This window comes from Fibrobacter sp. UWR4, from assembly GCF_003149045.1.
Taxonomy (GTDB): Bacteria; Fibrobacterota; Fibrobacteria; order Fibrobacterales; family Fibrobacteraceae; genus Fibrobacter.
On record NZ_QGDU01000021.1, the window covers coordinates 1 to 57,671 of the forward strand.

Below are 57,671 nucleotides of genomic sequence, written 5' to 3' on the forward strand. Positions count from 1 at the left end.
TCTCGGTTAAGTCTCATCGCTTGTCCTTTTCTTGGTCGAAAACGCAAGTTAGAAACCTAACCATCCCTAGAATTCACTTTCTAGGGATTTTTTTTGTTTTCAGCCTAGATCGGATTTACTTGACGATGAGAATCCGCGGAGTTTATATTTGGGAGGAATATGAAGTTCTTTATTGCAGTTATTTTTGTTTTGTCAGGAATCCTGTTTGCGCAAGAAAGTATTCCGCATGTGGACTTCCATCAACCCATTGTTTATGAAGCTGGAACTGATGTTGATGTGGGTGTTTCTGCTTCTCACAAAGGTAAAGGCTTTAATTATCAGCTGGTACTTGCTACGGTTGGTGTTGCTGTTTCATATTTGGGTTTTCTGGATGCAATTGATTATGATTCAAAAGCAGAAGAACTGCTCAAAGATCCTGATTTTAGTAGCAAGGCTGCCTATCTGAGTCAACGCGAAAAAATTCAGGACTATGATTCCCGAAGAAATACGGAGGCGATTGTCGCTTCAGCCTTTTTTGCTGCTTCCGTATTCTTTCTTGTAAGCTATATCTTAGATTAGGAGGTTTTATGAATAAGAAACTTATTTCTGGATTAATGTTTGCTGGTGGTTTGCTTTGTGGCTGCACTGATCATGTGACTGAACTTGATGAAGCCTATGAACTTAACGGTGTCAAGATCAAGGATTTTGTCTTTAAGGATAGCCGTGACGGAAACCAGTATAGTGTTGCCGTAATTGGTGGAAATGTATGGATGGCTGAAAATCTCAGGTATGCTGATAGCTCCAAGTCCAAGAACCTTAAAGGTAATACCTGGTGTTACGAGGATAAAGAGGAAAACTGCGACAAGTATGGACGCTTGTACTCCTGGACTGCAGCACTCAATTTGGATTCCTCCTCTTTGACATCTAACTCTGGCTATGGTTGCATTAATTGTAATGAAAGAGGTGTCTGTCCCGAAGGCTGGCACATTCCCTCACGTAACGATTGGGTTAATCTGAGAGATTATGTGGATGTGCATAATGCAAAGGAATCTGTCGCTCGAAGCCTTAAGTCGAAAACTGGCTGGAAATCTGTAGATTCTGTTTCTACGGGTGTGGACCGTTTTGGCTTTAATGCCGCTCCCAGTGGACGTCATAATAACGATGGCGATTACATGGATGCAGAAAAGTTCCTGTTTTTCTGGTCTTCTGTAGAAAGTGATGCGGGTACTGCTGTTGGCTGGACCTTACGTTACGACAATGAATATCTGGATTATGGTGAATACTATAAGAACCACGGCCTGTCTATCCGCTGTGTTATCGACACGAACCGTGTAGTCTTCGATACGACAAAGTCCTTTGTCGCTCCGGGAAAAATTCCCCTTGACTTTGGGTACGATTCCATTAAGGTAGAGGACAAGTATTACCATACAGTCGATATTGATGATCTTACCTGGATTGCTGAGAATATGAGCGTGGAAAAGGGTGATAGCTGGTGCTATAAGGATAATGCCGATTCCTGTGCTAAGTACGGCCGTCTGTATTCCTGGAACACCGCTATGGATCTTTGCCCCGAAGGTTGGCGTTTGCCCACTACGGATGATTTCTATCGCCTGTATAATTTTGCATGTGGTGCTAATGCTCTGCGTTCCATGGATAACTGGGCGAAGGAACAGGGCGATGATATCTTCGGATTCTCAGCACTTCCTGCTGGCGGCTATGATGGGGATGGCTTCTTTGATCTTCATTCCAGTGCATACTTCTGGTCTTCCAAGGAAAATTCCAAGATTGAAGGTGAAGCCTATGCCTTGTTCCTGAATTACTACAACAATTCTGGTGAAGGTCAGCCTGCTCGCAAGTCTAACGGCTATTCCGTCCGCTGCGTCAAGGATTCAAAATCCGCTGAGTAATTGACGACGCTAGATTCAAGCGCTTGTAATAAAAAAGAACCGCAACCAAATGGCTGCGGTTTCTTTTTTTTCGATGTCAAGCTAAACTTGTTTCAGCATCAACTTTTACAGCCGATGCCGAGCTTCCTCGGCATGACTGTGGCGAACGGCGTCACTTTATGCCTTCTTAAACTTCTTAAGCAGTGCTTCGGCCTTAACGAACTGCTGCTTCACAGACTTAGGACCGGTACCACCTTCGATGTTACGGCGACCAACGCTGTATTCGAAGGTGAGAGTCTTCTTCATCTTCTGCACATCGGGAACGCCGGCGGCTGCCCAGGATTCGTCGGACAGTTCGGTGAATTCCTTGCCGCTGCGAGCGGCTTCGCCCACAAGGCTACCCACAACGTGGTGAGCGTCGCGGAAGGGAACGCCTGCTTCCACCAGCAAGTCAGCCAGGTCGGTAGCCAGCAGCGCCGGCAGCATCTTGGCTTGCATCTTGTCGAAGTTGAAACGTGCAGATTCCAGAGCTTCCTTCATGACGCGGAGGATAACCTTCACGTTGTGAACGCTGTCGAATACCGGTTCCTTGTCTTCCTGCAAATCTCGGCTGTAGGAAAGGGGAGCGCCCTTCACCAGAGTGTACATGGCGCTGAAGTTACCCAGCATACGACCAGACTTGCCGCGGATCAGTTCCATGGAGTCGGGGTTCTTCTTCTGGGGCATCATGGAGGAGCCACTGCTGAAGGCATCGTGCAAGGTGAGGAAACCGAATTCGCTGGTGCTCCAGTTCACGAAATCTTCGGCGTAACGGCTCATTGTGTTTGCGATGATGGCGAGGTCAGCGTTGAATTCCAGCATCATGTCGCGATGGCTTACGGCGTCGATAGAGTTGGGGCTCACATCGTTAAAGCCAAGTTCTGCAGCTACGAGCTTACGCTGGTAGGGGAATGCGGAACCCGCCATAGCACCGCTGCCCAAGGGCAGCTGAGAGTGCAGTTCCAGGAAGTTGTCCAAACGCTTTACATCGCGGGAAACGGCGAAGAACATGCTCATCAGATAATGGCTGAAGTAGATGGGCTGAGCCTGCTGCAGGTGGGTGTAGCCCGGCATCAGCTTGCCGAAGTACTTCTTGGAAAGGTCCAGGACCACTTCCATCAATTCAATTTCAAGAGAGCGGATTTCTGCAGCGCGATGACGCATGTACAGCTTAAAGTCGGTGCAAACCTGGTCATTGCGGCTACGGCCGGTATGAATCTTCTTGCCCAGAGCGCCGATACGTTCGGTGAGAACGCGTTCCACGGCCATGTGAATGTCTTCGTCGGAAGGCTGCCACAGGTTCTTGCCTGCATGATAGTCGTCCAGAATAGTCTTGAGACCGTCGCAAATCTTCTTGTATTCAGCCTTGGTCAGCACGCCGGATTCCACCAGGCCCTTGCCGTGACCGATGCTACCTTCGATATCTTCTTCGATCAGTTCTGCATCGAAGTGGAGGCTAAAGGAGAGGTCCACCATGGACTGAGCCATACCGCTAGCGAAGCGGCCGGTCCACATGTTGGTCTGTGTACCCTTCTTGGAATCTTTCTTTGCAGCGGACTTTGCTGCTGCCTTAACGGTCTTTGTATTCTTGGACATTATAAAGTTCCTCAAAAAATTTACAGGCGTAAAAATAGAAAAAGGAAAGAAAGACGGAGCTTACAAAGATGGAATCTCTGGTTTGTTCAGGTCTTCTCCGTTCAGAATTTTCTCTACGGTGGAGATGATCCTGTCTCGTTCTCCGCACCAGTCCGGTGCTATTAAAAGTTCACTGGGGCTTTCCCCGCTGAATCTTTCAATAGCCGTTTCCATTCCAATAATCTTGATCATTTCTGCTACGGCTTTGCAGTATTCGTCAAATGTTAAAAGCTTTATTTCTCCATTGGAGAAATCTTCTGCCATGGCGGTCCCCACCACAATATGCAGAGGATGTATTTTGACTGCTGCCAAGTGCAAATCTCGGACTACTTGAGCGGTATGCTTGAAATCGTCCATGCTTTCACCAGGAAGGCCGACGATAACATGGGTGGTTACCCAGAGGCCTGCTGCCTGGCAGCGAGCCACAGCATCTTCGAATTCCTTGAGAGTATGCCTACGGTTGATTCCTGCCAAGGTTAAATCGTTGGCGGTCTGCAGGCCGATTTCTACAATAATGGGCTTCTTTTTGTTTAAGCTAGCTAGATAATCTACTTTGTCTTGTTCTAGACAATCCGGGCGTGTACCGATGGCGAGACCTGCAATTTCGGGATGCTTCACAATGGGGTCGATAATTCCCTTCAAATGATCCAGCGGCGCATGGGTGTTTGTATAAGGCTGTAAATAAGCGAGAATGCCCGCATTAGGGTATTTGCCTCTAAGCTTGGGTACAAACTTTTCCAATTGTTCAACAATGCTTACCTTTGCCTGATCGAAAACAGGACTAAAGCTGCGGTTGTTGCAGTAGCTACAGCCTGAAAAGCCTTTGGTGCCATCCAAATTAGGACAACTCATGCCTCCATTTAGGGGAAGCTTTCTTACCTTGAGATAGTTCGGAAAAATTTCAAGAAGCAGGTCTCGATATGGTTTGTACTTCATAAGCCAAAATTAAATAAAAATAAAAGGGCGAGCCGAAGCCCGCCCGATTAAGGTCGTTTTAAGCCCTTATTAGAAGGTCAGGAGCATACCGAAGTTGCCAACGAGACCTGCCCATGCAGCAGAGCTCAACTGATCAGCAATGGATGCTTCAAGAATCAAGTTCTTGTACTGGAAACGGAGACCAGCGTTTGCCATGGGAGCGTTGGTCTTCATGGACCACTGAGAAGCGTCGGTCTTGGAAGCCTTAACTTCTTCGCCATAGTGACCCAGGACCTTCCAGTCGTAGTTTGCGCCACCATAGAGGATCCAGTTTTCGTTCAGAGTGATTTCTGCGAGAACGTTCGGAGTGGTGTACAGACCGAAGTAGCTTCTGTCGGAACCGGTTTCATCAAAGAAGATGAACGGAATGCGGGTGTTGGTACCGATGAAGACCTGTGCCATATCGGAGCTCAGCACGGGGAATGCAATGTTTGCATAGGGCTGAATTTCGAAGAATGCGTCATCGTGGGTAACTTCAGTCTTGGTGTTGCCAGCTTCGGTAATGGTTTCGCTAGCCTGGCGGAGAACGTTCAAACCAACAGACCAGAAGAAGGTCTTGGCAGAAGGACCATTGGAAATGTTCACGTTCAAGCCCAGATCCCAGTAGTCGTTATCGGTTTCTGCAGCGTCGGTTTCGGTATCAACTTCTTCGTTGAAGGTAAGCCAGTAAGCGTTTGCAGTCAGGTCGAATGCGCCCAGGCTCATACCGAACTTCAGGTTGATCACGTCGCCTGCGGCGGTTGTAGAGGTGGATTCTTCATTGTCACCAACTTCTACGCTTTCCCAAGTCTTGTCCAGACCGAAGTCCAATGCAAAGCCCATGCCGCCAAATGCCATACCGACGGTGATGATGCCGAGATTTTCCAAGTCACCAGTCTGGGGGAGACCCTTGGTGATGTTGCCGAGGCTAGCGGTGTTGTCGAACGCTGCCAGGTAGGTGATGCCGCCCTTGGTCAGTGCCAAGGTAGCGTTTTCGCCGGACGGTTCAACATAAAGGAGGTTGCTGCCATACATCTTGTAGGGAGAAAGCATGTTGCCGCCGATAGTAGCAGCGCCAGCTTCGTTACCAACCATGTTGTAAGCATTGCCATGGAGAACGTTGAATACGCCGTTGGGTGCTGCGACGGGTGCGTCCTGTGCAGTTGCCTGAGCAGCCGGTGCAGATTCCTGAGCCGGAGCAGACTGTGCAGCCGGGGCGGAATCTTCTTCGTATTCGTCGTCTTCGTAGTCCTGAGCGACTGCTGCGGACATGGTCATTGCGGTAGTAAGAGCAATAAGTTTGAAATTCATGATATCTCCCATAAAATGTTCTAAACCTAAATATAGAAATGGATGTGAGATTATATATGTATAATTTAAGTTAACATGGTAAACTTAAATTCATACTTAACTTGTGTGTAACATTTTATCTCGAAAAAAAAGACAAGGTTTCTTCCGAAACCTCGTCTGTAAAAGTTACCTTACAAACGTTTGCTTGTACTGCTTGAAAAGAATTACTTCTTAGGCTCAATCTTTTCCATACCGCCCATGTACGGACGCAGAACTTCAGGAATCAAGAGGGAGCCGTCCTTCTGCTGGTAGTTGTCGCAAATGCCAACCATCACGCGAGGAGTGGCGAGGCCAGAACCGTTCAAGGTGTGGACGAAGGTGTTCTTGCCACCGATCTTGGTCTTGATGTTTGCACGACGTGCCTGGTAGTCTTCGAAGTTGGAGCAGCTAGAAACTTCCAGCCACTTCTTTTCTACAGGAGCGTAGACTTCCAGGTCGTAGCACTTTGCTGCACCGAAACCCAGGTCGCCCTTGCAGAGGGCCAGACGATGGTAGGGGAGGCCAAGCTTTTCCAGGAGCATTTCGCCGAAGCGGGTCAGTTCTTCGTGATCTTCGTAGGAGTGTTCCGGATGAGCGAAGTAAACCATTTCCACCTTGTTGAACTGGTGGAGACGGAGAAGACCGCGGGTGTCCTTACCGTAGGAACCGGCTTCGCGACGGAAGCAAGCGGAGTAGGCGCAAATGCGCTTCGGCAGTTCGGATTCCGGAATGACTTCGCCGGAGTAGAGGTTGGTCAGCGGAACTTCTGCAGTGGGGATGAGGAACAGGTCGTCATCCTTGTCGCAGCGGTACATGTCTTCTTCGAACTTGGGGAGCTGACCGGTGCCGCGCATGGTGTTGCGGGTAACCAGGTACGGCGGAGTGAATTCTTCGAAGCCAGCCTTCTGGTGTTCGTCCAGGAAGAACTGGATGAGGGCGCGTTCCAGGCGAGAGCCGAGACCGCGGTAAACCGGGAAGCCGGAACCGGAAATCTTTGCGCCACGTTCAAAGTCGAAAATGCCAAGGCGTTCGCCGAGAGTCTTGTGGTCGACGCGTGCGAAGTCATCGTTCTTGGTGTAGTAGTCGAAGGGAATGGGGCCGTCCTTTTCGACCTTGTTGTCGGAGGAGTCCTTACCTTCGATGGAGCGGGGAGCGATGTTGGGGACGTGCATGAGCATTTCGGTCTGCTTGTATTCCAGATCCTTCAGCTTCTTGTCCATTTCGTCGATCTTGTTTCCCAGTTCGCGGGTAGCGGCCTGGGCGGCGTCTGCATTTTCGCCCTTCTTCTTCAGTTCACCGATGAGCTTGGACTGAGCGTTACGTTCGCTCTTGAGGCGTTCCACTTCGGTGAGGAGGGGGCGGCGTTCTTCGTCGATGGCGAGAACATCACGGAGACTTACGGTAGTATACTTCTTTTCGGTTTCAGCAATGTAATATTCCGGATTTTCACGGATTTTCTTGATGTCAAGCATGTTATGCCTCGGTTAGATAAAATTTTTCAGGAGAAAAGATAGTAAAAGGTTCCCGCGCGGGGGAGGTGGTTCTCCACAAAGTGGACAATTCTCACTATGGCTCAGAGAGCCAAGTGTTCATTAGTCACAGCTCCGGAAACATAAAAAAAACAAGAGTTTTCCAAAAAATCCTGTAAGGAACGTTTTGTAATTCAATCTTTACGCATTTCCGTTGTTGTATTACCTTACAACGTTTATTGAAGTGCTTGAGGCGTCCTACCGTAATTTGTACGTAGATTTAAATTGAGGATGTTTTGGAGTGTAACATCATAAAACAGGCCAAAAAGGGTTGGCCTAAAGGAAGGTTGGGTAAATGAGAATTATCGGATTGCTGCTTCTTGCTGTTTCGCTTACTTTCGCACAGTGGGGTGGCGGCGGTGGAAAATCCATCAACGATTTTAAGAAGATCTCTGTTTCGGGTCGAGACGTCCATGTGTGGGCGCCTTCCGGCCTTGCAGACAACAGCCCCTTGCTTCTTTCCTTGCATGGCATGGACCAGGACCCCAATTACCAGCAGCAGAATACCCACTGGGAAGCTGTTGCGGATACTGCAGGCTTTGTTGTGGCCTACCTTAGAGGCGGTACGGGATTTAGCACCTGGGATATTAGCGGCGATCAGGATACCAAGTGGGTCACCCAAATTATTGACCAATTGGCCAAGGGTTACAAAATTGACATCAAGCGTGTGTACCTTTCCGGTTTCTCTATGGGTGGCATGTTCTCCTACCATGCCATGAGTAAAATTGCCGATAGGATTGCTGCTTTCGCACCTTGTTCCGGTTACCTGATGGGTGGTGCTGGCGTTGCCATGCGTCCGGTTCCTATTTTCCATGTCCATGGAACGGGCGACGATGTGGTGGGCTATAGTGGTCTTGAAAACAACCTGGGCAGTTACCGTAAGCAGTTCAATTGCCCTTCCCAGGCTGAAGTCCAGAATAACTATCCCCACACCGGTGACAAGGCAACCCTCTATACCTGGGGTCCCTGCGATGGTGGTGTCTACGTAAAGCACTTGAAGCTGGAAGGACGCGGTCACATGCCTTCCCAGAATGAAGTTTCCGACATCTGGAACTTTGTGAAGAACTACTCCCTGGATGGAGTTGCCGAACCGATTGTTGTTCCCACGGATCGCGATACCGTGTTTAACGGAACTTTCTCCGATTCCCTGAAACTCGCGGGCTGGAACTTGACGGTCCATAGCGGCGAAGGCTCCCTGAAGCACACCGATGGCGCTGCAGAAATCAATGTGACTAAAACCGGCACCAATGCCTATGATGTCCAGATGATCCAGAAGGGCATGCACTACGAAAAGGGCCAGAGCTACAAGCTGACTTTCGATGCCTACGGTTCTGTGGCAAGATCTTTGGAAGTGAACCTGGAAAAGGATACCGACCCGTGGACCAGCTACCTGGGCGAGGCAAAGACCTTTGAACTGAGCACCGAAAAGAAGTCCTATGAAATCCAGTTCACCATGACGGAAGCTACCGATGACAATGGCCGTATTTCCATTAATGCAGGTCTTGCAACTGGCAGCGTGTTCATCGACAATGTGGTGCTGACCAAGATTGAGGAGCCTACTTCCATTGCCAAGGGAACCCTGTTGAACAACGAAGGAACCTTTAATGTGTACAACATGAAGGGATCTTTTGTCTGCAGGTTGGAAAAATCCCGTATGGGTGATGTCCAGACTCAATTGAATGGGATGAAGTTGAGCAAGGGCTTGTATATTGTGAAAAATGGCAATATGAACAAGATCTTTGCTGTAAAGTAGATTTCGTCAAGAAAGCCTATGAAAAAAGTCCATGGCAGTAATGCCGTGGACTTTTTGCATGACTGGTCATACCGAACTTGTTTCGGTATCAGTTGTGTCTATCTAGACGAATCTTTTTTGTGACAGTTCCTGCTTTTACAATGAATGCGCCAGCATGTTCTATTCGGAGAGAACTTGTTCCGTTGATTTGTACTTGTTTCACCTGCGTTCCGTTCAAATCAAACACCTGAACTTTACCTACGTAGTTTTCGATGGAAATGATGTCTTTCTGGATGTGTATCCCTGCTTTAGCGACGGTTGAGTGTCCTTGAATTATGGTGGTGCTTTCCGAGGAACTGGATTCTGTTTCGGAGGAAGAACTGGATTCCATAGCAGGAATGTTGCCCTTGTTCTCAATTGCGCTTGCAATAATTCGGGCCAATTCCTTGGCGCCAGTGGCGTTAGGGTGGACGTTATCGCTTAGCAGCCATTCGGGCTTGTTGAACTGTTCGTGGAGATCGATAAGAGGAATGCCTTTTGCTGTTGCTGCAGCCTTGATGATGGGATTAATCTGGTTTACGATGGCAGTGTCCGTAATGAACCAGTCCCAGTTATTGGCGTAGGGCTGTAGGGTTGCGAAAACTTTGGGCGCCTGCGTCTGATGGGCGAAGGTGTCGATTAGAGCTTCGTAATCTTTCTGCAGTTCTTCCTTACTGATGTCTTGGGGATAGTAGTTGAATCCGGTGGAACTGCCTGCTCCGTCATGGAAGTACTTGGAGTCGTTAGTGCCCAGCTCAATAACTACAATGTCAGGAGCGAAATCGTATGCCTTAGTAAAAGTTTCCTGCTTCCAGTAGGATTCGCTGGATGCCTTATGGAACATTTTTCCGGAATTGCCGAAATTTTGTACCTGGTATTCGCTGCCGAGAAATTCCTGAAGATGATCGGGATATTTCTTGTCGTTCCAGTTAAGACCGTAGCCTTCTGTAATACTGTTGCCGACGCAGGCGACTTTTGTAATTGCCTGTGCATTTATCGTCAAAAATGCTGCACTCACGAAAACAAAACTTTTTAATCCCATATTCAATCCCTTGAAGTCCAATTAAAGCAGCCTTGCTGACGTAGGCCTGCATCGGCTTATAATTCCTGCAAATTGAAAGATAACATAAACTTTTTACCAATGAAAATTTCTAATATTCGGACATGCTTAAATCGTTGAGAACATCTCAAGCCTTGCTGTTCGTGTTTCTTGCCTTGTGTGTAACATTCCTCTCGGGCTGTTACAGTTTTACTGCCAGTACGCTTCCCAGCCATATCAAGACGGTGAACATCCACGAGGTGGATGATAAGACTATGGATGCTGTTCTTGCCAATGATATTCGTGCCGCCGTTCTGGATATGTTCAAGAAAAATGCGGGCGGTGTCCGAGTGGTGAACGGCGAAGCCCACTCCGATTTTGAAATTACTTTGCTGTCCTATACCAATAAGCCCATGGATTATAACAGCAATAGCGATGTGGAAACTTATCGCGTGACGATCCGTGTAGGTGTCAAGTTCTATGATAATGTAAAGGAACGCATTATTTATGAAAATAAGTCCCTTTCTGCAGAAGGGACTTATGATGTTCAGGCTAACGAAACGGAAGACCGTCACGGTCAGAAACGCGCCATCGAAAAACTTCAGGACCTGATTATCACGAATGCGTTAGCTAAGTGGTAAAATCTTCCACCTTCACGGGTTCTTCATTTAAAAGAGCCTCGGTCAAGGTGCTTCCCTTATAAGTTAGCTTCAGGCTGAAGAAGGGTTCCCCCCGTTCCAGCAAGGCCAAGAAAATCAAGTCCCCGTCCCAGTGGGGTAATTTAATCACGTCTGCCTTAGGTACCCATTCCAGATTGCCTTCGTCGCATTCCTTTAGGTCGCCAGTCCACTGTGTGGCGGTAAACAGATGCATGAACTCGGTCTGGTCCATCCCGTCGCTAATGAAGGTCACGATGCCGCGGTACTTGGGTTTAATTAAGGTTAGACCCGTTTCTTCCAGAGCTTCGCGCTTGATGCAATCCTCAGGAGATTCCCACTCCTCGAACTTTCCGCCGATGCCAATCCACTTGTCCTTATTGATATCGTTCTTCTTCTTGACGCGATGGAGCAGCAGGTACTTGTTATCCTGCTCGATGTAACAGAGGGTGGTGTTTATCATGGTTAAGGATTGATGGTTAAGGATTGATAATTATGAGAAAGAATGAAGGATGTAGAATGAATTATCATTAACCTCTAGGAGCGAAACTCCGACCTCATACCTCAAGCGAAGCGAACCCTTGAACTAGTGATTAGTGAAGGATGAAGGTTATGGGCGGTTGCTGATTTCGTTCTCGTTGCGAAGGTCATTGAGCGTTTCCGTGATGGAGTCAAGAACCAGTTCCTGCTTGCTTTCCATGGCGTTGAAACGCTTTCTCAACCAGTTAATGAGGGCGTATGCAATAGGTGTTGCGCAGATTGCTTCGATTGCAAGTTTACCTGGGAATTGCACCACGATCATGCTGATCAAATCTTCTGTAGGAACGGTACCTGCAAAGGCAATCAGTACGAAAATAGACGTGTCTACAATGTATCCGAAAACAGAGGAACCGATGGTTCTTACCCACAGGAGCTTTCGGCCTGTCTTTTCGCGGATTTTTACCATGGTCCAGGCGTTGGTCAATTCACCCAGCAGGAATGCAATTAGGGATGCAACCGTAATTCTAGGGACAAAGCTGAAAATGGTGGAGTAGGCGCTGGCGGTTTCTTCCGTAAAGTCCGGATAGGGGAGGGTGGTTCCGATGAAGGTGAACACTGCCATGAATACCTGGCAGAAGAAGGTGAGCCAGATGACCTTGCGTGCGGTTTTAAATCCCCAGATTTCCGTAAGTACGTCCCCCAGCATATAGGCAAGAGGGAAGGTGATGGTTCCTGCGTCAAAGACGGTGATGCCGCAAACGGACAGCAGTTTTACTGCCATCACGTTGGAGGTGAGATAGCAGGCGACCATGAGGCCTGCAATAATTACCAGTGGGGAGAATGGGTCACGCTTTGCACCGATATCAAAATCGTTGATGCCTGCGTCGGTTTTTTCAAGGTTTTCCGTAACTTGTTTCATAATGGTTCAAAAAATAGCTTTTGTCAGCAGATTTTCAATGTTGTGTTTTCCGACGAAGGCTTACATTGGCAGAAATTGCAAAACGTTCCCGATTTGGATTAAAATCCAGGAACCCGTAATGTGCGTCAATGCCTACAGAGAAATTTTCAAATCTAAAGTTGATGTATGCTCCGAAACCTGCTTCCAGGGTGGATTTTTCTTCGTTATCCCTTCTTGGAATCCAGACGTTCCTGGTAATGTATTCTTCTACACCTATACGGAATACATCCCCAATGGGTAACTGCTGAATGATGGATATGCCGCCTGCGAATGCGCCAAATAAATCTTCTATAGCGCCGACATAATCAACGTCTTTTTTCTCGTCATCAATATCACTCCAGTAGTCGTCGTATTCTTCGTCATCATCGTCCGTGTCGATAAAACATACTGGGCAAACAATGACGGCGATTCCTAATGCCCACGGCATGGATAACCAGCCTCGAACAGCTGCATAATCGTTGCCGGTACCGAATGTTATGTAGGGGGAGGGCTGAAATCCGAATCCCCACACGGTGCCGTTGCTGGATTTCAAAAAGTCGTACGCTACGGGGGAGTCCCATCCATCCTCTTTTTTATCGTACTGGGAATATTCCGCTCGTACAGAATGATGGGTTTCGTAGGAAGATTCCATTGCATCCATGAACGCAGCTGTGCTAGGCGGGTGCATGGTGCATCCCGTCAGCAGGAGCAAAATCGTTACGGATATCAGTAAGTAACGCATACCTTAAATAATATAAAATGCGTTATTCGTGGATTTCTAGGGGCAGGTCGTCGGGATCGCTGAAGAAAGTCATCTTTTTTCCCGTGTAATCATCTATACGGATCGGTTCAGTTTCGATTCCTTTGGCGTTCAGTTCACGAACAGTTTCTTCTACGGAATCCACTCGGAACGCCAAGTGGCGAAGTCCGTTTGCCTCGGGGTAGCTGGGGCGGGGCGGCCTTCCTGGAATGATGAACAATTCCAACTCCATGCCATCCAACTGCAGGTCAATCTTGTAGTCTCCACGTTCTGCACGATAGTTCTCGCGGATGATTTTAAATCCTAAAAGGTCCACATAAAAATGCTTGGACTTCTCGTAATTACTGCCGATGATGGCAATGTGATGGACTTGTTTTAAATTCATTGGAATCCCGATTTTGAAACTACAGAAGAAAGTAGTTTTTATTAGTGGACTATGCAGGAGTTTAATAAGAGGGGAGCGTATGCTACTATATTCATTGCACAAGGTGCATGACAGATCGCCTCGGCTAGAATACAATCTGGTTTCTTCCGTTGTTCTTTGCTTCGTAAAGTTTCTTGTCGGCGTCTTTAATCCAGGCATCTATGCTTAGGTCTGGATGATATTTGGAGATGCCTACAGAAATAGTAAAGTGGAAAGTTTCGTTTTCGGAACGAACCACCCTGTTTCGAATTTGTTCTAGCAATGTTTCCATGATGCTTGGTGGAACGATCTTTTCGTCCCCGCTAACCAGGAATTCTTCACCGCCCCAGCGGCTGATGGTGCAGTCCTTGCAGATCTTCTTCATCATGTTTCCAAGGATCATAAGGACCTGGTCGCCAACGGCGTGACCGTAGGTGTCGTTAATCTTCTTGAAATAATCTACGTCAATCATGGCGATCCACATGGAATCGTGTTCCACGTTCGGGGCTGTAGATTCCTCAAGATGGGACGTCATGTAATATCTGTTGGCAAGACCGGTCAATGCATCAAAGTCGGCCTGCTTCATGAGCTTCTTTTCTGAGTCGATAATCATGCCTGTGGTAACACGGGCAAAACTGATCAGGAAAAAGCTGACGCTTGTAATATTGATTCCCAGGAACAGCAGGGTGGGGATCCCCTCAATGCGATAAATCGGACCGTTCTTGACGGAATACAGGGAGGATAGCAAACAGGACAGAACGATGATGATGGAGCAGAGGTTTGGCTTGGGGTCTTCTCCGCCAAATTTGGTCTGCATGTACTTGATGTAGTAGATGAGGGGAATGGTCGATAAGGAATAAAGCTGAAATCCGTAATCGTAGCCCAGATGGATGGTACAGATGGCCATGTATACGGTCATCTGCAGATAAATGGACCATGTGGCCTTAATAAACTGGTATTTGCGGATGAGTAAATAATGGGCGAGGTAGACGATGGCGACAAAAATCGAGTAATAGGCAAGGAACGTCGCTCCGATGACGTAATATACAATCATCATCAAAATCACGAGGACCAGAAGGATCGTGTTTGTCAGGAAGCTTAACTTCTGTATGTCTTTTACGGATTTGGGCATCTTGTTTTTAATATAGGTATAATTTTGATGTTTTTTGATTTTTTTTACCATCAAATGCCTATATTATTTCTAAGGGGCTTTCTTATGAGGGACTATTTGTAGATGAAAAAGCATCTTTTGGCGCTTTTTAGCGCGTTGTTTTTGTTATCCGCTTGTGATTTGCTGGATCCTGATGAACATGTTGTGGAACTGCCTCGCACTTTGAAGTATATGGGCGAAACAATTGAATTCGTCCAGGTTGGAGATCAACTCTGGATGAAAGAGAATTTGAATGTGGGGTCTGGCGAAGAGCGATGTATGGTGGGACTGTCAAGATACTGCGAAAAGTTTGGCCGTCTGTTCTTCTGGGAAGAAGCCTTAAATGCTTGTCCCGCTGGTTCGCATCTTCCAAGCTATGAAGAGTGGAAAAAACTTACTGATTTTCTATATCTCAATGAAAAATATGTGAAGTATTTCACCAACCAACTTGGGGGCTATCTGGATGTAGATTATTGGGGAAATCATATATCGGCAGATATTGGAAATAGTGTCTATTTTTGGAGTTCTACTGAAATTGACTTGAATGACGATGACGACAAACCTGCCTTATATGGCGGAACATTTCAATACTCAACGCAGAATGGTTATAAACTTTCCCAGATTCGAAAGGACGTGGGACTTTACATTCGTTGTGTGATGAATGAAAAGCCTTCTAACTAGATTGCATAATGAGAATTGCTGAAAAAATATGACGATGAAAAAATTTTCTGCTCTTTTATTTTCTCTTTTCGTAATGGCTTTTTCACTTGGGGCCTGCAGCCTTGTGGAATCCGAGGAAGAAATTGCTGAGGAATTTCGCAGTCTTACCGTCGGTAATCAAACTCTTGATTTTGTTCAGGTTGGAGAACTTTGGTGGTCCACTAAAAATCTCTACCTGCATAATGATGAGAAACATTGTGCTCAGGGGTTGTTATCCAATTGCGAAAAGTACGGCAGTCTCTATACTTGGACCGAGGCCATGGGGATTTCGCCGGAGTACGAAGATTTCTATTATGAGCAATACGAAGATTTTCAGCAGGGCTTATGCCCCGAGGGATCTCATTTGCCTAGTAGGCAGGAAAGGGATACGCTCATAAGCCACCTATTCGGAAGTTTCGCAAGCTACCAAAAGTATTTTAATAATCAGCGGGGCGGCTACTACGACGACTATCTTTATGATTCCTACAACGATGTGGGTTATAAGGCCTATTTCTGGACCTCTACAGAAAGTAGTAACAGCTCTGAATATTCCTATTTCGCAGATGTGCTTTATTGTTACAGCGACGGCTATTGCAGTTCCACAAACAAGACAAAGACTAGCAAGCTCTATATCCGCTGCGTCATGAATTAACAAAAAAAATGCCTATATTAGAGCTATCGGGGTTAGCTTATGAAATGTCCTTCCTATAAATTCCTTGGTTTATTTGCGGGCCTGTTCTGCTTTGCCATGAATAGCCATGCTCAGCTTGTGCTGTTGCCTGTCCAGTCGGATTCTTTGGCTAATCCAAATCTTGATGGACCTGTCCGTTTCGACAAGAATCCTCAAATCGTCGAGTCACAAAGCACTGGCCTTGGATTTAATGTTGCCGCGGACGATACGGTAGGGGCGGATAAGTTTTACATAGGCAAAGACTCTCTTGCCATGTATTGCAAGACGACCGTTGTCCAGGGACGCAAAAAGAAAAAGGAAAAGCGCTACTGCTGGATTCCCGAAATTCCAGAGGCTGTGCAGAAGCCCGTAAAAGAGATTAGCTGTACCGATGACTGTCCCATCACTGAAGAAAGCTGGGACCGTGAACAGAAAATGAAGGAACGCAAAAAGGACAGGCGAGATCCTCATGAAAAGGACATGGATCGGGAACGAAGGACCGCTTTTCGTGTGATGTTGAAAGCAGCGCCTTTTATGGCGGCAGGGGCTTTGTGTCATCTTGATGCGAGCTGCTCAGAGTAATCTGAATCGAAAAAAAGACCCGCTTTGAAGCGGGCCTTTTTTGAATTGTCATTCTCGCGAAGGCGAGAATCTAGCGTTAATGCACTCCGTTTCCTTCCGGAACGTCGCAGGTCACGGCCTTGCCGCCGATTTCCAGCGCGATGGGTGCAGCGCCTTCGCCTGCAGTGCAGAACACTTCGCCGTTCTTGACGGAGAGAGCGATCTTGTCGAAATCCTTCAGCTTCAGTTCGCGCGGTTCGCTGGGAGAGACTCCCTTGAACAAAGCGCGGTCACCGGGCTTTGCTCCTTCAGGTACGGCCACCAGGCGGCACTTGTGGGTTTCCGGTTCCAGGTCGCCTGCGAAGAGCATACCTGCGCTCATGATACCGCGAAGGGGTGCGGGCTTCAGGTTTGCGAACAAAAGAATCATGCGGTCCTTCAGTTCAGAAGCTTCGTAGCTAGCCTTCAGGCCTGAACAAACGGTGCGGAGTTCGCCTTCGCCTGCGTCCACCTTCAGAACATAGAGGGAAGTTGCATCCGGATGGTCTGCCACTTCCACGATCTTTGCTGCGCGAAGGTCCATGGCGGCAGGAACATCGGCAGCGGTCAGGGGCTTGTTCTGCTTGGGCTTGGCCTGCTGCTGTTGCTGCTGGGGATTCACTTCTTCGTCGATGCGGGGGAACAGGGGCTTGCCTTCGCCGAAGACTTCGCCACCCTTCAACAGACCCCAGACCAGATCTTCGGCACTTTCGAACTTGGTGCCCAGCATGGTCAGGCCTTCTTCTGCCTTGGTGGGGATCACCGGCCACAGCATGCAAAGGCTGAGGCGTACGGCTTCTGCGGCCACGTAAAGAACGGTAGCCAGTTCATCCTTGAGAGCCGGGTCCTTGGCCAGCTTCCAGGGAGCCTTGATTTCGAAGTAGCGGTTGATGCTACGGACAAGGCTCATGATGTTTTCGATGGACTGGGACAGGCGAGCCTGGGGCAGGTCCTGCTTAATGTCTTCGATGACCTTCTTGGCCAAGTTCATTACGTCGTTGGCGGCGTCATCCATAGTAACAGCTGCGGGCAGCTTGCCTTCGAAGTTGGTAAGCACCAGCTTGTGGACGCGATTCAGAACGTTGCCCAGGTCGTTTGCCAGGTCGGCGTTAATGCGACGGACAAAGGAATCGTGGGTGAAGTTTGCGTCCTGGCCAACCACCATTTCGCGTGCCAAGTAGTAACGGAAAGCGTCGTTGCCGTACTTTTCCATGTAATCCATGGGCTTCACAACGTTACCGGCAGACTTACTCATCTTTTCGCCGCCGTTCACCAGCCACCAGCCGTGAGCCAGGATGTGCTTGGGCAGAGGAATGTCCAGAGCCATGAGCATAGTGGGCCAGTACACGCTATGAGTGGTAAGAATGTCCTTACCGATCAGGTGGTAGGTGGCGGGCCAGATGGGAGTGCCATCGGCATAAGTCTTGTGGAATGCGGTAGAGGCGCTCACATAGTTAAGCAGAGCGTCGAACCAGACGTAGGTCACGTAGTCCGTGTCGAAAGGCAGAGGGATACCCCAGGAGAGGCGAGCCTTCGGGCGGCTAATGCAGAGGTCGTTCAGCGGTTGACGCAAGAAGCCCAGGATTTCGTTACGACGGTAGTCGGGAACAATCCAGTCCGGGTTGGTGTTCAAGTGGTCGATGAGCTGCTGCTGATACTTGCTCATCTTGAAGAAGTAGTTCTTTTCCTTCAGCCATTCCACCGGGCGGTGGCTAATGGGGTCGCACTTGTTTTCGTCCAGTTCGTCTTCGGAGAAGAAACGTTCTTCGCCGACAGAGTACCAGCCTTCGTATTCCTTGGAATAGATTTCGCCCTTGTCCCACAGCTTCTGCAGGCATTCCTGCACGTAAGCCTTGTGTTCGGGATAGGTGGTGCGGATGAAGAAGTCGTTGCAGATGCCCATCTTCTTCCACAAATCTTCGAAACGGTGGTAGTATTCGTCCACGTGTTCCTGCGGAGTCACTTCGCGCTTGGCAGCAGCACGCTGCACCTTCTGGCCGTGTTCGTCGGTACCAGTCAAAAAGTAGGTCTGGTAGCCGAGAATCTTGTGGAAGCGAGTGAGAATGTCTGCAAGGACGGTGGTGTAGGAATGACCGATATGGGGTGCGTCATTCACATAGTAAATCGGAGTAGTAACGTAAAAGTTCTTCATATGGCGCGCAAGATAGAAAAAATTGCAATATGTCTTACTGGTAATATCTGATTTGGTACTTGTATTTCTGGTATTCCTTGAATTCTTTTGTTTTAGGATCCTTCCTAGAATAGACACTTTCTATAACATTCCCGAAATCATCAGTGGTAATGCGGGTGACCGCATGTAAATTTCCTGCGTAGTCGTAGTATTCTTCACGAACTAGCTTTCCGTCTTCATATTTCAGGAATTTGGTGAATCCTCCAGATATGATTTTGGAAACTCGACCGTCCTCGCCGTATTCGTATTGAGTATGTTCCTGAGTGTCGCTAATGTCGCTGGAATAAACCAGGTCCACAATTTTTCCGTCTTGATTTCGCTGGATGGACTCGTAAGAATAAAGCTTTCCGTTGTAGGATACGCTTCTTTCCTTCACTTTCTTGCCGTCAGAATCATATGTGAAGGAAACCGCATCTTTCCCGTGGTATTGACCTTCAATCTGGATGGAAGAAATGTTGTGTTGTTCGTTATAGATTCGTTCCAGCTTGTGGGCGAAGGGATAAATAACCCTCAGATCCTGTGTTTTGCCGGTTTCATCTACGAGAAAACTGATTTTATAGATCGCTGAGGATGTGTCCTGCCTGGTATAATACCAGCGGGTACCTCCGTCTTCTTTTTTCTGGGAGCTAGTGATGACGGAATAAATCTTTTTCGTATAAGCTTCCCTACGTAACAAACGTCCGTCGTCATCCAGTATACTCTTTCTGCTGATAAGTACTTTGCCCAGCGAATCCTTCACGTTCCACTCGGTTTCTACCTTGTCCTTGTTCCAGACCTTGAAAAAGGATGCTTTAAGATGTTCTGCACCGGCGGAATCGATATGAAATAGCTCTGCACTTAAATTTTCCACATCTCCCATGAGTGCGCGGTTTTCTTGGTCTTGAGGCTCTATGTAAGGCATGACTTTGCCTTGCTCATCAAGAATGCTGAAAAACGTAAATGCCTTGGCCACTTGTATGTTGGAACATCCGTACAACGAGAAAAGAAGGAAAGCTGTTAAAAGCTTTCCTGCTAAATTAAAAAATGGATGATTGTTCATTTGTTTGTGTTTTAGAAACTGTTTGTATTAAAATTAATACCAATGTTGAAGAACAAAGCGGGAATGAACTGGATGGGAGAAATTGCAAGACCCAGTTCAAATCGGTTGATTCCGGAGTCCACAAACAGGGAAGTCTTGGATTCAATGTACTTCATGCTTTCATTGACCGGAATTGTAATAGCTTCGCGAAAACCATAGGGTGTTTTGCTCTTCATATAGTATTCGCCAAACAGTTTAACTCCGTGAATCAGCTTGGTTTCTGCTTCTTCGGTATCGTCGTCAGAATAACTCCAGCGGTTTTCCTTTTCTTTACCTGCTGTCGCCCAAACGTATGCTCCGTAGCCTGCGCCAAATCCAAGACAGGTGCCACTTGTGGCGGAACAACGGACTAATCCAAGAGATACTTCCCAGTTGACGCCCATTTCGAGGAGGCCTTCAATGATTGCAGAGGAGTCACGGAATGCCTTGCTGTCTTCCAGGTAGTTGTCTGTCAGGTAGCCGATATTAAGGCCGACTGTACCGATCAGCTCAATTTTTTTGTTGTGGGCAACTGTTCCCCAGGGCATTGCGGAGTACGCTTCCTGATCGTATTCGAATTTTCCATTCTTGGCGGATTCGTTCAGGGACGGGTATTCTTCCTTGGTGACCACTTGACTCCAGGGTCTTGTAAATTCCTTGAATCCGTGGCCATCGCGGACGAAATCTTTGATTTCATATCCGGAATGGACGATGATGGAGTCTTCCTGGAGAAGAGCGCTTTTTCTGGAAATGCTATGGAGAATTCCGTTGCCTCCCCAGATCAAGGCGGTGCCATCGTTTACAAACTGGAATCTCTTGCCTTTTCTCGGGTTGATATTGATGGACTCCAGAACTCCGTAACGAAATACAAAACTGAAGTTTCCTGCAATCTCTTCCACTTCATTCTTGATTTTCGTCAGGCTGTCATTTCCAAAGGCTTCGGTTCTCTGTCTTGCCTGCTTCTCGGATTCTGCCTTCACAATATCCATTAGGGGAGAATTGGTGAAAAATCCAGGAGAATAGACGTCCTTGTCAAAAAGATCGGAACATTCTTCCGTCCACTTTTCAAGAATACCCTTTACCTCTGCAGTGTGGTTTTCGTCGAAATGGATAACAAGACTGTCATTTTGATAGTCTGCCTTAAGGTACTGCTCGGGGGCATATTGGGGCAATGCCAGGACGGTGAGTTTCTGGATACATTCGTTGGCGTGAACTTTCAAGTTCATGTTATCCTTCTGGTCTGCCCATGCTGCGGATGCCAGAAGGCTAGAGATTGCCATTATTTCAAGAGTTCTCTTGAACATGCACTTTCCTCCTTTAAAGTGTGCTTTTTTCGGATGGGAAATATAACTTTTTCTAATATTCACCTCGATAACACAAAAGTATTACTTTGTAATTTATGCTGAAATTGTACTTGACCACCTGTCCGGATGACTTTGCCGGTGAATATGACGATATTGAGGAAATGTTTAAGCGGGGGCTTTCTCGTCTTATCCTTAAGAAGCGTCGCGGAACCGCCGATGACTATGAGCGCTGGCTGCTTTCCTTGCCCATGGAATATCGTGAACGGATTTGGGTGTGGGGTACTCCCGATACGGCGGAACAGCTGGATGTCCGTGGCTGTGTGGCAGAAGCAGGTTCCTTCATGAGGGAGGTTCCCGAGTCCTGGAAACGTGTGAACTGCATTGCCTTCTGCCGATCCCTAGAACAGGTGAAGGATTTACCTGACTGGGTGGCAGGAGCCCTTGTAGGACCTGTTTTTCAGCCATTTTCTGCCTTAGAGCCTGTAAAAACTCTGGCAGATCGTGCCGAGTCACTAGAAAAATTGGCTGAGGAAATGTCTGAATTAGGTGGAAGAGTCCCGCTTATTGTCTTTGGGGGCTTTGATCAGGATAATCTTTCCGAGGCCAAGAAACTTCCTGTTTCTGGTGTTTCCCTGCTGGGTGGAATCTGGAATTATGCGGATTCCTTAAATGCCTTTATAAAGACCTCTAGGTTTGTCTAAAAAAATGGATGGAGTGTGTTCTATATCACATCCGTTTCTTAAAAAAAACTTTCTCATTTGTGTTTTTTGACGAAAAAAGGCGATTTTTGTTCCAAATTGGAATAAAATAAATTGTCCCATTCCAAAATCATAACATATATTAGGGGCATGGATAGCTCATTCGCTAAGATTCTCGTTATTGACGATACGAAAACCAACATTGAAGTGTTGGAAGGTATCTTGTGCGGTGAGTACGACATGTATGTGGCCCTCAACGGAAAGAAGGGCTTGCTCCTGACCGAAAAGGTAAAACCGGATCTTATTCTCCTGGATGTGATGATGCCGGAGATGGATGGCTACGAAACCCTCCGCCAGATGAAGGCCCGGGGCCTTGTGGACGATACTCCGGTCATTTTCCTGACTGCAAAGGCTGACGCCAAGAGTGAACAGACTGGCTTGGACCTTGGTGCAGTGGACTACATTGTCAAACCCTTTAATCCGGATCTTGTTCGCCTTCGTATCAAGAACCAGCTGGAATTCAAGCACCAACGTGATCATCTCCACGAACTAGTGGATGAAAAGACTCGAGATCTTCGCAAGACTTTGAAGGTCCTGCTGACCAGCCTTGGTGCCCTTTCTGAATATCGTGATACGGATACGGGCGAACACATTAAGCGCACTCAGGTTCTTGTCCAGATGCTTGCTGAAAGACTGAAGAACCATCCTGATTTTAGCGCCGCTATTCCTAGCAAGGAATACATTGACTTTTATGCAACCGCAGCTCCCTTGCACGATATTGGCAAGGTGGGTATTCCTGATGAAATTCTCCATAAGCCAGCAAGGCTTACGGACGAAGAACGTGAAATCATGAGTAAGCATCCCCAGATGGGATACGACGTGGTGTACAATGCTACCCGTGAGTTGACGAATCATCCTTTGATAAAGATTGCTGCGGATATAATTTTGAATCACCATGAACGTTGGGATGGCAAGGGCTATCCTAATGGAATCAAGGGAAATGAAATCCCTGTTGGCGCAAGACTGATGGCAGTTGCTGACGTCTATGATGCCCTGGTTTCCCGTAGACCCTACAAGGAACCGTACCCTCATGAAGTTGCCGCTGCCGAAATTCAGAGTGGTCGCGGTACGCAGTTTGACCCTGCAGTTGTGGATGCCTTTATGGAAATTCAGTCCCTGCTGCCTGCCCTTTACGAACAGTTTAAGGACGGAATTATTTAGGGAGTTGTCCCATGACTCAAAATCCCTTAAATGACAAGCGTCGTCGCCTAAGATGGCGCATTTCTTTTGTTTATGCCATTCCCATGCTGGTGGCATCCGTTGTTCTTGTATGCTTTTTCTATTTCATGGTCCGCTCCATGTTCGTTACCTCTGCGTATTCTTCTGCAGAAAGCAACTTGAAGAACAAGGTGGTCTATAGCGTCGAGAAGCTTTTGACGGATTATGAAAAAGACTTCATGGACTTGGCCAAGAAAGCTCAGTACTATCAGGCAGGAGCCCTAAAGGGGCAAACATCCAAGCAGATTCTTCGGGATGATGGCGTGGTAGACCTGTATTATGGCTCCAGTAAGGGTGAGTATAGTTCTGCTAGGGGTATGAAACTGGAAAGCGGTAAGTCCGAATTCCGTACAACCGCATGGTATCTGGAAGCAGCCCGAAAGAAGGGGCTTGCGTTCTCTGGACCGAACGTTCGCCGTGATTTGGGAAAGATGACCATGACCTTGTCCCATCCCATTTGGGATAAGAATAAGAGGGTCACTTCCGTTATTGCGGAAGATCTGGATTTGCATGAGATCCGCACGTCTATGGGATCCCTTGCTCGTGATGAAGGTGGTATCACGTTGCTCCTGAGCAAGGAAAACGATAACCTGATCACCTATTTCCCTTATGAAACCAATATGGGTAAGGTGGTCCAGGATACGGTGGAAAACTTGCTGGAAATGGTTTCCGGAAGTTTTAGCGCGGATACATTAAGTGCCGCAGAAGTCCTTCGTTTTGAAAGAACCAATGAACATCATCAGCGCATGGTGTTCATGGTGGTGAGTTTAAAGAATAAGCCATTCTACGTGATTCATGCCGCCCAGCAGAACCGCATTGTATCCGGCGTGGAAAACCACATTTCTGCATTCATTCTTCTGGTTGTCCTTGCTGTGATTATCCTGATGGGTGCCGCCGCCATCGTGTCCCATATGCTGTTTAGTCGGTATATCCAGAGAGACCTGAGCGATAGCGTGAGCTCGAGTACCATGTTCGACACTTTGCTAGGAAGTGATAACTTTAGGATTATCCTGACGAATGATACCTTTGATATCCTCCACGCCAGCGCTTACGTCATGGACTTCCTTACGGATGGGGATGATATTAAGGGTCAAATTCTCTTTAAGTACATTGATTCTGATCAGTTCAAGAAGTTTGCACATCGTGTGGCGATGGGCGGTGAAATGCACGCCAGTGAACGCAAGATTCGTGTGCCAGTAAAGAGCTTTAATGGGGAAATCGCATGGTGGGGAATCTTCTTCCAGGTGCTGGTGGAAGATAACGGTGAAATGCGTTACCTCTTTATGATTACCGATGAAACCAGCGGTATTCAGAAGGATACCATCCTTGACACCATCATGATGTCTGCTGATCACTCTATCCTGATCATTTTCGACAGATACCTGAAGGTGACCTATATTTCCAAGCAGTTGGCCGATTTCTTTGGCTGCGAATGGAAATCCCTGATTGGTCTTAAGCTGGATGAACTGAAGGACATTGGTCTTCCAGAGAATATGATCCGATCCTTGAAGAGGTCCTTCAGCAAGCAGGATCTTTGGAAGGATTCCTTTGAATTAAAATCCGAGGCCTTGCATACCAGCGTCTGGTTCCGTGGCGAAGCCTGTACCTTGGCCATGCAGGAAACTCTGGTGGGCTACATGCTTTCCATGATCGATATTTCCGAAGTGGTGGCAGCTCGTGAAATTGCAGAACAGGCTACCCAGGCAAAGAGCGAATTCCTGGCCAATATGAGTCATGAAATCCGTACGCCTATGAATGCCATTATCGGTATGGCCCACCTGACTTCCGAAACACAGCTGGATGAACATCAGCGCGGATTTATCGATCGAATTAGCGCCGCAGCGAAGTCCTTGCTCGGAATTATCAACAACATCCTGGACTTCTCCAAAATTGAAGCCAAGAAGCAGGAACTTGAAAATACACAGCTTGTGCTTCAGGATGTGCTGGGTGAGGTGGCTGCCCTTGCGGAAGTCCGTATTGATGGAAAACCCATTGAACTGATCGTGGATATCGATCCTGAAATTCCGGAAATCCTGATGGGTGACCCTCTACGAATTTCTCAGATCTTTACCAACCTGATCAATAATGCAACCAAGTTTACGGAAAAGGGAAACATCACCCTCCGTGTTGAAATGCTCCAGCGCAATGCCGGTAGTGTCAAACTGTCCTTCAGTGTAATTGATACTGGCATCGGTATGACTCCGGAACAGCGTAGCCGTCTGTTTAACGCTTTCACTCAGGCGGATGGCTCTACAACGCGTAAGTATGGCGGTACTGGCCTGGGCCTGGTGATTTCCAAGTCCCTGGTGGAATTGATGGGTGGCCAGATGCAGGTGGAAAGTGAACCAGGTGTTGGTTCCAGGTTCTTCTTTACAATCACGTTGCCCATTGCACCTGCCTCTGCCGCTCAGCCCAAGTGGATGGACGTGGAGGATTTCAAGGGAAAGAATATTCTCCTTGTGGATGATTGCGCCAACCTGAGAACGGTCTTGCGCCGTTACTTGACCATGTTACAGTGCGTCGTGGAAGAAGCTTCTTCTGTGGATGAAGCCCTGGATTTGATTCAGGCTCATGATGAAGCAGGGGAGGATCCCTACGATTTGTTCCTGGTGGATTACGAAATGCCTATCCTGAACGGATTCGATTTTGTTCATGGTCTAAATGAAAAGATGGTCCTTGTTCCTAAGGTGCTGATGCATCCCATTCACTTTGACGAAAGTGACATGAGCAGGGCTTTGGGCCTGGGCTTTTGTAGTTGTGTTCCTAAGCCTCTCCAGATGGGCTCTCTCCTGAGTTCCATGCAGGAAGCCGTTGGACTTGAACCGACCTACAAGAAGGCGAAGAAGAAAGAAAAGAGCAAGATTTACTTTAAGGAGGCAAAGGTCCTGCTGGTGGAAGACAACCAGATGAACCAGGAACTGGCTGTGTCCTTGCTGAATAGCGTGGGTCTTACCGTGGTTGTTGCTAACAATGGTAAGGAATCCCTGGAGGTATTGAAGAAGGATGCCTTTGATCTGGTGCTGATGGATATTCAGATGCCTGTGATGGATGGCTTGACCGCAACTAAGGAAATTCGTGCCCGGGAAGATGAATACTTCAAGAAGGTTCCGATTCTTGCCATGAGTGCCCGAGCCTTCCAGAAAGATACGGAAGAATGCTTTGCTGCAGGTATGAATGCCCATATTGTGAAACCTATCGATCCGTCCCTGCTATACGAGGAAATGGCGAAGTTCCTGGCGGTTGCATCCGAAACGCCTATGGTTGCCACTGCCGATACGGAAAAGGAAGCTATTTCTCCGGAAGATCGCGAATTTGTGAACCAGTTCCAGAAGGTTCGTGATTTCGATGCGGAAACGGGCTTCTATCATGCCAATAGCAGCCGTAGCATTTACCTGAAGATTGTGCAGGGCTTTGTCCGTGATTATGGCAACAGCAGCTTTGATCTTCATCGTCTGCTGGAAAATCATGATTACGAATTGGCTTCCCGTACGGTACATACCATCAAGGGATTGTGCGGTACAATTGGTGCAGGTCAAACACAGAAACTTGGATCTGAACTGGAGGAACAGCTGTCTGAAAAGACCTGCAATCCTGCTCTCTTAAGTTCCTTTGAAAATAGCCTGAAGAATTTGATTCAGGATTTGGAAGTTGTTCTAGTTAATGTTGTCCAGGAAAATACGGAATCGGCCCCGAAACAGGCTGATCCTGAAGCTCAGGAGAAGCTGAAGACCGCCGTAACTGCCTTGAAGGATGCGTTGGATAACTGTTCTTCGACCCTCTGTAAGCGTATTCTGGATGATGTGGAATACATTTCCTTTATTCCGGAACAGGAACGCCTGCTTCGTAAACTGAAGGAACAGATTGATGATTATGACTTCACTGAAGCCGCTGAAACCCTTGAGGCTCTTGAAAAAACTCTAGCATAGAAAGCCTGATTTGGCTAATGCAGAACCATGGCTGCCATAAAGGCTAATGCCACGATAATGGCCGCGATGGTGCCCACGACACCCATTCCCTTGGACCTTTTCTTGTTGCCCAGGGAGTCCTCTCCAAATTCATTTTCTAGGATTTCGTCGTAGTCGGGGAGTTCTTCGTCGGCAAATTCTGCGCCGTCCTTCCAACCTGTATTTTTGTCGCTGCCACAGTGACGGCAGAAGGTGGCGTCAGGTTTAAGTTCGGCGCCGCAGTGGGGGCAAGTCATGGTTACAGAATCGTTTGTTTTCATAGAAGGCAATATACAAAACTTACTGGATCTGCTTTCGATGCATTTCTTTTTCTGCATCGGGGATAATATCTTCCAGTTTGCCGGTGTTTAAATCGTAACGGTAGATGAAGGTTTCGTTTTTGTGTGTTTCTGGACGGTCCCTATCTTTTACAACGAAGATGAGGGTGGGGGTATTCTTGATCATGTAGTAGTATTCAATTTCCATATGGGGCAGTGAGACTACTTTCATGGAACCCGCATCTATATCGTATAGATAGAAGTCTCCATTGTCGTCCTGGTTGAGATAGCCGTCCTTATTGGTGTCGTTTTCCGTTCCGATAAAGGCCAGGTAGCGCTTCTTTCCGTTGCGGATAATACTTAAGTTCCAACCGGTAAAGCGTTTGTCCATGATTGACTTGTGGATTTTGCCTGCGTCATTTTCATAGACCAGGTTGACGAACTGTTCTGTATAATAAGACTTGAGGAAGGCGGTATCAGGCTTTCGAACTCTCTTGACAGGGGTATCTTCTTTCTTTTCTTCCAGGGACATGGCCGTTGCCAATTCCGAGGGGGAATCTTCATCAAAGACGACTTCATCTACGCTTGCTTCATAAAAACCGAAGCGGTCGAAACGGCGTTCTGGCTTTTCCATGGTTCTTGCCACGACGGGAACGACGAATTCCATCTTTTCAGGATTGAGAACGATGATGTCTTTATAGGAAATGTACTGGGTGTTTTCCTTTTTCTTGTTGTTCTTTTCCGCCACTTCTTTGGAAATGCTGCCATTATTTCTGTCGTATTCCGATTCTGTTGGGAACAGGACCTCACTAGCGAACGTGTATGCCAAACCGAACATTAAAAATAGCGTGGGTATGGAGATGATGGCGAAAACAATGCGATTATACTTTTGAAGCTTGGACATAAGAACCTCCTATTTTTATCCTCCTTAAACTAAAAATGTTTTGGACGAAAAATTCAAAAAAATCTTGTAAAACAATGGATACTATAAAAAGACCCGCCTTTGAAGGGCGAGTCCTTTTTAACTTCACTAAGTTAGGCGAGCAAGGCTTAGTGCGAGCGGTCTATCCGTGAAAAAAGGCACTCGGTAGAACCGAGCGCCTTTTTGAGAGCGAGCGCTTAACGCAGGTACTTGTCCTGATTCTAGCGCGAACGGTCTCTATCCGTGAACGAAAAAGACCTGCCTTGTAGGGCAGGTCCTTTTCGTGAGAGCGAGTGCCTAACACAGGTTCATCACCCGAGTTTAGCACGAGCGGTCATTAAAGCTTGTCGTTAGAACCAAGAACGTCAACGATCTTGTGTTCGTACATCTTCTGCATGTTTTCGCGAGCCGGCTTCAGGTACTGACGCGGGTCGAAATGATCCGGGTGTTCGTTGAAGTACTTACGAACTGCAGCAGTCATAGCGAGACGAGAGTCGGAGTCGATGTTGATCTTGCAAACTGCAGACTTGGAAGCCTTGCGGAGCTGTTCTTCCGGAATACCAACTGCATCGGGGAGCTTACCGCCGTTTTCGTTGATGGTCTTAACTTCGTCCTGAGGAACGGAAGAAGAACCGTGGAGAACGATGGGGAAGCCCGGGAGTTCCTTTTCGATGGCTTCGAGAACGTCGAATGCCAGGGGAGGCGGAACCAGGATGCCGTCAGCGTTGCGAGTGCACTGTTCCGGCTTGAACTTGTAAGCACCGTGAGAAGTACCGATGGAGATTGCGAGAGAGTCGCAACCAGTACGGGTAGCGAAGTCAACAACTTCTTCCGGCTTGGTGTAGTGAGAAACTTCAGAAGCAACTTCGTCTTCAACACCGGCGAGAACACCGAGTTCAGCTTCAACGGTAACGTCGTGAGCGTGAGCGTATTCAACAACCTTCTTGGTGAGGGCGATGTTTTCTTCGTACGGGAGAGAAGAACCGTCGATCATAACGGAAGAGAAGCCGTTGTCGATGCAGTCCTTGCACAGTTCGAAAGAGTCACCGTGGTCGAGGTGGAGAACGATCTGCGGATTTGCGCAGCCCAGTTCCTTAGCGTATTCAACAGCACCCTGAGCCATGTAGCGGAGGATAGTGCCGTTAGCATAGTTACGAGCGCCCTTAGAAACCTGCATGATCACCGGAGACTTCTGCTTAACGGAAGCCTGAACGATTGCCTGCATCTGTTCCATGGTGTTGAAGTTGAAAGCCGGGATAGCATAGCCACCAGCAACAGCCTTCTTGAACATTTCCTTGGTGTTAACCAAGCCGAGTTCCTTGTAAGAAACTGCCATTGTTTTACCTCTTGTTTGTTTATTGGCGACTTGCGCCGCCGGTTTAAGATTACAGGCCGGAATTTAGAAAATTTGAGTCAATTTGGAAACAGTTTCCGGCAAAATATGTGATTTCGACTACTTGGCAGGCTGTTCTGCTGCCGGTGCAGGCTGTTCTGCCGCGGGAACAGACTGTTCTGCTGCCGGTGTGGCCTGTTCTGCCGCCGGTTGTTGGGCCTGCAGAGCCTTGTCCTGGATCACCAGATCCACACGACGGTTCTTCTGGCGACCTTCCTTGGTGGAGTTGTCTGCAATAGGCATGGTCATACCCAGGCCCTTGGCGGTAAGACGGCTTGCGTCGATACCCTGGTCCACCAGGAACTTCATCACGTTGTCGGCACGCTGCTGGGACAACTTCATGTTGTGTTCCTCGGAACCCGTATTGTCGGTGTTACCTTCGATAGAGACGCTGAACTGCTGATAGACAGAGAGGATGCCGGCAACCTTTGCAAGGCTGGTCTTCAGGTCCTGCTTCAGGTCGGCCTTGTTCACGGCGAACAGAATGTCGGACATGGAGAGGATAATGCCACGGGCGTCCTTAGACACCTGAATCATCTTGGACTGAAGCTCGTTCAGCTTGTTCATGGCTTCCTGCTGGCGAGCTTCTGCCTTGGCGCGTTCTTCGGCTAGAGCCTTCTTTTCTGCTTCCAGGGCGGCCTGTTCTTCGGCCAGCTTCTGCTGGAGTTCTGCTTCACGTTCACCAGCAGCCTTTAGTGCTGCTTCCTGGGCGGCTGCTTCGGCCTGGAACTTTTCCTGATTCTTCTGCATTTCTGCCTGGAGGCGGGCTTCCTGATCCTTGGACTGGGACAGTCGAGCCTTTTCTGCTTCCAGATCTGCTGCCAGGCTGGACATCTTGCCGCTACGGGCGCTGGCGATCTGTTCCTGGATGGCTTCGATGGAGCGGTTGGTTGCATTGCGCTTTTCCCAGTTTTCTGCAATCTTGTTGCGGAGAGTCTGGGTTTCTGCCTGAAGCTTAATGATGCTTGCGTACTTCTGGCAGTTGTCTGCCAATGCCGGGATTCGTTCGGAATCTTCGTCGTCGGCCATAACCGTAAGAAGTTCGTTATAGACGCCCTGAGCCTGTGCTAGGGTCAACTTTGCGGAAAGAGCGTTTGCGGGAATGGTGGCTTTGGCTTCGTTCAACGCTGCCAGGCATTCGTCCAGAGGGGCGGCGAAACTCATGGAAGCTGCCAGAAGGCCCAGAGAAATAATCTTCTTGTTCATTACTTTGCCTCCTTCTTGGTTTCCTTGTCCAGAATGCTCTGATAGATGAGCTTTCTTTCTACGTCAGCGCGGAGTTCCTTTTCCACCTTTTCGTTTTCCTTCTTGGCCTGATCGCGTTCTGCGGTTGCCAAGGCAAGGCGGAGTTCGAGATCAGCCTGTTCGGCGAGGGCCTGAGCCTGTTCTTCTTCGCCATCTGCCTGCAGGGCCTTTGCGGAATCCAGTTTGGCGGTTGCATCGGCGGTGACTGCTGCGTCAAGCTTGGCGTCATTTGCCAAAGTCATGGTTGCTTCGGCCTGACCGAGGGAACGGGTGGATGTATTCTTGTTGCCTGCACAGCCGGTAAGGGCCAAGAGTGCAGTCAAAGCAATACTACTAGCGATATACATTGCCTTCATGAGGGTCACTCCTTTACTCAAATTTTCGCACTAAAACTACAAATTTTTGCGTATAAAATATCCTAGCTCACAGAAAACTTTTTTTACTTGATGTAAAAGAATGTTTATGATAGATTTAAAGGAAGGTGTATTGGTCTGGAGTGAATTATGATTGCTAGCTATTCCCGTCTTGTCTCAGGAACAATATTTTCTGTTTTCCTGGCATTTGTCCCTAATGCCATTGCAAAGGTGGATTATCATCTAAATAAGGTGGAGAATCCCTCCGAAGACGAACTGGATGCTTACAAGCGTATTTCTGCCGCTATGGATTCTGCGGTTTTCATCTATAACAAGTATACGCATCTTAGCAAGCATATCGAGGTCCACTACAATACTGGAGTCCAGACTGCCGACGCCAGCTATAATGGAACCATGCGTTTTGGTGCAGGTCGCGCCTATATGAACGTGCGTACTGCCCTTCACGAAATGGGACATACTATGGGTATGGGCACCACCACCGAATACAGAAACATGCTTAAGGATGGCGTTTTCCAAGGGCCCATCGCTCAGGCTAAGGTCAAGGAATTGACCGGGGACCCGACCACCGTTTTAAAGGGTGACTCCCAGCATTTTTGGCCCTTCGGCTTGAACTACGATAGCGAAATGAAGTCAGAGCAGGACCTGATCAACCATGCTCTGATGGTGGAGGCCATGTATCAGGATATCTTCAAGGAAGCATTCTTTATGGAGGCTCGCGTGGAGTATATGGCTGATGGGCGTTGCATGGGCATTACCGAAAGTAACGGCCTGGAAATGATGGACTGTTCCGGCGACCGCACTATCGCCAAAGTCTGGAGCATCGGGGAAAATCCGGTAACCTACAGATTTGAATTCGGTGACAGGGTCATCGATGTTCCTAATGAGTCAACTGCCGCGGGGATTGTTATTGGAACTTATTCCTGGAATGGAGGTGCTCACCAGAGGTACGTTTTTGAAGTAGCTCCCGTAAATACTCCTGATGCCTTCTACCTGCAGAATTTCAAGAGCAAACTTTACTTGCTGCCAGATGGCAAGAATATTGTTCAGGATCAGCGTAGTCGTGATATTCAGTCTGGTGTATGGATTTTGCGTAAACCTTCCGATTATGCGGGGGATACGACCTCTGTCGTTCCTGGTGATACTGTGGTGCCTGTAGATTCCGTTGTTCCGGGCGACACTGTTGGCTCTGATTCCCTGGTGCAGGATTCATCTGCTACGGAAGGACTGAACAAGAGGGCTGTTGTTTACCCCCGTACCCTTATGCTTCCTGCGAGAAAGTTTGATGCCATGGGCCGCTCCGTAAAGTGGGAGCGTAAACAATCTAAGTACATCAAGCTTTTCTAGACGATGTTCGCTATAGCCTACTGTGGCGATGCGGTACGAAGGACTAAATCTCGCTGTCGCCTGTGTTTGGTCCTTTGAATCGGGACGCAGTGTGGTAGAAGAAAGGACTAGACTGCGTGAGTGCGCACATTTGGTCCTTTTTTTTGTCCTTTCATTGATGGAAAATTAGTGCATCGAAGGACTAAATCTCGCTGTCGCCTGTGTTTGGTCCTTTGAATCGGGACGCAGTGTGGTAGAAGAAAGGACTAGACAGCGTGAGTGCGCGCATTTGGTCCTTTTTTTTGTCCATTCGTTGATGAAAAATTAGTGCATCGAAGGACTAAATCTCGCTGTTGCCTGTGTTTGGTCCTTTGAATCGGGACGCAGTGTGGTAGAAGAAAGGACTAGACTGCGTGAGTGCGCACGATTAGTCCTTTGTTTGCGTTTTCGGATAACTAAATAATGTTTGTTCTGGATGGAATAGATGGTGGAAGGGGGAGGTATGCAAAAAAGGACCTTCTTTCGAAGATCCTTTTTAGCGGGATAGACGAGGCTTGAACTCGCAACCTCCGGCGTGACAGGCCGGTGCTCTAACCAAAATTGAGCTACCACCCCAAATCGTTTCCGATTTTTCGGTAGTGGGCGATAACGGATTCGAACCGCTGACATTCTGCTTGTAAGGCAGACGCTCTGAACCAGCTGAGCTAATCGCCCGAAAGGGTTGTTCAGGATTACTGAACTTCGTCCTTATTGTCTTTCTTGCCCTTCCAGAGAATTCCTACAGGAATAATCACCAGGTAGGCGAGGCAGAGAATAAGGGGTGCAACCGTAAGGGAAACCGGATTTTCTGCAGGGCCAGTAGCGAGGCAGAAGAAACCGATAACCAGAAGGACAACGCCAAGAGCAATAAGAAGAAGATTCTTTTTTGTCATGTGTCACCTACCGTTTCACGATTACGAAGCCAAATATACAAAGTTATAGTGTCTTGTCAAGGTGAATTGCTGAAAAAAGTCAAGTTTTTTAATCACAAACCACCCCTAAGAGGGGTGGTTTGATCTACCCCTAGAAGGGGTTATTACTGCCAGCGCCTTAATGACGCTGGCTTTCTCTTCGTTCAAGCCATTGTGGACTGATTACCGGCCACCCTTGAAAGGGTCGGTGTATTCTTTTGTAGCCAGCTTATCTTCTATTTGATCAGCTTTCTCCTGCTCTCGGATATACTTCTGTACGGTCGCAGTGTTTAAACCCACCGTACTCACGTAATACCCCGTAGCCCAGAAGTGTTTATTACCGTACTTGTATTTCAAGTTGGCATGCCGCTCAAAAATCATCATCGCTGATTTACCTTTTAAGTAGCCCATAAAATTCGAGACCGAATATTTGGGAGGTATTGAAAGGAGCAGATGAATGTGGTCGCACATTAGATGCCCTTCAATTATGGTCACACCTTTCCATTTGCACAAATCTTTTATAATTTGGCGGATATCAGCCCGCAATTCGTAAAAGATAACTTTGCGACGGTACTTGGGAGTAAATACGATATGGTATTTGCACACATACTTTGTGTGCGCTAGACTTTCTGCCATTTTGGAATGTCTCCATTTTGATAGTGTTGGCTTGAACAACTAAACATTACCAATTTGGGGACATTCCTTTTTCAAAATTCGGAATTGCTTAAGCTTTAATCCACCCGCATAGCGGGCGGTTTTTACATCCGCCACGTTCGTGGCGGATAATCCCTAAAGGACTAACAAAAAAGCACGGCTTTCTAGCCGTGCTTTGTGATTTCCTATAGAGCCTCTATTGATGACAATGTCTTACTTCTGTCCGGGATACTTTACTCGGGTGTGATAAGTTCCGTCCAGACTGTTCAGGAAAGCCTTTTCCAACTTGGATAGATCCTTGATGGAAAGATTACTTTCGTTGAACTGGCCTTCCATGTAGCGACCTTCAATGGTCTTATGGATCATGGCTCCCAGCGCTTCCGGGGTAGTGTCTGTCATGGATCGGCTCGTTGCTTCAATAATGTCCGCCAGCATAAGAATTGCGGTTTCCTTGCTTTGGGGCTTGGGACCCTTGTAGCTGAAGTCTTCAATTTTAACTTCGATTCCCTTTTCCTTTGCGTTTTCCAGAGCCTTATGGTAGAAGAACTGGATGACAGAGGATCCATGGTGTTCCTGGATACCTGCTGTAATGAGTTCTGGAAGCTTGTAGTCGTTCTTTGCCATTGTCACGCCCTGTTCTACATGGGATACAATCAACTTGACGGACTGCAGGGGATCCAGATTGTTATGGGGGTTGATGCCTTGCTTCTGGTTTTCTGTGAAATATTCCGGGCGCATGGTTTTACCGATGTCATGGTAGAGTGCCATTACGCGAACCAGTAGGGAGTTGGCACCAATGCTGTCGGCGACCTTTTCTGCCAGGTTGGAAACCTGAATGCTGTGATGGAATGTGCCAGGAGCCATTTCGGAAATGCGCTTCAGTGCAGGACGGTTGAAGTCGGACATTTCCATAAGGGTGAGGACTGTGGTGATGCCGAAGATTTTTTCCATCAAGTGGATGAGGGCTACTGATGCAAGGGCGGTACAGATCATTACGTTTGCCGCGCCGATGATCAAATTGTGATAGAAAATGTCGAAGGAAAGACGGTTTCGGAGCAACAGCATGAGGGCAACTACCGCAGCCATGGTAATGATACCGGTGAGAATCCCCCACAGGAACTGAACTCGGTAACGCATTCTTGCGAGAGGATAGGTGGTGGCAAACATCACTGCAAATGCACAAATGCCTGCTGCCATGTCATATCCGTTAAGGATTCCAAAAATCAGGGAGGAGAATGTGGTGAATGCAAGGCCGATACGTCGGTCGTAAAGTACCGTCGCGATTACAGGGGCCAGTGCAAAAGGATAAAGCCACATGATGTCGAAGTTTTCGGATAGGAACGGAATTTCAACTTCCAGCTTGGCAATATTTCCGGAAAGGTGATGTACCAGCCAGAAAACAATCAGCTGCATGAGGGTGAGGACCATAAGGCTCCACAGCTGACGAGGATTCTTGAACATGCCGCGGGACGGTGTAAATATGAAGAACACCATAAAGAAGGAGATAATCACCACGAAAATAAGGGCGTTACCGTAAATGGCGGTAAAGGTCCTGGAATTTTCTTCACGCTGCTGTGCAATCTGGAGTGCTTCAATCTTTTCAAGAATGTCCTTGGTGACGGGAGCGCCTTGAGCCACAATTTCCATACCGCGGGGAATCATGCCCTTGTTGAGGGTCACCTTGCTGCGGGCTTCCTCGCGGCTGGCCTGAGTTTCCTTTTCCAGGTAGAAGACGTTGGGCTGGACGAACAGGAACAGGGTTTCGTAGAAGGCGGAAAGCAGTCCTTGATCTGTGGGGAAACTGTTCTGGAGCTGGGCGAAAGCTTCGTCAATGCGGCGCTGCACCGGCTGCACGTTGGCGACTTCAACAGTCACGTTCTCATTATCTTTCAGGAGTGTGATGTTGGGACGTGTATAGATGATGTGCTTGATATTCTGGGGCAGATTGTAGTTGCCGATGAAAAGCTGGAGGGCCGTTTCCGTGGGGGCGATGACCGTGTTGGAAATGCCTTTCTGCAACATTTGGTTAAATACGGAAAGCAGTGAATCGCGAGCCTTGGAATTCTGACTCAAGGGCTTAATGGCTGTTGTAGAAATGCGTTGCTTTAAGCTTTCGTAATAACGGCCAGCCTGGGTCACCTTTGTCTGGATGGTGGAGTCGGAACCCTCGACGTTGCTGGCCTGATTGATTTGGTGCTGAAGGTTTCCATACTGGGCGACTTTCTGCAGGAAGTTCTTCAGTTCGTCGTACTGGCGCTTGGATTCGTCGGAGTTGTATTCGAAGATGGCGTTGACCTTTTCGGCCGCACGATTGCGTTCCGCTTCGATTTCCTGGGCGGACTTGGGAACTTCAAAGTTGAAGGGCGCGATGATGGTTCGAGGACTTGCCTGACCCAAGTGAGGACGCTCCGCCTGGAGGGCGATGTTCTTGTCCGGAAACAGGAAAATGGCGGCGATGGCAATCAGCGCCCAACCAATGAGGAGGTGGATTTTCATCTGTTTCTTTCTCATTTTATAACTCTCTACTTGTCTTTTTGCTCGTAGGCCATCAGGATGTCCTTTACCAGGTGGTGGCGGAGAACGTCTGTGGCGGTGAAGTTAATCTGTGCAATGCCAGGGATTCCTTGAAGAATGTCCATGGCGTGGACAAAGCCGGACCTTTGCCCCTTGCCCAGGTCTACCTGGGTTGCGTCGCCGGTGATGATAGCCTTACTATAAGGACCGAGACGGGTGAGGAACATCTTCATCTGTTCGGGAGTGGTGTTCTGGGCTTCGTCCAGAATGATGAACGCGCGTTTCAGGGTGCGGCCACGCATATAGGCGAGGGGGGCCACTTCAATGGCTCCGGCTTCTTCGTAACGGCGGAGTTTTTCTGCCGGCAGGAGTTCGGACAGGCTATCCTGAATGGGGCGGAGATAGGGGGCAATCTTTTCCTTTAGGTCGCCGGGCAGGTAACCTAGGGATTCGCCAGCTTCTACAGCGGGACGTACCAGGCAGATCCGTTCTGCCTCGTGGCGTTCCAGGCTTGCGACTGCCAGGGTGACTGCCAGGAACGTCTTGCCTGTTCCTGCTGGCCCTTTGGCGAAAATCACGTCGTTCTTTTCCACTGCCTTGACCAGCTCTGCCTGTGCTGGAGTCTTTGCGAAAACGGAAACCCCAAGACGATTCCTGAAAATAGGGGTGGAAGGGATTTCTTCGCCTTGGACTTCCCCTGTCAGTTCCAGAGGTTCCAGAAGGCGCTCCACTTTCCTTGCGGTAATAGGTCTGCCGTTACGGGCGGCGATTTTTAGCTGGTCCAGTATGGCGAAGACTCCGGAAATGTTTCCATTTTCACCTGCCACGATGGTCAGACCAGGAAGTCGAGTTTGTATCTCAACGGAAAAACGGCTCTCCAGTAATCGGAAAACCGTTTCATTCTCGCCTGAAATAGTACGTTTCAGGTCGTCTGAAATTGAATAGCGCTGTACTTCGCTCATCAAATTATTCTGCGTCTTCTGCAGTAGACATGCCAAGCTTGTTCTTGGCGTCGAAGATTTCCTTACGGAGCTTGTGGTTATCTTCGTTGATAGCGGTAGCTTCCTGTTCAGTCTTCTTCAGCTTATTTTCGTCGATGACTTCCTTGGGAGGTTCCTTCTTCTTCTTGGCGGAAGACTTTGCACCACCTTCAGAGGATTCAGCAGCTACATCATCATCATATTCGTCGTCAGAACCGCCGTTAGAACCAGCGCAAGCAGTAAACATAGCAACGGTCATAGTTGCAACGATCAATTTCCAATTTTTAAAAAGAGACATTTATTCAGGCTCCATTCTAGTCTGTGATGGCTAAAATATATATAACTAAATCTTGAATAAATGTAAAATTCATAAAAAAATAGGGCTTTTAGGCCTAAAATTTGAACATTTGCCTTAAGATTGCCTAATTTTTGTGGTGCAAGAGGTGTAATTATGTCCGTTTCTCCCTATTCCCAAGTATTTCTTTCTTCCGACAACTACAATTCCAGGAAACTTTATAAGAAACGCAGGCAACAGATGATGAAGGAACTGGATTCCTTCTGTGTTTTTGCTGGAATGCCTATGGACCCGGGTGGGGAAGAGGCGTTTTCCCAGACTTTTACCCGTTTTATGCAGGAACCTGCCTTTCTGTACCTGACAGGCATTAACCAGGCTGGGTGCTATCTGCTTTTGGATCCTAGAAATGGGGATGAAATCCTGTTTGTGCCCCATAAGGATCCATTCAAGGAATTCTGGAATGGAAAGCGCCTGGGATATCTGGAAGATGACGATGAAGTTGCCAGGATTACGGGAATTGACGATGTGCGTCCTGTAGACGAACTTTTCGATACGATCATCGAAAGGGCCAGGAAGAAACCATCCTGCGGCCATGCCTATGCCTATTATTTCGAAAAATTTCCTGGGGACCATAATGATATGTTCCGTAAGGAGATGCTGAAGGCTTTGAAGGGCACTGGTGTTAAATTGAAAAGTGCTGCTCCCATTCATTGGAGGTTGCGCCTTCCGTTGGAAAAGGAACGTGTTCTGGATGCGAGAAAGGCCCAGGATGCTACGGATTTGGCCTTCAGGGAAGTTTTGGGTAAACTATCTACGCTGAAAAATGAACGTGAACTGGGACTTCTGCTGGATTATGAAATGCAGCGCCGTAGTGATGGTGACCTTGCGTTCCCCACAATCGTTGCTGGGGGTGAAAATGCCTGCTGTCTTCACTATGTGAAGAAGGATGAGCCTCTGGAAAAGGGGGAACTGGTGCTTCTTGACTTTGGGACCCGTATTGGCTCTCTTCATAGTGATATTTCCCGCACCGTTCCTGTGAATGGGAAGTTCAATCCTCTCCAGAAAATGTTGTACGAAATCGTTCTTGACGCCCAGACGGAATACCAGAAGTTTGTCCGTCCTGGAGTGTCCCTAAAGGAAATCGGCATGGTTCCCTGGGATTTTATAATGGACGCCTTGGAAGATCGTCTTGTAAAGGGAGCCAAGGGTAAGTACAAGCTGCTCTATGATAAGCGCCCCCATGGTGTAAGTCACTTTATCGGGGAGCAGATTCATGAAGGAAGTCCTGAATCTAGATCACTGGACGTGGTTCTTGAACCGGGAATGCTGATTTCTTGCGAACCAGGTCTTTATGGCGAATTTTCAGCAACCATTGGCGGGAAAAAGTACGTGGAGAAGATTGGAATCCGCATTGAAGATGATCTTCTTCTTACAAAAAATGGTTTTGAAAATATTTCGGCCAATATTCCTAAATCCGTGAAGGATTTGGAACGTCTAATACAATGATTATTTCTTTAAAAAGTTAAATTTTTGAAGAATTCAAGTTTTTACGAGGTAACTCATGTGGAAAGTTAGGGGCGCTGCTCGCTACTTTTTGTCCATCCTGGCCACTACCTTTGTACAGATGGCTGTGTTTATTTATGCCCAGAAGATTCTTTCCGGCTCCTTTGCTGATGCAACTAGCGGTCAGACCTGGCAAAATTTCATGCTGCAGATTTTCTTCATCGCGCCTTATGTGGTGATGGTCTTTTTTGCGGGCTTTTTCACCAATAAGTTTTCCAAGAATAAGGTACTTGCCTGGTCCTCTTTGCTGATGACTGCATTCATTATTGCCCAGTCTGTGTTGGTCACATGTGGTTGCCCTCGAGTGGCATTCTGGCTTTCCATCGGCTTGAGTTGCGGCTTTGCCATTCATAGTGCAGCCAAGTACGGAATCCTTAAGGAAATGTTCGGTGTCCGTAATCTGAGTTATGCCAACGCTTTTCTCCAGATTTTCAGCCTGATTGGCTTGATTTGTGCTTCCTGGTTTGTAATTGTGGGTGTGAACCTGATTGATGTTTCCCAGCTTAAGAATTACGAAGCGGTTCATCGCCTTACTTCTCATTCTGTTGTCATTCCTTGGATTGTGACTGGTATTAGCGTTCTTGGCACCATTGCAAGTTTCTTGGTTCCCAAGGTCAAGTATGAAAATAAGAACGTCAATCTATCCAAGGTGAAGAAACATCTGAGTCTTGGTTGGCGCGTTCCTACTCTCCGAGCATCCATTATCGCCCTTTCCATGTTCTGGGCCCTGGCCCAGGTGTTCGTGCTGATGTTCCAGGATGTATCTGGATCTCATACGATCAACATGATTAGCACTTCCATGCCCTTTGCTGTGGCAGGCCTAATGGTGGGTGCTATTTTTGCTGCATCTCGCTCTAAGGACTTTATTGAAACGGGCTTTATTCCCATGGGCATGATTGGCGTATCCCTGTGCATGTTCTTTGTCCCGTTCCTCATAAATCCCTTGGCCTTGATTGTGCTTTATTCCTTGACTGGATTCTTTGGCGGTATATTCCTGGTGCCGGTAAATGCCCTGCTCCAGTATAACACCCGTCCTAATAATTCCGGCTCCGTTCTTGCCTTTGCGAACTTGATCCAGGCTGTTGTCCTGATCGTATTCCTGTTCTTGTTCTCCTTTATGGTGCATTACACGGATATTCGTCCTCAGCGCTATTTCCTTGGAATCGCCATTATTTCTGCGGTCGTGTTCTTCTGGACCATTTCCAACCTGCCTCAGGCTCTGCTTCGTTCCATGCTGAAGCTTGTGTTCAACCGCTATCGTATTCGCGTTCATGGGGTGCAGAACATTCCTAACGAAGGACCGGTGCTTTTAGTTGGTAACCATCATAGCTTCATTGACTGGGCCATGATTCAGATGGCTTCTCCTCGCGCCCTTTGCATTGCTAGCAATAAAGACCATTTTGAACGTTGGTATCTGCGTGCAATCCTAAAGCGTCTGGGGATGATCCGTATTGACAATCGTCATCCGGCTGTCGCCATGGAAAAAATCCATGAGGCGCTCCTTGCCGGGAACGCCGTGGTGATTTTTCCTACGGGTGAAGTGTCCAAGTCCCCTCATGTGGAACCGTTCAACATTGACTATTCCAAGGCTGTTGAAGGAACCGATGCCTCCATTATTCCCTTCTACATTCAGGGCCTTTGGGGAACGAACTTCAGCTACAGCGGCTCCGATATGTTTGGCGCCTCTTCTGACCGTGCCGTGACGGTTGCCTTTGGCGAACCTATTCCCGCAACCACACCTCCTAACGAGGTTCGCGCCATTGTCCGTAAGGTTTCTATCGATGCCTGGAAGTATGCCGTGGACTTTACCCGCCCCATTGCGGAATCCTGGATCCGTACCTGCAAGAGGTACGTGAAGAATGGTCCTGCGATTTACAGTCCCGATGGTGGACATTTGTCTGGCTACAAGCTGATGGGTGCCGTTATGGCCTTCAGATGCCTTTTGAAGAAGAAGCTGGGCAAGAAGGAACAGAATGTTGGCATTATGCTTCCGCCGAGCCCTGCAGGTGTGATTGTGAACCTGGCTCTCTGGGTCATGGGCAAGACGAATGTGAACTTGAACTATACCTCCTCTGTGGATAACGTAAAGTTCTGCTGCGAGAGGGCTGATGTAAAGACGATAATTACAAGCCGTCAGTTTGTGGAAAAGCTGAAAGGTCGCGGTAACGATTTTTCTCAGGTGGCAAGCGACAAGGTACGTTTGTTCTATGCGGAAGACCTCATGAAGGAAATTCCCAAGGCAAAGATCGCTTTCTTCCTGGTCCTTTGCGTAATGATGCCGTCCTGGGTGATTCGTATGGTGTTCTGCAAGCGAACCTCTATGGATGACAATGGTGTGATCGTGTTCAGTTCCGGTTCCGAAGGTACGCCTAAGGGGGTTGAACTGACTCAGCGCAACCTGATGGGTAACATCCAGCAGCTGGCTTGTATCTTGAATGTGAGCCGTGGCGATGTGATGCTTTCTGAACTTCCGTTGTTCCATAGCTTTGGCTTGACGGTGACGACCTTGCTGAACCTTACGGAAGGTTGTCCCATTGTGGCTGTTGCTGACCCGACGGACGTGAAGACCATGGCCCGCGTCTGCTGCGAATTCCATGTGACATTGATGGTTGCTACCCCCACATTCCTGCGCGCCTTTACGGTTAGCCGTTATGTGCATCCCCTGGTGTTTAAATCCGTGCGCCTGATTATCGCCGGCGCAGAAGCCATGCGTCCGGAATTGTCTACCGCATTCCGCTTGAAGTTCGGTATTGAAGTTCTTGAAGGTTATGGCTGTACCGAAACTGCTCCGGTGGCTTCTACCAATACGGAAAACACCTTGATGAATGACTATACCACTCTGCAGGTCAATAACAAACCGGGCACTGTGGGTCCTGCGCTTCCGGGTACCCAGTTCCTCATTGTGGATCCGGATACTAACGAACCGTTGCCCACGGGTGAAGCTGGTATGATTCTCATTGGTGGCTGCCAGGTAATGAAGGGCTACCTGAAGGATCCGGATCGAACCAACAGCGTGATTGTCATGAAGGATGGCATCCGTTATTATCGTACGGGTGACAAGGGGTATCTGGACCAGGATGGATTCCTTACTATCGTGGACCGCTATAGCCGCTTTGCAAAGTTGGGCGGTGAAATGGTTAGCCTGGGTGCTGTAGAAAAGAAAATTCAGGATACCAAGGTCCTCGAGGGCCTAGACTATCTCGTTACTACAGTTCCTGATGCGGCGAAGGGCGAAAAGATTGTCCTTCTGTATCAGGGTGAAATGGAATCTAAACAGCTCCTTTCTGAACTTCGTGCAAACGATTTCCCGCCTATTATGCTTCCGTCTGCAGCGTTCCCGGTGGAAAAGGTTCCTAAGCTGGGTACAGGAAAGGCAGACTTTACCGCCGCCAAGAAATTGGCTCGAGAATTGATGGGGATTAAGTAGTGAAAGGTTTATCGCCCATAAGAACAGCTCGTGTAATTGCCGGTGCATTCGCCATTTCCGGTGGAATTCTGCTGACCGTATGTCTGTTGCTCCAGAAGTTGCTGGACTTTTTGCCCATGGCTCAAGGGATGGTTCATGATGGCCTGGCCTTGTATAACAGTTTCTCTGGCCGCCTTGCAGTGTCAAACATTGCCGGCCATAAGGAACTGCTGGACCAGCTGAACAACATGAAGCAATTGCTGCCTTCCGATGCTTTGGTGGGAACCGTCAACTTGGTTCTTGTCGTCCTGATGGTGGTGGCGGCAATTATTCTCGTTGTCGCCTTGGTGGGCTTGATTCGCCCCTCCCTGATGATTTCGGTGATGCTGAAGTTGAAACTTCTTTCTGTGATGGATGAGAACGGCAAGGAAGAAGTGGATAACGGCATTGCCGTCATGATGGAAAAGCTTGGAAATGTACGGCTGAAGACTTTGGCAATTCCTGCGGCAATTGTGGCAGGAATCGTCGCGGTTGGCTTTGGCATCTATGGTATATCCAGACTATGTGAGAAACCTGCCGAAGAACTGGTCCTTGACCTGGAGCAGAAAGCTACGGAATATGTGACCACCCAGAAGGCTTTCTTTGGAAAGAACAAGAGGGTTGGCTATGCCAAGGATTTGGAAATCCCTGAAGTTGTGGAAACCGATGTTTTTGAATACAACATAATGGGAAATAAGTTTGTCGCAACGAACCGTATTGATCTGAATGGTTGTACCAAGGGGAATACCTGGACCATATCCTCTTATGCTGACGGGGTGTTCTCCAAGGAACTGAAATTCTCCAGAAAGCCTCCCCAGGATTCCAGTTGCATCAAGCTGCTGCCGGACTTTAAGAACGTAGGTCGCAGGAAGCGTTGACGGCAAGGAAATCTTTTCTATATTTGCTCCCGCTTACGATATAGACAGACATCTATAAAGTAGTTGTTGCCTGGATAGTTCAGTTGGATAGAACGGGTCCCTCCTAAGGATCAGACTCGCGTTCGAATCGCGATCCGGGTATTTTAAAGCTCGCTTAGTGCGGGCTTTTTTTTTGACTGGAATTTCTTGCTTGCGGATTTATTACTACTTTGTGGATGTGAATAAGAAATACGTCGCCTTTATTGTTTTTTTCTCTGTGCTTCTGCTGTTGCCGTTTATGGTACAGACCGTGGCTGACTTGCGTGGGGAAAAACGTTTTGTTTCCTTCGATATTTTCAAGGATGCGGTCTACACGCCCTTTAAGCGTGAGTCGTCCCTGAATGAGGGGGCGGCTAAGCTTGATGAGGCTTGGCGTAATGCTCGTGAAGCGATTGCCGGCGGAAAGGATGCTGCTGAGGCTTTGGAACCTGTTGTTTCTGCATTGTCTGACCTGGAAGCTGTCGCCTTGACGGTGAATGGTTATGCTCAGCTGGACTCCGCTGAAGCGGACTACAAGTTACTGAAAAAGGCGGATACCTTACTAGCCTCCTTGGAAGATGAACCAGAAAGCTTCCCTCAGGTGGATAGCTGCCTAAAGTCTGTGATTGGCAACTTTAGTGAATATTCCCTGAGTCGAGCATTCCATGGTATTAAGCATTATGGCGTCTGGCAGGGAAGCTATTTGCGTGCATTTGAAAAGAAAGTGGAAGATGAAAACGCCTTGGTCCTGGCCTTGCGCCCCAAGTATCAACTGGCGGTGTGGAATCTTTTTAGTGATCCTGGAGAAAAGGTTGTCCTGGGACATACGAATCGGGATGATGACCGCTGGCTTTTCTATAGACAGGATGTTGAATTTCTGGTACAGCCGTCCCCCTTCGATGTTCGAGCCGCCAAGCTCGACAATCCGGTGGTTGCCATTACCAAGTTCCGCGACCAGCTGAAGGCCAAGGGCGTGGAACTGCTGGTGGTTGTGGTGCCGGGCAAGCCCTCCATCTATCCGGAACGTCTTACGGGAAATGACGGGATCCATCCGGTGATGGCAGGCGGTGATTATCGCGGTCACGGCAAGATGATTCTGGATACGCTCTCTTCCCTCGGATTTAATACCGTAGACCTTTACACCCCGCTGTGGAAAGCCAAGTCTGACGATAGCAAGCTGGGTGCGCTCTACCTGAATGATGATACCCACTGGACGCCTCGTGGCGCAGAACTTGCTGCTCAGGTCATCTCCGAAAAAGTCAAGCAGATGGGGGAGGCTGGCCTGGATCTTGGCGCCGCCAATATGGATTACGTTACCGCAGATAGCCTGGCGGACCGTATGGGTGATATCGGGGAAATGAGTGGCTTGAACAAGCATGATGTTTTCAAGATCCAGCAGGTGACTGGTCTTGTAGTTTCACAGCAGACTGTTACGGAACGAACAATCCCGCGTCAGGAATCTGTCGTCACGGATCCTGCTACGGTTGCAACTGCAGATTCCTCCGCTCAGGTTGCTGCTGACTCCGTGGTGTACGACACCTCTAGCGTACCTTTTAAGGATGATTTCCGCAAGTCCAGGATTTTGATCCTCGGGGATAGCTTCAGCCGAATTTACCAGACGGACGCTCCGGTGAACGCTGGCTGGATTGCCCATTTTGCAAAGAACATGAGTCGTCCTGTGGCAAGTATTGTGAGCGATGGCGGGGCAAGTACCTTGGTCCGCGAAAAGCTGGCTCGTAAGGCTGGTGTACTTAAGGGCAAGAAACTCCTTATCTGGGAATTTGTGGAACGTGACCTGCGCTTCGGTGCCGAAGGCTGGAAGGACGTTAATTTTTAAGAGGTTTGTATGGCAAGACATGGTACTCCCACTCCGGGACAGGCAATTTTGGAAGGTATTGAGTGGCTCAAGATGGACAAGGCTGAATTTGGCCGCCGTCTTGGAGTGACTCCCGAAGTTCTGGAAGGCCTTATTGCTGGCACCCAGACCATTACTACCGAAATTGCTGCTGCTCTGGAATCCGTGACTGGAAGTCCTGCAGCGTATTGGAAAATGTTGGAACGCAAATCCCGTCGCGCCTCTGCTGAAGCACAACCCTCTGAAAACGTTTAGAAGATTGCTATGAATATTATTGAAGCCGTTTCCTACATGTGTGACCTGGCCAAGGGCCAGGCTGAACAGTTTGACGTAATCGCAAGCACCTCTCATTCCGAAGGCTTGTCCGTTTTTCAGGGCAAGGTCCAGAATACTGAAATTTCTGATTCCGTTGGCCTGGGTGTCCGTGTGATTAAGGATGGCCATCCGGGTTACGCCCATACGGAACGTCTGACCAAGGATGCAATCGCCCAGACCTTGAAGGATGCCCTCTGCCATACTCAGTGGACAGAAGCAATTGATATTCAGTTGCCCTCTGCAGTGGATATCCCGGAAACTTACCCCAACTACAATCCGGCATTGGAATCCTTGAATCTGCAGCAGATGAAAGATTTCTGTATTGAACTGGAAAAGCAGACTTTTGCAAAATCCAAGGAAATCGAAAACATTCCTTATCTGGGCGCAGACATGAATACCGCATCTTCAGTCATTGCGAACAACACTGGCCTCATGTACAAAGGTAAGTCCAACTATGCCGCAGTAGGCGCTGGCGCTGTTGCGTCTCGTGATGGCGTCAAGAAGCTGGGCAATTACGTGAAGTCCGGTCGTGACTGGAATGAATTTTCCCTGGATGAAGTTGCGTCCAAGGCTGCAGAATATGCAACGGAACTGTTTGGCGCCAAGAAGATTGAAGGCGGCAAGATTCCGGTGGTGTTCTCCGAACGAATTTCCGCACGCATTCTTGGGATGTATACATCACCCTTCATTGCGGAAGCCATGCAGAAGGGGCAGTCACGCCTGGCTGGTAAGGAAGGCGAAAAGATTGCAGGCGAAAAGTTCTCCATCATTAATGATCCTATGGGGGACATGTTTGTCCATAAGATTCGTTTTGACTCCGAAGGCTGTGTTGCCAAACGTGTGGAAGTGGTAAAGGATGGTGTGTTCACTAGCGCGCTGTACAATCTGGAAACCGCAGCGAAGGCTGGCTGTGAAACTACTGGTAACGGCTCCCGTGATTTCGGTAGCAAGATGGGTACCTGCTTTAACAACTTGCTGGTTCCGCCGGGAACGATGACTACCGCAGAACTTCTGAAGCTGTTCCCCAAGTGCCTGCTGGTGGTTCGCCTGGAAGGTGGTTCTGGTTGTAATTCCATTAGTGGCGAACTCTCTATGGGCGCTCATGGTTTCTGGTGCGAAAATGGCGTTATCCAGCATCCGGTGGATGGCGTTACCTTGAGTGGAAATATCTTTGACATCTTCCAGAATATAGTGGAAGTGGGGAACGAATACAAGGACAAGTTCAGCAGTTACCAGGTACCCGCTCTCGCAATAAGTGAACTGAGTGTAAGCGTTTAATCGCGCCAATTTGACGTTTACTTCGTTGATTTAGGACTATTTCCGTTTTTTTCGGGAAATAGTCCTTTCTTTTTTTGCTTGCCTGGAGACAGGGAAGGACTAATTTGCGCGATTTTTTCTTTTAGTCCTTTGCGCAGTCGAACGACGAAGGACTAAATCGCTTGAAATGTTCTTTTAGTCCTTGTGGCCTCATGAAACAAAGGACTAAATCCTTCAAATTCTGCTCTTAGTCCTTCGCCCCTGAAAAAAAGAAGGACTAACTTGCTCTAAACGGCTTGTTAGTCCTTCTTTTTCAAAAACTGTAGCGAAAATGCTATTTCCCGGGCGTTGTATCTACGTTCCTGCGCTTCTTTCCGCGGTAGATTAGCACAATCATCCAGATGATGCCGGCGAGGATCATCAAGCTGCAGAGGGTCTGGCCGCGGCTCATGCCGAACAGATCGTTACGTCCCAGGTGTGCGTCAGATTTGCGGAAGAATTCAATAAAGAAACGGAAAAGACCATACCCCATCAGGTAGAGGCAGGGCATCTTGTCCTTCAGGAATTGAACCTTACGTAGGTTGTATAAAATCACGAACAGGACAATTCCTTCGAATGTCATTTCGTAAAGCTGGCTGGGATGGTGGAGAATCGGATTTTCAACAAAACTGTCGTGAGCCATGGGGAACCACATGCCGATAGGACTGGTGGTCACTTCGCCATAAAGTTCACCATTGATAAAGTTGCCGAATCGTCCCCAGGTGTAGGCGAGGGGTGCTACCATGAATGCGACATTCAGACCTTTCCATACGTCCATCTTGTTTCGCTTGAGACCGATGAATGTAAAGATGATTCCAAGAATGAGACCGCCATGGTAACTCATGCCGGCAATACCTGTAAAGTGGAAACCTAGGGCGTCGTGACTTACAGGAAGAATAATCTCGGAAGGATTTGCCAGGTAGTAGCCCGGCTTGTAGAAGAATACGTAACCAAGGCGAGCGCCGATGATGATACCTGCAATAATCCAGGTGAAGAGGCTGTCGATCTGGTCCTTGGTGAAGCCGATCTTTTCCTTCTTGTTCACGTAAGTATATGCTGCGTATGCGGTGGCAAAGGCAAAAATGTACATGACGCCATACCACTTTACTTCAAAGCTACCTAAGGCAAAGGCGGTGCCATCCATGTATGTGGGAATCAAGTTCCACCAGGATAAATCCATGTTCTACTCCTATAGTCCTTCTAAATTACTTTTTTTCGTTGCCCCAGAGAGCCTGGTGTGCCCAGTAGTTGATGACCATTGCGGATACCTGGGTTGTGGGCTGGGGGCGGATGCCCTGAGGGTCGTAAACCTGCATGACCACCAGGATGATTGCCTTGTTAGGGTCATCCTTGGATTGTGCGAATCCCATGAACCAGTCGTATCTTCCGTAAGGATCCTTGCCGTCCAGGGAACCGGTCTTACCGCCGATGTTCAGGGCGTTGTAATTCTTGCGGGCCATGTGTCTTGTGGAAATGTTCTTGCGGGCGGTTCCGTGGGTGACGGAACGGATCATGGCCTGACGAAGTCCGTAGTAGGTGTTTTCGCTAAACTTGCCAACGTCCAGTGCCAGACGGCTCTTGGGGGCGAAACCATCCAGGTTTGTGGCCCAGGGAATTTCCAGAGGCTTTTTCATGAGGATGGCGCGGACCTGTGCTGCTGCCTGCAGGGGAGACAAGGTGGTGGCGTCCGTAAAGCCGCATGCCACTTCCGCAAGGCCATAGCCCGTATCAGGCGGAGCGTAGTTAGACCTGTTGGGCAGACTTCCCGGGAAGTTCATGTTGTAGCCCAAGTTCTTTGCTGCTGCCTTCAGTCGGCTAGCCCCTATATTCAGGCCGATAATGCCCAGGGGCGGGTTGTAGGAGTGGGCGTAGGCATCCTGCATTTCTGCGGTGGGACCCTTGTAGTTTTCGGGAACGCGAAGCTGGTTCTTGTACAGGTGATGTGCTCGACCTATTAGCGGGATGGGAGTATTCAGCGAGTAACGGTTGCTTTCCATGGCCGCTGCGATGGTCACAGTCTTTGCCAGGGAGGCGGCAGGGAAGGTGTTACGGATCAGATAGTCCGGTTTGCTCTGGACGACTCCGTCCTTCTGTTCACCCCAGGCGATGATTTCGTTGCTCTTGGCGTCCACAACCAGAACCATGGCGTGCTGGGGCTTAAAAGACCTGAGCATATTGTCGATTTTTTCTGCCAGGAATGGGTTCTTCTGATTTTTAATATGCGTATAGTCGATAACCTCTTGTTTTTGAGGTTCCGTATTGGAGGACGCGGTTTCTGCAGGTCTCTCGGCGGCAGTGGGCGTGGGGTTGTCCTGATCGATGGCGGATTCCTCGGCCGCGGTTACGGGAGTGGCGGAAGTGTCTTCCTGCTCTTCCATGGCCATGGCGGTCATCTGTTCTGTGGTGGGTTCCTCTGCTACGTTGGGATTTTTACCGTTGGAAGATAGGCATGAGCCGATTCCTGTGCAAAGAAGGACGAAAACAAAAATGGCTAAAGCGCGGTTACGCATGCGGGCCGCATGGGAAATCTGCTTTTTGGGTTCGATATAGGGCTTGAGGGACATTTAAATACGTTCTTTGAAGATTGTCTTGCGGTAGTATTCCAGTTCTGCAATGCTTTCGCGGATATCATCCAGTGCCTGGTGGCGTTCCATTTTCTGGAATTCGGGCAGGTTCGGATACCAGCGGAAAGTCAGTTCCTTGATGGAGCTTACGTCGATATTTCGATAGTTCAGCCATTCGGAAAGTTTGGGCATGTACTTATAGATAAAGCGTCTGTCCTGGGTAATGGAGTTCCCGCAAAGCAGGTTGCCGCCTTTTTCTGTGTAAGGCTTGATCAGGTCCAGAACCATCTTCTCGCAGTCAGCGACGGTCAGTTTCGACTTGCGGCAGCGATCCACCAGACCACTTTGGGTGTGATGTCGCTTGTTCCAGTCGTCCATGCCTTCAAAAACATTTTCGGGCTGATGTACGGCAAGAACCGGTCCCTCGGTAATCACCTTGAGATTTGGGTCGGTCACGATGGTGGCCACTTCAAGGATTACATCCTTGTCGGGGTTGAGACCTGACATTTCAAGGTCTATCCAGACGAGATTGGGGGAACTTTTCCATCTTACCATAGTGCGGCAAATTTAGCTTTTTTGATGAAAAAGACTGATTTCCCATGCCGTTCGTCAGCCTTTTTAGCCCTTTTATCAAAAACTTACATTTTGTATACATTAAAACACTTTAATGTAAGTTCTTTGTTTGCTATATTTGGCGCAGCTAAAACAAACTAATAATCTCAACATTTGGGTTAAGAAATTATGGAAGAAGTTGTAATCACTGGTATGGGCTGCGTTTCTGCCCTTGGCAACACTCCCGACCTTCTCTGGGACAACCTCCTGGCTGGTAAGTCCGGTATCACTCCGATTACTCGCTTTGATGTTACCAATTTCACCACCAAGTTCTCTGCCAGCGTCAACGAATTCGTTGCAGACGAATACTTCTCTGCTCGCGACCAGTCTCGCTATTCTCGCAGCATCCAGTATGCCGTTTATTCCGCATACAAGGCTCTTGCTAATGCTGGTGTTGACCCTGCTGCTGAAGATCCGAGCCGCGCCGGTGTGATTATCGGTTCCGGTATCGGTGGCATGAAAATCTATACCGACACTTGCGTTGCCTATGCAACTCGCGGTCCTAGCCGTGTGTCTCCGTTCTTCATCCCTATGGCAATTACTAATATGCCTGCTGGTGAAGTTTCCAACCGTATCGGCTGGATGGGCCCCTGCTTCGCAGTGACCTCCGCTTGCGCTACTTCCAACCACGCCATTGCCGCTGCATACGACGCCATTCGTCTTGGCCGTGCAGATATCATGCTGGCCGGTGGTGCTGACGAAACCGTTAACGAAGTTGCTGTTGCTGGTTTCTGCTCCATGAAGGCTCTTTCCAAGCGTAATGACGACCCGACCACCGCTTCCCGCCCCTTCGATGTTGATCGTGACGGTTTCGTGATTGGTGAAGGTGCCGGTGTTCTCGTTCTCGAAAGCCTTTCTCACGCTCAGAAGCGTGGCGCAAAGATCCTCGCTCGCGTTGCTGGCGTTGGCATGAGCGCAGATGCTCACCACATGTCCGCTCCCCGCGAAGATGGCGAAGGCGTTCGCATGGCTATCGAAATGGCTCTCCGTGATGCAAAGATCGCTGCTTCCGACGTTGGCTACGTCAACACCCACGGTACTTCCACTCCCCTTGGCGACGTTGCTGAATGCTCCGCTCTTGAAAAGGTCTTCGGTCTCCGTGATACCCTCAAGATCAACTCCTCTAAGTGCATGATCGGTCATGCTCTTGGTGCTGCTGGTGCTCTCGAAGCAATCATCACCATCAAGTCCCTCCAGAACCAGATGATTCACGCTACTACCAACGTGTTCAACCAGGACGAACGCATCCACTTCGACGTTTGCGCCAACAAGAACACTGCACATAGCTTCAAGTATGCTATGTCCGATGGCTTCGGTTTCGGTGGTCACAACAGCGTCGTGCTCTTGGCTAAGGATTAATAGATCGAAATCTCGAGCTTCATGAAGAAACTTCCGACATTGTCGGAGGTTTCTTTTTTTATCTAGAAAAACCGCATCAAGTTTCTATATTTGCTCTCCATGAAGATCTTGTCCAAAACGTTGCTGGCATCCACGCTATTGTCTGCGGGATTGGCTCAGGCTGATAATTTCCTGGGACCCCTTACCTGGCGAGATTCCACCTGGGATTATCGTTCTGAAGATCCTCAGAATATCCAGGCTGAAGTTTCCGTACCTAAGCTTTCTGCAGTGATTGGCTTGACTGCAGCTGTTTATGGTGCTGCCTATGGCTTTGTTTTTGCAAAGGGCTGGTGGGACGAAGAAGGCAATGATTTCCACTTCGAGAATGATTTTGATTATGCCCTCAACTTGGATAAGCTGGGGCATTTTGCATCTGGGGTGCTTCTTGGCGAAATTTTTTACGAAGGTTACCGCTGGGCAGGAATTTCCGAATTCCGTTCCTACTTGTTTGCAGGTCTGTCTGCTGTATCCACCCATATTGCCATTGACGTAAAGGATGGGTACGCGCCAAAGTGGGGCTTCAGTATTTTTGACGTGCTATCGGGATCTCTAGGGGGCTTCTTGCCCATGGCGGAACGCTATGTGCCCCTGTTCAAGTACGTGGATCTCAAATGGAGCTACTGGATTAATTCAAATGCCTATTATGACCAGGAACACGATGCTTCTGGCGGTGGAATCTTTACGGATGACTATGTGAACCAGACTTTCTGGGCATCATTCAAGCCTTATCGTATGTTGCCTGCTTCCGTTCGGAAGTATTATCCCAGTTGGCTTGCTGTTGCGGCTGGACTTAGTATTGACGAAGGCGTGTTCACCAAGGAATATAAGCATCATCATAGATCTGTTGCTCATAGGGAAGTCTATATTGCTTTGGACTATGATCTGGAAGCCTTTAGACCCCAAAGTCGCTGGGCTAGAACCCTCATTAAGTACCTGAATTACATTAAGTTTCCTGCTCCCACCGTGCAGGTTTATCCTGACGTGAAGTGGTTCCTACTTTATCCTATCAAGTTCTAATTTTTTTTGTTTTTAAAGAAAAATCCATAAAAAAGGCCCCGCTTTACAGCGGGGCCTTTTTTATCGTTCTAACAGTCTACATTAGAAGCTGAATACCATTTCAGCGCCCATGCGGAATGCGACATCGTCGTCATCGTTGTTGTCGCCAACGGGGATGTCGAACATACCGGTAGCCATGATGGACAGGTTTTCAACCGGTTCGATATAGACGCGAGCACCGAGATCCAGGGTGGAGATGTCTGCGTCGTCATCCAGGGTGTTGGTGTGGAATTCAACAGGAATACCGATCTTGATGAATTCTGCGAACTTGAATGCAGGTTCTGCATAGGCGAACATGTATTCCGGAACGTCGTTAGCAACTTCGTTACGGCCCAGGTCGTCGTTAGACAGGAATGCATAGAAGAAGGAGGTCTTGATCTGGAAGATGGATACTTCGAAGCTGGGTTCTGCCAAGATGGTGTGTGCAGCAGAAGTCATGTCAACGTTGCCACCGTCAGCCAGGTAGTCAGCATGGAAGCCGTAAACTGCGCGGAAGCTGAAGCCACCGAGAGTAAGGCCTGCGTCGATACCAGCATGGAGTTCGTTGTGTTCAGCTTCCTGGTAGGACTTGTAGTCTACGTACGGACGGAGGTGCTGACCAGCATAGTTGAATTCATATGCCAAGTGGAGGTTGTAGTTGGCATCGTCATCAGCAGCAACGCGGAAGTCGTTTGCGTTACGAGCAAAGCCGAAGCCCAGTTCGAGACCGGCAAGGCCGATCTGCATACCGCGGATGTCATGTTCCTTCATACCTGCGGCGGTGTAGGTCGGATCGTCATAGTCGTAGTAAGCCTTGAATGCGCCTTCCATGAAGGTCAGGTCGCCCACCTGAACGTAGAAGAAGTCAGCCGGCTGATACTTGATCCATGCGCCGTTGTAGCCAACACCAGCGTTTTCAGCTGCTGCGTCAGCTTCGAGGCCAACGAAAGCGGTCCACTTTTCGTTGAACTTAACGTCGAAGTTCAGGTCGACGGTAGTAGCATATTCGTGCTTCAGGTCGCCATCTGCAAAGATATCGTTGGTGTAAGCATCCAGTTCAACTTCACCGGACATCTTGACTTCCATGTTAGCCTTGGAAGTGCCTTCGTTCATGGAAGCCTTCAGAGCGTCCATTGCGTTGCCAGCTGCATTTGCAACTTCGGAAACGTCGGTGTTTTCTGCGGGAGCAGCTTCTTCAGCCTTCTGAGCTTCGGCAGCAGCCTTTTCTTCTTCAGCCTTCTTAGCTTCAGCAGCGGCCTTTTCTTCTTCAGCCTTCTTGGCTTCAGCAGCGGCCTTTTCTTCTTCAGCCTTCTTAGCTTCAGCAGCAGCCTTTTCTTCTTCAGCCTTCTTGGCTTCAGCGGCGGCCTTTTCTTCTTCGGCCTTCTTGGCTTCATCGGCCTTGGCTTCTTCAGCAGCCTTTACAGAGTCTGCCTGGGCAACAGCCGGAGCTGCTTCCTGTGCGGGAGCTGCGGCGGGAGCTGCAGCGGGTGCCTGTGCAAATGCGCCAGCGGCTGCGAGGCCGAGAGCGATTGCGGAGAGCTTCATCTTGTTCATCTCTATCTCCTTGAGATTTGTTATTGTGAAAAACACAATGCAATTTAGTTACTTTTTACTGATTTTTGAACCCCTTTTTTTCAAAAAATCGCCTATTTTCAGTTGTGAAATAATTTTGTATCTTTTTGATATGCAACGAGTTTACGACATTTGTCCGTTTTTTACATGTTCCGTTATAGGTTTTTCCCTGCTTGTAACTTCCGTATGGGCGCTACCCCAGACGGGTACGTTTAAGGATAACCGAGACGGGAAGACGTATAGGACCGTAGTGATCGGTTCCAAGACCTGGCTTGCGGAGAATTTGAACTATAAAACCAAGAGTGGCAGTGAGTGCTACGACGGAAACGAGGCGAATTGCGCGAAATTTGGCCGTCTTTACACCTTTGAAGCCGCCCGAAAGGCCTGCCCTGCAGGCTGGCATCTTCCTGAGAATGAGGAATGGACCTGGTTCAAGACCTTTATTGAGGACAGTGATGGTAAGGAGGCCGCCTGGATGAGCCTGAAATCCCGTGACAAGTGGGACGGCTCCGATCGATACGGTTTTGACGTGGTTCCTGGAGGCAAGGCTACCGATGGATTTATGGATCTGGGGATTTCCGCCCATTTCTGGAGCGCAACGGAAGAGGACGGTGACGCCTTTGGCTGGCACCTTGCTCCTCCAGGGGATTTTTCCCGTGATTTTGACATTAGCACCAATATGTACTCGGTGCGTTGTCTAAAAAACTAGACTAGACCGCCTGCTTCACTAAATTAGAACTTGTGGTTCCAGCTGAAGGCAATTCGGTAGAAGGACCATTCACGACCGCTCTTGACCAGGAGCGGTTCTTCGTCTGAGTTTTCGTGCATGGTGGCAAAGCTTCGACCGCCTTCGAAGGTAATGAGGCTCATGAGGGAGTTCTTGTAGTTGAGCCTGAAGTTCATTAGGAGGCTCAGGTCGATCCACATGAAGTCCCCATCAAAAGCGCGGTAGATCTTGTTGTAGTCTGCCGGATCGTAGTGTCCGTAGAATTCGGCCATGACACCCACCATCTGGAGGATGATTGGCATCTGGTAGCCAAGGACGCCGGTAATGTAGTACTGCCAGCCGTTTGCCTCGCCGGGGAATACTTGCCAGCACCAGATATCGCCGTCATCCACGCCGGTAATCCCTTCGTAAATCCATTTGTAGGTGGCCTGCATGACCACATGGCTCCAGTCCCCGCTAATGAGGGCGCCGGTATCGAACTGGAAGGTGGCAGATGCCCAGTAATCATAATAATAGTGGGCGAAGGGGGTAAGACTCTTGTATTCCTGTTTCTTCAGGCTATAGACGCTCATTCCGTCAAAGCCGAGAGGATTCCAGCCTGTACCGATGGATCCGCCTGCAGAGAATACCAGGAAGGGAACCGGGGTAAAGTCCAGGGATACCAGGGGGCGGACAGAAAGAGGGGAAAGCTCAAAGGTGCCGTTGAATTTCAGGTCGGCGTCCTTCAGCAACCAGTGTTCGCCCAGGGGTGTGGGGAGGGTGTAAGTGGCGTTGAAGCGGGTTACGGCCTTTGCGCCGCTGAATGGGCCATTCAATCCTGCGAAGTGGTCGTCTCCGGTTTCGTAATCCACGTCGGTGTAGATTGCGGCGACTGTGGTAAGGGACAGGGAAAGGGGATTCTTCTTCTGGGTGTCGCCCTCTTCGGCAAAGAGTGCAATGGGCAACAGGGACAGGGCGAGCAACTTCTTGAAATTCACGGGGTATACCTTTTTTTTCTGAACCTTCTTGCTCTAAAAGATAATTTATCAAAAAAAGAAAAACATGCTAATTTGATGGATTTATAGTATAATTCAAAATATGGTTTTCCTTCTGATTGTCATCTACGTCGCCTTTATTGGTCTCGGGCTGCCCGATACCATTCTTGGTGCTGCCTGGCCGTTGATGCAGAAGGACCTGTCGGCCCCGTTATCTGCTGCGGGATTGTTATCCATTATTGTAAGTGTCGGAACCATCATTTCAAGCTTGTTTACTCCCGGATTGGTTTGCCGGATGGGGACGGGTAAGCTGGTGGTGTTCAGTATTGCCTGTACGGCGGTTGCGGCTGCCGGGTATGGAATTTCCCAGACATTCTGGATGATGTGCCTTTTCGCCATTCCGATGGGGTTAGGTGCTGGTGCCATCGATGTTTCCTTGAATAATTTTGCCGCCATTCATCTGGAATCCAAACATGTGAACTGGCTTCATGCTAGCTGGGGTGTGGGGGCTTGCCTTGGACCTGCCATTTTATCCGCTTCCGTATTTTTGGGGACGGGCTGGCGTGGCGCCTATGAATTGAATGCGGTCTTACTGGGCGGGATTGTTCTGCTAATGATTTTTTCCCTACCGCTTTGGACACGGACGGAAAAGCGGAAGACACCAGATGTTGCGGGTAGTGCGAATCGTAACAAGCCAGAACCGGAAGAAATTTCCCTTCGGGCAGCATTGTGCGTTCCAGGAATGAAGTTATCCTTTTGGACGTTCTTCTTCTACTCCGCACTGGAAATTTCTACAGGGCTTTGGTGCGGTACCTACCTGGTTGCCCGTGGTTTTGATCCTGGGGTAGGGGCCCTTGCTGTTTCCATGATGTTTGCAAGCGTCATGATTGGACGTGTTGTCAGTGGCTTCTTTGCCATCCGCTTTACGGATATGCGCCTAGTCCATGCGGGAATCGCCATCGTGATTGTGGGCTGCTTCGCCTTGATTTTGCCCTTGCCTCTATGGTTTACTCCCGTGTGCATTTGCCTGTTGGGGCTAGGTTGCGCTCCTGTCTATCCTTCCCTGATTCATGCTACTCCCGCTCGTTTTGGAGAGGTTCTTTCGGGACGGGCCATCAGTATCCAGATGGCGGGTTCCTATGTAGGTTCAGTCCTGATGCCTCCTACATTCGGATTTGTTGCGTCCCATTTCTCCGTAGCGCTTTGGCCGGTGGCTCTGGCTTTTTTTGTGGGAGGGCTTCTGGCCTGCGTCTGCCTGCTGGATTTTGTAACGCGAAAAAAATTGAATAACGCTTTTGCGGCTGAGCGCATTATGGATGTCTTGCACCAGTTTTCCCAGTTGGAGGCTGCCCGCAAGAGGATGCGTAAGGAACGCAGGCGGGCCAAATGGAAAGCCAAGCAGATTCAACTACAGAAAGCTCGTAAGAAACTCTAGTGTTTTGGGGGAGTTTCTGCGGATAAGGTCTAAAATCTCTTGACGGATACTGCACAAAAGTGTATCTT

Annotated in this window: 49 protein-coding genes and 3 tRNA genes; 22 read left to right on the top strand and 30 right to left on the bottom strand. The window is 48.5% G+C overall.

The features are described 5' to 3' along the window. Window positions 1-159: 159 nt before the first annotated feature. Both BGX12_RS09770 and BGX12_RS09775 read left to right on the top strand, forming a co-directional pair. Entirely contained in the window at window positions 160-558 is a 399-nt protein-coding gene (locus BGX12_RS09770) for a hypothetical protein (RefSeq protein ID WP_109735886.1), read from the top strand. An 8-nt stretch (window positions 559-566) separates the two neighbouring features. Continuing rightward, window positions 567-1,886, top strand: coding sequence for an FISUMP domain-containing protein (locus BGX12_RS09775; RefSeq protein WP_109735887.1), 1,320 nt, complete (start codon window positions 567-569; stop codon window positions 1,884-1,886). A 156-nt stretch (window positions 1,887-2,042) separates the two neighbouring features. Here the strand turns inward: BGX12_RS09775 and argH are convergent, their stop codons facing one another. The 4 genes from argH to serS all read right to left on the bottom strand — a co-directional run bounded on the left by argH (window position 2,043) and on the right by serS (window position 7,294). Continuing rightward, window positions 2,043-3,500, bottom strand: a complete 1,458-nt coding sequence (argH, locus tag BGX12_RS09780) for an argininosuccinate lyase (RefSeq protein ID WP_109735888.1) — start codon at window positions 3,498-3,500, stop codon at window positions 2,043-2,045. Between the two features lie 60 nt (window positions 3,501-3,560). Further along, window positions 3,561-4,475, bottom strand: a complete 915-nt coding sequence (locus BGX12_RS09785; RefSeq protein WP_109735889.1) for a TIGR01212 family radical SAM protein — start codon at window positions 4,473-4,475, stop codon at window positions 3,561-3,563. A 69-nt stretch (window positions 4,476-4,544) separates the two neighbouring features. Next, a complete protein-coding gene (locus tag BGX12_RS09790; protein ID WP_146196305.1) occupies window positions 4,545-5,804 on the bottom strand; it encodes a hypothetical protein in 1,260 nt (419 codons plus the stop codon). A gap of 203 nt (window positions 5,805-6,007) precedes the next feature. Continuing rightward, window positions 6,008-7,294, bottom strand: coding sequence for a serine--tRNA ligase (gene serS / locus BGX12_RS09795; RefSeq protein ID WP_109735891.1), 1,287 nt, complete (start codon window positions 7,292-7,294; stop codon window positions 6,008-6,010). A gap of 352 nt (window positions 7,295-7,646) precedes the next feature. Between serS and BGX12_RS09800 the strand changes: the two genes are divergently transcribed. Then, window positions 7,647-9,104, top strand: coding sequence for a carbohydrate binding domain-containing protein (locus BGX12_RS09800; protein WP_109735892.1), 1,458 nt, complete (start codon window positions 7,647-7,649; stop codon window positions 9,102-9,104). An 88-nt stretch (window positions 9,105-9,192) separates the two neighbouring features. On the opposite strand, the gene BGX12_RS09805 is transcribed toward BGX12_RS09800, so the two are convergent. Further along, window positions 9,193-10,164, bottom strand: coding sequence for a GDSL-type esterase/lipase family protein (locus tag BGX12_RS09805; RefSeq protein ID WP_109735893.1), 972 nt, complete (start codon window positions 10,162-10,164; stop codon window positions 9,193-9,195). A gap of 122 nt (window positions 10,165-10,286) precedes the next feature. Here BGX12_RS09805 and BGX12_RS09810 point away from each other — a divergent pair, with 122 nt between their 5' ends. Continuing rightward, window positions 10,287-10,802, top strand: coding sequence for an LptE family protein (locus BGX12_RS09810; RefSeq protein ID WP_109735894.1), 516 nt, complete (start codon window positions 10,287-10,289; stop codon window positions 10,800-10,802). Here the strand turns inward: BGX12_RS09810 and BGX12_RS09815 are convergent. The 5 genes from BGX12_RS09815 to BGX12_RS09835 all read right to left on the bottom strand — a co-directional run bounded on the left by BGX12_RS09815 (window position 10,792) and on the right by BGX12_RS09835 (window position 14,529). Further along, on the bottom strand, window positions 10,792-11,280 hold the full coding sequence (locus tag BGX12_RS09815) for an 8-oxo-dGTP diphosphatase (RefSeq protein WP_109735895.1): 489 nt from the start codon (window positions 11,278-11,280) through the stop codon (window positions 10,792-10,794). The genes BGX12_RS09810 and BGX12_RS09815 overlap by 11 nt on opposite strands. A gap of 147 nt (window positions 11,281-11,427) precedes the next feature. Then, a complete protein-coding gene (locus tag BGX12_RS09820; RefSeq protein WP_109735896.1) occupies window positions 11,428-12,216 on the bottom strand; it encodes a queuosine precursor transporter in 789 nt (262 codons plus the stop codon). 34 nt (window positions 12,217-12,250) lie between these two features. Continuing rightward, window positions 12,251-12,976, bottom strand: coding sequence for a hypothetical protein (locus BGX12_RS09825; protein ID WP_111361676.1), 726 nt, complete (start codon window positions 12,974-12,976; stop codon window positions 12,251-12,253). Window positions 12,977-12,998: 22 nt separating this feature from the next. Continuing rightward, entirely contained in the window at window positions 12,999-13,379 is a 381-nt protein-coding gene (locus BGX12_RS09830; RefSeq protein WP_109735898.1) for a VOC family protein, read from the bottom strand. Between the two features lie 124 nt (window positions 13,380-13,503). After that, a complete protein-coding gene (locus BGX12_RS09835) occupies window positions 13,504-14,529 on the bottom strand; it encodes a GGDEF domain-containing protein (protein WP_158278219.1) in 1,026 nt (341 codons plus the stop codon). A gap of 102 nt (window positions 14,530-14,631) precedes the next feature. Between BGX12_RS09835 and BGX12_RS09840 the strand changes: the two genes are divergently transcribed. The 3 genes from BGX12_RS09840 (at window position 14,632) to BGX12_RS09850 (ending at window position 16,498) form a co-directional block, all read left to right on the top strand. Beyond that, window positions 14,632-15,228 (top strand): FISUMP domain-containing protein, encoded by a 597-nt coding sequence (locus BGX12_RS09840; RefSeq protein ID WP_109735900.1) that lies wholly within the window; start codon window positions 14,632-14,634, stop codon window positions 15,226-15,228. A 73-nt stretch (window positions 15,229-15,301) separates the two neighbouring features. Next, the gene (locus BGX12_RS09845; protein ID WP_158278220.1) at window positions 15,302-15,898 is read left to right on the top strand and encodes an FISUMP domain-containing protein; all 597 of its coding nucleotides are present in this window, start codon (window positions 15,302-15,304) and stop codon (window positions 15,896-15,898) included. A 39-nt stretch (window positions 15,899-15,937) separates the two neighbouring features. Then, window positions 15,938-16,498 carry a hypothetical protein gene (locus BGX12_RS09850; protein WP_109735902.1) on the top strand — a complete coding sequence of 187 codons (561 nt, stop codon included), beginning with the start codon at window positions 15,938-15,940 and terminating at the stop codon, window positions 16,496-16,498. Between the two features lie 76 nt (window positions 16,499-16,574). Here the strand turns inward: BGX12_RS09850 and metG are convergent, their stop codons facing one another. From metG to BGX12_RS09865, 3 genes are all read right to left on the bottom strand, one after another. Further along, window positions 16,575-18,668, bottom strand: coding sequence for a methionine--tRNA ligase (gene metG, locus BGX12_RS09855; RefSeq protein ID WP_109735903.1), 2,094 nt, complete (start codon window positions 18,666-18,668; stop codon window positions 16,575-16,577). Window positions 18,669-18,702: 34 nt separating this feature from the next. Continuing rightward, window positions 18,703-19,557 (bottom strand): hypothetical protein, encoded by an 855-nt coding sequence (locus BGX12_RS09860; protein ID WP_146196306.1) that lies wholly within the window; start codon window positions 19,555-19,557, stop codon window positions 18,703-18,705. A gap of 200 nt (window positions 19,558-19,757) precedes the next feature. After that, the gene (locus tag BGX12_RS09865) at window positions 19,758-21,068 is read right to left on the bottom strand and encodes a hypothetical protein (RefSeq protein ID WP_109735905.1); all 1,311 of its coding nucleotides are present in this window, start codon (window positions 21,066-21,068) and stop codon (window positions 19,758-19,760) included. Window positions 21,069-21,163: 95 nt separating this feature from the next. On the opposite strand from BGX12_RS09865, the gene BGX12_RS09870 reads away from it, so the two are divergent. The 3 genes from BGX12_RS09870 to BGX12_RS09880 all read left to right on the top strand — a co-directional run bounded on the left by BGX12_RS09870 (window position 21,164) and on the right by BGX12_RS09880 (window position 26,970). Next, window positions 21,164-21,769 carry a hypothetical protein gene (locus BGX12_RS09870; RefSeq protein ID WP_233246352.1) on the top strand — a complete coding sequence of 202 codons (606 nt, stop codon included), beginning with the start codon at window positions 21,164-21,166 and terminating at the stop codon, window positions 21,767-21,769. Between the two features lie 147 nt (window positions 21,770-21,916). Further along, window positions 21,917-22,987, top strand: coding sequence for an HD domain-containing phosphohydrolase (locus BGX12_RS09875; protein WP_109735906.1), 1,071 nt, complete (start codon window positions 21,917-21,919; stop codon window positions 22,985-22,987). Window positions 22,988-22,998: 11 nt separating this feature from the next. After that, on the top strand, window positions 22,999-26,970 hold the full coding sequence (locus tag BGX12_RS09880) for a response regulator (protein WP_109735907.1): 3,972 nt from the start codon (window positions 22,999-23,001) through the stop codon (window positions 26,968-26,970). A 14-nt stretch (window positions 26,971-26,984) separates the two neighbouring features. Here the strand turns inward: BGX12_RS09880 and BGX12_RS09885 are convergent, their stop codons facing one another. The 5 genes from BGX12_RS09885 to BGX12_RS09905 all read right to left on the bottom strand — a co-directional run bounded on the left by BGX12_RS09885 (window position 26,985) and on the right by BGX12_RS09905 (window position 31,182). Then, window positions 26,985-27,269, bottom strand: coding sequence for a zinc ribbon domain-containing protein (locus BGX12_RS09885; RefSeq protein WP_233246353.1), 285 nt, complete (start codon window positions 27,267-27,269; stop codon window positions 26,985-26,987). Between the two features lie 19 nt (window positions 27,270-27,288). Then, window positions 27,289-28,170: a hypothetical protein gene (locus BGX12_RS09890; RefSeq protein ID WP_109735908.1), complete on the bottom strand. Its 882-nt coding sequence runs from the start codon at window positions 28,168-28,170 to the stop codon at window positions 27,289-27,291. 355 nt (window positions 28,171-28,525) lie between these two features. Continuing rightward, window positions 28,526-29,524 (bottom strand): class II fructose-bisphosphate aldolase, encoded by a 999-nt coding sequence (locus tag BGX12_RS09895; RefSeq protein WP_109735909.1) that lies wholly within the window; start codon window positions 29,522-29,524, stop codon window positions 28,526-28,528. A gap of 117 nt (window positions 29,525-29,641) precedes the next feature. Further along, window positions 29,642-30,787, bottom strand: coding sequence for an OmpA family protein (locus BGX12_RS09900; protein ID WP_109735910.1), 1,146 nt, complete (start codon window positions 30,785-30,787; stop codon window positions 29,642-29,644). After that, a complete protein-coding gene (locus BGX12_RS09905) occupies window positions 30,787-31,182 on the bottom strand; it encodes a DUF4398 domain-containing protein (protein WP_109735911.1) in 396 nt (131 codons plus the stop codon). Before BGX12_RS09905 ends, BGX12_RS09900 begins: the two co-directional genes overlap by 1 nt. Window positions 31,183-31,329: 147 nt before the next feature. Here BGX12_RS09905 and BGX12_RS09910 point away from each other — a divergent pair, with 147 nt between their 5' ends. Continuing rightward, entirely contained in the window at window positions 31,330-32,544 is a 1,215-nt protein-coding gene (locus BGX12_RS09910; RefSeq protein WP_109735912.1) for an RICIN domain-containing protein, read from the top strand. A 518-nt stretch (window positions 32,545-33,062) separates the two neighbouring features. Here the strand turns inward: BGX12_RS09910 and BGX12_RS09915 are convergent. The 7 genes from BGX12_RS09915 to BGX12_RS09945 form a co-directional block, all read right to left on the bottom strand. Beyond that, window positions 33,063-33,138: transfer RNA gene (locus tag BGX12_RS09915), tRNA-Asp, on the bottom strand. A gap of 24 nt (window positions 33,139-33,162) precedes the next feature. Continuing rightward, window positions 33,163-33,237, bottom strand: a tRNA-Val gene (locus BGX12_RS09920). 17 nt (window positions 33,238-33,254) lie between these two features. After that, window positions 33,255-33,455 carry a hypothetical protein gene (locus BGX12_RS09925; protein WP_109735913.1) on the bottom strand — a complete coding sequence of 67 codons (201 nt, stop codon included), beginning with the start codon at window positions 33,453-33,455 and terminating at the stop codon, window positions 33,255-33,257. A gap of 201 nt (window positions 33,456-33,656) precedes the next feature. Beyond that, a complete protein-coding gene (tnpA, locus tag BGX12_RS09930) occupies window positions 33,657-34,109 on the bottom strand; it encodes an IS200/IS605 family transposase (RefSeq protein ID WP_109735914.1) in 453 nt (150 codons plus the stop codon). Window positions 34,110-34,340: 231 nt separating this feature from the next. Beyond that, a complete protein-coding gene (locus tag BGX12_RS09935) occupies window positions 34,341-36,638 on the bottom strand; it encodes an HD family phosphohydrolase (RefSeq protein WP_109735915.1) in 2,298 nt (765 codons plus the stop codon). Between the two features lie 11 nt (window positions 36,639-36,649). Further along, the gene (locus tag BGX12_RS09940) at window positions 36,650-37,603 is read right to left on the bottom strand and encodes a PhoH family protein (protein ID WP_109735916.1); all 954 of its coding nucleotides are present in this window, start codon (window positions 37,601-37,603) and stop codon (window positions 36,650-36,652) included. Window positions 37,604-37,607: 4 nt separating this feature from the next. Further along, window positions 37,608-37,880 carry a hypothetical protein gene (locus tag BGX12_RS09945; protein WP_233246354.1) on the bottom strand — a complete coding sequence of 91 codons (273 nt, stop codon included), beginning with the start codon at window positions 37,878-37,880 and terminating at the stop codon, window positions 37,608-37,610. A 192-nt stretch (window positions 37,881-38,072) separates the two neighbouring features. On the opposite strand from BGX12_RS09945, the gene BGX12_RS09950 reads away from it, so the two are divergent. The 7 genes from BGX12_RS09950 (at window position 38,073) to BGX12_RS09980 (ending at window position 47,268) form a co-directional block, all read left to right on the top strand. Continuing rightward, window positions 38,073-39,422 (top strand): Xaa-Pro peptidase family protein, encoded by a 1,350-nt coding sequence (locus BGX12_RS09950; RefSeq protein ID WP_109735918.1) that lies wholly within the window; start codon window positions 38,073-38,075, stop codon window positions 39,420-39,422. Window positions 39,423-39,477: 55 nt separating this feature from the next. After that, the gene (locus BGX12_RS09955) at window positions 39,478-42,906 is read left to right on the top strand and encodes an MFS transporter (RefSeq protein WP_109735919.1); all 3,429 of its coding nucleotides are present in this window, start codon (window positions 39,478-39,480) and stop codon (window positions 42,904-42,906) included. Beyond that, entirely contained in the window at window positions 42,906-43,802 is an 897-nt protein-coding gene (locus BGX12_RS09960; protein WP_109735920.1) for a hypothetical protein, read from the top strand. The genes BGX12_RS09955 and BGX12_RS09960 overlap by 1 nt, the downstream gene beginning before the upstream one ends. Before the next feature lie 68 nt (window positions 43,803-43,870). Beyond that, window positions 43,871-43,943, top strand: a tRNA-Arg gene (locus tag BGX12_RS09965). Window positions 43,944-44,019: 76 nt separating this feature from the next. Further along, window positions 44,020-45,657, top strand: a complete 1,638-nt coding sequence (locus BGX12_RS09970; protein ID WP_109735936.1) for a hypothetical protein — start codon at window positions 44,020-44,022, stop codon at window positions 45,655-45,657. A gap of 9 nt (window positions 45,658-45,666) precedes the next feature. After that, on the top strand, window positions 45,667-45,930 hold the full coding sequence (locus BGX12_RS09975) for an XRE family transcriptional regulator (protein WP_109735921.1): 264 nt from the start codon (window positions 45,667-45,669) through the stop codon (window positions 45,928-45,930). A gap of 9 nt (window positions 45,931-45,939) precedes the next feature. Further along, window positions 45,940-47,268, top strand: coding sequence for a TldD/PmbA family protein (locus BGX12_RS09980; protein ID WP_109735922.1), 1,329 nt, complete (start codon window positions 45,940-45,942; stop codon window positions 47,266-47,268). Between the two features lie 313 nt (window positions 47,269-47,581). Here the strand turns inward: BGX12_RS09980 and lgt are convergent, their stop codons facing one another. The 3 genes from lgt to orn are packed head-to-tail and all read right to left on the bottom strand — an operon-like array spanning window position 47,582 to window position 50,405. After that, window positions 47,582-48,466 (bottom strand): prolipoprotein diacylglyceryl transferase, encoded by an 885-nt coding sequence (lgt, locus tag BGX12_RS09985; RefSeq protein WP_109735923.1) that lies wholly within the window; start codon window positions 48,464-48,466, stop codon window positions 47,582-47,584. A 25-nt stretch (window positions 48,467-48,491) separates the two neighbouring features. Further along, entirely contained in the window at window positions 48,492-49,850 is a 1,359-nt protein-coding gene (locus tag BGX12_RS09990) for a penicillin-binding transpeptidase domain-containing protein (protein ID WP_109735924.1), read from the bottom strand. Continuing rightward, window positions 49,851-50,405, bottom strand: coding sequence for an oligoribonuclease (orn, locus tag BGX12_RS09995; protein ID WP_073224691.1), 555 nt, complete (start codon window positions 50,403-50,405; stop codon window positions 49,851-49,853). A gap of 186 nt (window positions 50,406-50,591) precedes the next feature. Here orn and fabF point away from each other — a divergent pair, with 186 nt between their 5' ends. Next, on the top strand, window positions 50,592-51,821 hold the full coding sequence (fabF, locus tag BGX12_RS10000; RefSeq protein WP_109735925.1) for a beta-ketoacyl-ACP synthase II: 1,230 nt from the start codon (window positions 50,592-50,594) through the stop codon (window positions 51,819-51,821). A gap of 99 nt (window positions 51,822-51,920) precedes the next feature. Beyond that, the gene (locus BGX12_RS10005) at window positions 51,921-52,877 is read left to right on the top strand and encodes a DUF2279 domain-containing protein (protein WP_109735926.1); all 957 of its coding nucleotides are present in this window, start codon (window positions 51,921-51,923) and stop codon (window positions 52,875-52,877) included. A gap of 81 nt (window positions 52,878-52,958) precedes the next feature. On the opposite strand, the gene BGX12_RS10010 is transcribed toward BGX12_RS10005, so the two are convergent. Further along, complete coding sequence (locus BGX12_RS10010; protein ID WP_233246355.1) at window positions 52,959-54,449, bottom strand: hypothetical protein; 1,491 nt, start codon at window positions 54,447-54,449, stop codon at window positions 52,959-52,961. 130 nt (window positions 54,450-54,579) lie between these two features. Between BGX12_RS10010 and BGX12_RS10020 the strand changes: the two genes are divergently transcribed. Then, window positions 54,580-55,176: a fibrobacter succinogenes major paralogous domain-containing protein gene (locus BGX12_RS10020; protein ID WP_146249984.1), complete on the top strand. Its 597-nt coding sequence runs from the start codon at window positions 54,580-54,582 to the stop codon at window positions 55,174-55,176. Window positions 55,177-55,199: 23 nt separating this feature from the next. Here the strand turns inward: BGX12_RS10020 and BGX12_RS10025 are convergent, their stop codons facing one another. Then, complete coding sequence (locus BGX12_RS10025; RefSeq protein WP_109735928.1) at window positions 55,200-56,171, bottom strand: hypothetical protein; 972 nt, start codon at window positions 56,169-56,171, stop codon at window positions 55,200-55,202. A 100-nt stretch (window positions 56,172-56,271) separates the two neighbouring features. Between BGX12_RS10025 and BGX12_RS10030 the strand changes: the two genes are divergently transcribed. After that, complete coding sequence (locus BGX12_RS10030; RefSeq protein ID WP_109735929.1) at window positions 56,272-57,603, top strand: sugar MFS transporter; 1,332 nt, start codon at window positions 56,272-56,274, stop codon at window positions 57,601-57,603. Window positions 57,604-57,671 lie beyond the last annotated feature (68 nt).

What these genes read in the sequence shown, in the direction of transcription:
- BGX12_RS09895 (WP_109735909.1), bottom strand. Translation starts at nt 29,524, where the DNA reads ATGGCAGTTTCTTACAAGGAACTCGGCTTGGTTAACACCAAGGAAATG.
- BGX12_RS09900 (WP_109735910.1), bottom strand. Translation starts at nt 30,787, where the DNA reads ATGAACAAGAAGATTATTTCTCTGGGCCTTCTGGCAGCTTCCATGAGT.
- BGX12_RS09770 (WP_109735886.1), top strand. Translation starts at nt 160, where the DNA reads ATGAAGTTCTTTATTGCAGTTATTTTTGTTTTGTCAGGAATCCTGTTT.
- BGX12_RS09945 (WP_233246354.1), bottom strand. Translation starts at nt 37,880, where the DNA reads ATGACCGTTGCTATGTTTACTGCTTGCGCTGGTTCTAACGGCGGTTCT.
- BGX12_RS09880 (WP_109735907.1), top strand. Translation starts at nt 22,999, where the DNA reads ATGACTCAAAATCCCTTAAATGACAAGCGTCGTCGCCTAAGATGGCGC.
- BGX12_RS10010 (WP_233246355.1), bottom strand. Translation starts at nt 54,449, where the DNA reads ATGAACAAGATGAAGCTCTCCGCAATCGCTCTCGGCCTCGCAGCCGCT.
- BGX12_RS09890 (WP_109735908.1), bottom strand. Translation starts at nt 28,170, where the DNA reads ATGTCCAAGCTTCAAAAGTATAATCGCATTGTTTTCGCCATCATCTCC.
- BGX12_RS09825 (WP_111361676.1), bottom strand. Translation starts at nt 12,976, where the DNA reads ATGCGTTACTTACTGATATCCGTAACGATTTTGCTCCTGCTGACGGGA.
- serS (WP_109735891.1), bottom strand. Translation starts at nt 7,294, where the DNA reads ATGCTTGACATCAAGAAAATCCGTGAAAATCCGGAATATTACATTGCT.
- metG (WP_109735903.1), bottom strand. Translation starts at nt 18,668, where the DNA reads ATGAAGAACTTTTACGTTACTACTCCGATTTACTATGTGAATGACGCA.
- BGX12_RS09950 (WP_109735918.1), top strand. Translation starts at nt 38,073, where the DNA reads ATGTCCGTTTCTCCCTATTCCCAAGTATTTCTTTCTTCCGACAACTAC.
- BGX12_RS09790 (WP_146196305.1), bottom strand. Translation starts at nt 5,804, where the DNA reads ATGAATTTCAAACTTATTGCTCTTACTACCGCAATGACCATGTCCGCA.
- orn (WP_073224691.1), bottom strand. Translation starts at nt 50,405, where the DNA reads ATGGTAAGATGGAAAAGTTCCCCCAATCTCGTCTGGATAGACCTTGAA.
- tnpA (WP_109735914.1), bottom strand. Translation starts at nt 34,109, where the DNA reads ATGGCAGAAAGTCTAGCGCACACAAAGTATGTGTGCAAATACCATATC.
- argH (WP_109735888.1), bottom strand. Translation starts at nt 3,500, where the DNA reads ATGTCCAAGAATACAAAGACCGTTAAGGCAGCAGCAAAGTCCGCTGCA.
- BGX12_RS09820 (WP_109735896.1), bottom strand. Translation starts at nt 12,216, where the DNA reads ATGAAACAAGTTACGGAAAACCTTGAAAAAACCGACGCAGGCATCAAC.
- BGX12_RS09805 (WP_109735893.1), bottom strand. Translation starts at nt 10,164, where the DNA reads ATGGGATTAAAAAGTTTTGTTTTCGTGAGTGCAGCATTTTTGACGATA.
- BGX12_RS09840 (WP_109735900.1), top strand. Translation starts at nt 14,632, where the DNA reads ATGAAAAAGCATCTTTTGGCGCTTTTTAGCGCGTTGTTTTTGTTATCC.
- BGX12_RS09910 (WP_109735912.1), top strand. Translation starts at nt 31,330, where the DNA reads ATGATTGCTAGCTATTCCCGTCTTGTCTCAGGAACAATATTTTCTGTT.
- BGX12_RS09990 (WP_109735924.1), bottom strand. Translation starts at nt 49,850, where the DNA reads ATGTCCCTCAAGCCCTATATCGAACCCAAAAAGCAGATTTCCCATGCG.
- BGX12_RS10030 (WP_109735929.1), top strand. Translation starts at nt 56,272, where the DNA reads ATGGTTTTCCTTCTGATTGTCATCTACGTCGCCTTTATTGGTCTCGGG.
- BGX12_RS09845 (WP_158278220.1), top strand. Translation starts at nt 15,302, where the DNA reads ATGGCTTTTTCACTTGGGGCCTGCAGCCTTGTGGAATCCGAGGAAGAA.
- BGX12_RS09935 (WP_109735915.1), bottom strand. Translation starts at nt 36,638, where the DNA reads ATGAGAAAGAAACAGATGAAAATCCACCTCCTCATTGGTTGGGCGCTG.
- BGX12_RS09865 (WP_109735905.1), bottom strand. Translation starts at nt 21,068, where the DNA reads ATGTTCAAGAGAACTCTTGAAATAATGGCAATCTCTAGCCTTCTGGCA.
- BGX12_RS09810 (WP_109735894.1), top strand. Translation starts at nt 10,287, where the DNA reads ATGCTTAAATCGTTGAGAACATCTCAAGCCTTGCTGTTCGTGTTTCTT.
- BGX12_RS09975 (WP_109735921.1), top strand. Translation starts at nt 45,667, where the DNA reads ATGGCAAGACATGGTACTCCCACTCCGGGACAGGCAATTTTGGAAGGT.
- BGX12_RS09830 (WP_109735898.1), bottom strand. Translation starts at nt 13,379, where the DNA reads ATGAATTTAAAACAAGTCCATCACATTGCCATCATCGGCAGTAATTAC.
- BGX12_RS09905 (WP_109735911.1), bottom strand. Translation starts at nt 31,182, where the DNA reads ATGAAGGCAATGTATATCGCTAGTAGTATTGCTTTGACTGCACTCTTG.
- BGX12_RS09775 (WP_109735887.1), top strand. Translation starts at nt 567, where the DNA reads ATGAATAAGAAACTTATTTCTGGATTAATGTTTGCTGGTGGTTTGCTT.
- fabF (WP_109735925.1), top strand. Translation starts at nt 50,592, where the DNA reads ATGGAAGAAGTTGTAATCACTGGTATGGGCTGCGTTTCTGCCCTTGGC.
- BGX12_RS09980 (WP_109735922.1), top strand. Translation starts at nt 45,940, where the DNA reads ATGAATATTATTGAAGCCGTTTCCTACATGTGTGACCTGGCCAAGGGC.
- lgt (WP_109735923.1), bottom strand. Translation starts at nt 48,466, where the DNA reads ATGGATTTATCCTGGTGGAACTTGATTCCCACATACATGGATGGCACC.
- BGX12_RS09800 (WP_109735892.1), top strand. Translation starts at nt 7,647, where the DNA reads ATGAGAATTATCGGATTGCTGCTTCTTGCTGTTTCGCTTACTTTCGCA.
- BGX12_RS09925 (WP_109735913.1), bottom strand. Translation starts at nt 33,455, where the DNA reads ATGACAAAAAAGAATCTTCTTCTTATTGCTCTTGGCGTTGTCCTTCTG.
- BGX12_RS09835 (WP_158278219.1), bottom strand. Translation starts at nt 14,529, where the DNA reads ATGCCCAAATCCGTAAAAGACATACAGAAGTTAAGCTTCCTGACAAAC.
- BGX12_RS09850 (WP_109735902.1), top strand. Translation starts at nt 15,938, where the DNA reads ATGAAATGTCCTTCCTATAAATTCCTTGGTTTATTTGCGGGCCTGTTC.
- BGX12_RS09940 (WP_109735916.1), bottom strand. Translation starts at nt 37,603, where the DNA reads ATGAGCGAAGTACAGCGCTATTCAATTTCAGACGACCTGAAACGTACT.
- BGX12_RS10020 (WP_146249984.1), top strand. Translation starts at nt 54,580, where the DNA reads ATGCAACGAGTTTACGACATTTGTCCGTTTTTTACATGTTCCGTTATA.
- BGX12_RS09875 (WP_109735906.1), top strand. Translation starts at nt 21,917, where the DNA reads ATGGATAGCTCATTCGCTAAGATTCTCGTTATTGACGATACGAAAACC.
- BGX12_RS09815 (WP_109735895.1), bottom strand. Translation starts at nt 11,280, where the DNA reads ATGATAAACACCACCCTCTGTTACATCGAGCAGGATAACAAGTACCTG.
- BGX12_RS10005 (WP_109735926.1), top strand. Translation starts at nt 51,921, where the DNA reads ATGAAGATCTTGTCCAAAACGTTGCTGGCATCCACGCTATTGTCTGCG.
- BGX12_RS09885 (WP_233246353.1), bottom strand. Translation starts at nt 27,269, where the DNA reads ATGAAAACAAACGATTCTGTAACCATGACTTGCCCCCACTGCGGCGCC.
- BGX12_RS09785 (WP_109735889.1), bottom strand. Translation starts at nt 4,475, where the DNA reads ATGAAGTACAAACCATATCGAGACCTGCTTCTTGAAATTTTTCCGAAC.
- BGX12_RS09955 (WP_109735919.1), top strand. Translation starts at nt 39,478, where the DNA reads ATGTGGAAAGTTAGGGGCGCTGCTCGCTACTTTTTGTCCATCCTGGCC.
- BGX12_RS09870 (WP_233246352.1), top strand. Translation starts at nt 21,164, where the DNA reads ATGCTGAAATTGTACTTGACCACCTGTCCGGATGACTTTGCCGGTGAA.